Source organism: Emergencia sp. 1XD21-10 (genome assembly GCF_009936045.1).
GTDB lineage: Bacteria > Bacillota > Clostridia > Peptostreptococcales > Anaerovoracaceae > Senimuribacter > Senimuribacter intestinalis.
This window is the reverse complement of sequence record NZ_QWEQ01000018.1, coordinates 1-57671: the sequence shown is the minus strand read 5'-3', so window position 1 is coordinate 57671 and position 57671 is coordinate 1. Positions and strand designations below refer to the sequence as shown.

Annotated in this window: 54 protein-coding genes and 1 riboswitch (1 of these 55 running past the window's edge); of the genes, 49 read left to right on the top strand and 5 right to left on the bottom strand. The window is 45.5% G+C overall.

Annotated elements, in window-relative coordinates; genetic code table 11:
• From D1151_RS11695 to citC, 23 genes are all read left to right on the top strand, one after another.
• Positions 1 to 1001 carry the 3' portion of a CDP-glycerol glycerophosphotransferase family protein gene (locus D1151_RS11695; RefSeq protein ID WP_160200556.1) on the top strand. 247 nt of this gene lie to the left of the window's left edge, so the window shows 1001 of its 1248 coding nt (coding positions 248-1248); its start codon lies off the left edge, out of view; the stop codon is at positions 999 to 1001.
• Positions 1002 to 1015: 14 nt separating this feature from the next.
• Positions 1016 to 1408, top strand: a complete 393-nt coding sequence (gene tagD / locus D1151_RS11690) for a glycerol-3-phosphate cytidylyltransferase (protein ID WP_160200555.1) — start codon at positions 1016 to 1018, stop codon at positions 1406 to 1408.
• 301 nt (positions 1409 to 1709) lie between these two features.
• Positions 1710 to 2570, top strand: a complete 861-nt coding sequence (locus D1151_RS11685; protein ID WP_243150974.1) for an alanine-tRNA synthetase second additional domain-containing protein — start codon at positions 1710 to 1712, stop codon at positions 2568 to 2570.
• Positions 2571 to 2584: 14 nt separating this feature from the next.
• Complete coding sequence (locus D1151_RS11680; protein ID WP_160200553.1) at positions 2585 to 3424, top strand: fumarate hydratase; 840 nt, start codon at positions 2585 to 2587, stop codon at positions 3422 to 3424.
• Between the two features lie 18 nt (positions 3425 to 3442).
• Positions 3443 to 4000 (top strand): Fe-S-containing hydro-lyase, encoded by a 558-nt coding sequence (locus D1151_RS11675; RefSeq protein ID WP_160200552.1) that lies wholly within the window; start codon positions 3443 to 3445, stop codon positions 3998 to 4000.
• A gap of 2 nt (positions 4001 to 4002) precedes the next feature.
• Positions 4003 to 4992 carry a GntR family transcriptional regulator gene (locus D1151_RS11670; protein ID WP_161909004.1) on the top strand — a complete coding sequence of 330 codons (990 nt, stop codon included), beginning with the start codon at positions 4003 to 4005 and terminating at the stop codon, positions 4990 to 4992.
• 496 nt (positions 4993 to 5488) lie between these two features.
• Entirely contained in the window at positions 5489 to 6100 is a 612-nt protein-coding gene (locus D1151_RS11665) for a TetR/AcrR family transcriptional regulator (RefSeq protein ID WP_160200550.1), read from the top strand.
• A gap of 4 nt (positions 6101 to 6104) precedes the next feature.
• Positions 6105 to 6986 carry an ABC transporter ATP-binding protein gene (locus D1151_RS11660; protein WP_161909003.1) on the top strand — a complete coding sequence of 294 codons (882 nt, stop codon included), beginning with the start codon at positions 6105 to 6107 and terminating at the stop codon, positions 6984 to 6986.
• A complete protein-coding gene (locus tag D1151_RS11655; RefSeq protein WP_161909002.1) occupies positions 6983 to 7768 on the top strand; it encodes an ABC transporter permease subunit in 786 nt (261 codons plus the stop codon). The genes D1151_RS11660 and D1151_RS11655 overlap by 4 nt, the downstream gene beginning before the upstream one ends.
• Positions 7755 to 7947, top strand: a riboswitch (cobalamin riboswitch). It overlaps the preceding gene by 14 nt.
• Positions 7948 to 8080: 133 nt before the next feature.
• The gene (locus tag D1151_RS11650) at positions 8081 to 9451 is read left to right on the top strand and encodes a radical SAM protein (protein ID WP_330588332.1); all 1371 of its coding nucleotides are present in this window, start codon (positions 8081 to 8083) and stop codon (positions 9449 to 9451) included.
• A 132-nt stretch (positions 9452 to 9583) separates the two neighbouring features.
• Positions 9584 to 10183 (top strand): TetR/AcrR family transcriptional regulator, encoded by a 600-nt coding sequence (locus D1151_RS11645; RefSeq protein ID WP_160200547.1) that lies wholly within the window; start codon positions 9584 to 9586, stop codon positions 10181 to 10183.
• Between the two features lie 23 nt (positions 10184 to 10206).
• The gene (locus D1151_RS11640; RefSeq protein WP_160200546.1) at positions 10207 to 11325 is read left to right on the top strand and encodes an aldo/keto reductase; all 1119 of its coding nucleotides are present in this window, start codon (positions 10207 to 10209) and stop codon (positions 11323 to 11325) included.
• Between the two features lie 110 nt (positions 11326 to 11435).
• Positions 11436 to 11771, top strand: coding sequence for a nucleotidyltransferase family protein (locus D1151_RS11635; RefSeq protein WP_160200545.1), 336 nt, complete (start codon positions 11436 to 11438; stop codon positions 11769 to 11771).
• Entirely contained in the window at positions 11764 to 12135 is a 372-nt protein-coding gene (locus D1151_RS11630) for a HEPN domain-containing protein (RefSeq protein ID WP_161909001.1), read from the top strand. The genes D1151_RS11635 and D1151_RS11630 overlap by 8 nt, the downstream gene beginning before the upstream one ends.
• Before the next feature lie 204 nt (positions 12136 to 12339).
• Positions 12340 to 12756: a methylaspartate mutase subunit S gene (glmS, locus tag D1151_RS11625; RefSeq protein ID WP_160200542.1), complete on the top strand. Its 417-nt coding sequence runs from the start codon at positions 12340 to 12342 to the stop codon at positions 12754 to 12756.
• A 15-nt stretch (positions 12757 to 12771) separates the two neighbouring features.
• Positions 12772 to 14166 carry a methylaspartate mutase accessory protein GlmL gene (gene glmL, locus D1151_RS11620; protein ID WP_161909000.1) on the top strand — a complete coding sequence of 465 codons (1395 nt, stop codon included), beginning with the start codon at positions 12772 to 12774 and terminating at the stop codon, positions 14164 to 14166.
• Entirely contained in the window at positions 14150 to 15604 is a 1455-nt protein-coding gene (locus D1151_RS11615; RefSeq protein ID WP_160200540.1) for a methylaspartate mutase subunit E, read from the top strand. The genes glmL and D1151_RS11615 overlap by 17 nt, the downstream gene beginning before the upstream one ends.
• 290 nt (positions 15605 to 15894) lie before the next feature.
• Entirely contained in the window at positions 15895 to 17142 is a 1248-nt protein-coding gene (locus D1151_RS11610) for a methylaspartate ammonia-lyase (RefSeq protein WP_160200539.1), read from the top strand.
• The gene (locus D1151_RS11605) at positions 17096 to 18106 is read left to right on the top strand and encodes a triphosphoribosyl-dephospho-CoA synthase (RefSeq protein ID WP_161908999.1); all 1011 of its coding nucleotides are present in this window, start codon (positions 17096 to 17098) and stop codon (positions 18104 to 18106) included. Before D1151_RS11610 ends, D1151_RS11605 begins: the two co-directional genes overlap by 47 nt.
• The gene (citD, locus tag D1151_RS16685) at positions 18103 to 18375 is read left to right on the top strand and encodes a citrate lyase acyl carrier protein (RefSeq protein ID WP_201759497.1); all 273 of its coding nucleotides are present in this window, start codon (positions 18103 to 18105) and stop codon (positions 18373 to 18375) included. Before D1151_RS11605 ends, citD begins: the two co-directional genes overlap by 4 nt.
• Positions 18376 to 19248, top strand: a complete 873-nt coding sequence (locus D1151_RS11600) for a CoA ester lyase (protein ID WP_202620424.1) — start codon at positions 18376 to 18378, stop codon at positions 19246 to 19248. It begins immediately after the preceding gene.
• Positions 19245 to 20657: a citrate lyase subunit alpha gene (gene citF, locus D1151_RS11595; protein ID WP_161908998.1), complete on the top strand. Its 1413-nt coding sequence runs from the start codon at positions 19245 to 19247 to the stop codon at positions 20655 to 20657. The genes D1151_RS11600 and citF overlap by 4 nt, the downstream gene beginning before the upstream one ends.
• Positions 20658 to 21193: 536 nt before the next feature.
• On the top strand, positions 21194 to 22192 hold the full coding sequence (gene citC / locus D1151_RS11590) for a [citrate (pro-3S)-lyase] ligase (RefSeq protein ID WP_161908997.1): 999 nt from the start codon (positions 21194 to 21196) through the stop codon (positions 22190 to 22192).
• A 51-nt stretch (positions 22193 to 22243) separates the two neighbouring features.
• Here citC and D1151_RS11585 read toward each other — a convergent pair whose 3' ends face one another.
• Positions 22244 to 23263 carry an aldo/keto reductase gene (locus tag D1151_RS11585; RefSeq protein WP_161908996.1) on the bottom strand — a complete coding sequence of 340 codons (1020 nt, stop codon included), beginning with the start codon at positions 23261 to 23263 and terminating at the stop codon, positions 22244 to 22246.
• Positions 23264 to 23795: 532 nt separating this feature from the next.
• Here D1151_RS11585 and D1151_RS11580 point away from each other — a divergent pair.
• The 9 genes from D1151_RS11580 to D1151_RS11545 all read left to right on the top strand — a co-directional run bounded on the left by D1151_RS11580 (position 23796) and on the right by D1151_RS11545 (position 33726).
• A complete protein-coding gene (locus tag D1151_RS11580) occupies positions 23796 to 24467 on the top strand; it encodes a response regulator transcription factor (protein ID WP_161908995.1) in 672 nt (223 codons plus the stop codon).
• Between the two features lie 2 nt (positions 24468 to 24469).
• Positions 24470 to 24736 (top strand): hypothetical protein, encoded by a 267-nt coding sequence (locus D1151_RS17065; RefSeq protein WP_306770896.1) that lies wholly within the window; start codon positions 24470 to 24472, stop codon positions 24734 to 24736.
• Positions 24737 to 24795: 59 nt separating this feature from the next.
• Positions 24796 to 25455, top strand: a complete 660-nt coding sequence (locus D1151_RS11575) for a HAMP domain-containing sensor histidine kinase (RefSeq protein ID WP_306770895.1) — start codon at positions 24796 to 24798, stop codon at positions 25453 to 25455.
• Positions 25456 to 25535: 80 nt separating this feature from the next.
• Complete coding sequence (locus D1151_RS11570; protein WP_160200532.1) at positions 25536 to 26303, top strand: ABC transporter ATP-binding protein; 768 nt, start codon at positions 25536 to 25538, stop codon at positions 26301 to 26303.
• Positions 26296 to 28275: an ABC transporter permease gene (locus tag D1151_RS11565; protein WP_161908994.1), complete on the top strand. Its 1980-nt coding sequence runs from the start codon at positions 26296 to 26298 to the stop codon at positions 28273 to 28275. Before D1151_RS11570 ends, D1151_RS11565 begins: the two co-directional genes overlap by 8 nt.
• A 50-nt stretch (positions 28276 to 28325) precedes the next feature.
• Complete coding sequence (locus D1151_RS11560) at positions 28326 to 29099, top strand: acyl-[acyl-carrier-protein] thioesterase (protein ID WP_161908993.1); 774 nt, start codon at positions 28326 to 28328, stop codon at positions 29097 to 29099.
• A 309-nt stretch (positions 29100 to 29408) separates the two neighbouring features.
• A complete protein-coding gene (locus tag D1151_RS11555; protein ID WP_160200529.1) occupies positions 29409 to 29717 on the top strand; it encodes a metal-sensing transcriptional repressor in 309 nt (102 codons plus the stop codon).
• Positions 29718 to 29722: 5 nt separating this feature from the next.
• A complete protein-coding gene (locus D1151_RS11550; RefSeq protein WP_161908992.1) occupies positions 29723 to 32266 on the top strand; it encodes a heavy metal translocating P-type ATPase in 2544 nt (847 codons plus the stop codon).
• A 260-nt stretch (positions 32267 to 32526) separates the two neighbouring features.
• Positions 32527 to 33726, top strand: a complete 1200-nt coding sequence (locus D1151_RS11545) for an AI-2E family transporter (RefSeq protein WP_161908991.1) — start codon at positions 32527 to 32529, stop codon at positions 33724 to 33726.
• On the opposite strand, the gene D1151_RS11540 is transcribed toward D1151_RS11545, so the two are convergent.
• Positions 33723 to 34514, bottom strand: a complete 792-nt coding sequence (locus tag D1151_RS11540; protein ID WP_161908990.1) for a hypothetical protein — start codon at positions 34512 to 34514, stop codon at positions 33723 to 33725. The two genes, D1151_RS11545 and D1151_RS11540, sit on opposite strands and share 4 nt — an antisense overlap.
• A 129-nt stretch (positions 34515 to 34643) precedes the next feature.
• Between D1151_RS11540 and D1151_RS11535 the strand changes: the two genes are divergently transcribed.
• Positions 34644 to 34895, top strand: coding sequence for a GIY-YIG nuclease family protein (locus tag D1151_RS11535; protein ID WP_160200525.1), 252 nt, complete (start codon positions 34644 to 34646; stop codon positions 34893 to 34895).
• Between the two features lie 53 nt (positions 34896 to 34948).
• Entirely contained in the window at positions 34949 to 36877 is a 1929-nt protein-coding gene (locus D1151_RS11530; protein ID WP_161908989.1) for a bifunctional UDP-sugar hydrolase/5'-nucleotidase, read from the top strand.
• 128 nt (positions 36878 to 37005) lie between these two features.
• On the opposite strand, the gene D1151_RS11525 is transcribed toward D1151_RS11530, so the two are convergent.
• The 3 genes from D1151_RS11525 to D1151_RS16680 all read right to left on the bottom strand — a co-directional run bounded on the left by D1151_RS11525 (position 37006) and on the right by D1151_RS16680 (position 39503).
• A complete protein-coding gene (locus D1151_RS11525; protein ID WP_160200523.1) occupies positions 37006 to 37263 on the bottom strand; it encodes a DUF1653 domain-containing protein in 258 nt (85 codons plus the stop codon).
• A gap of 30 nt (positions 37264 to 37293) precedes the next feature.
• Positions 37294 to 38139, bottom strand: a complete 846-nt coding sequence (locus tag D1151_RS11520; protein WP_160200522.1) for a hypothetical protein — start codon at positions 38137 to 38139, stop codon at positions 37294 to 37296.
• Between the two features lie 302 nt (positions 38140 to 38441).
• Positions 38442 to 39503, bottom strand: a complete 1062-nt coding sequence (locus tag D1151_RS16680; protein WP_202620423.1) for a hypothetical protein — start codon at positions 39501 to 39503, stop codon at positions 38442 to 38444.
• A gap of 304 nt (positions 39504 to 39807) precedes the next feature.
• Here D1151_RS16680 and mraZ point away from each other — a divergent pair, with 304 nt between their 5' ends.
• The 15 genes from mraZ (at position 39808) to pheT (ending at position 57581) form a co-directional block, all read left to right on the top strand.
• Positions 39808 to 40239 carry a division/cell wall cluster transcriptional repressor MraZ gene (gene mraZ, locus D1151_RS11510; protein ID WP_160200521.1) on the top strand — a complete coding sequence of 144 codons (432 nt, stop codon included), beginning with the start codon at positions 39808 to 39810 and terminating at the stop codon, positions 40237 to 40239.
• Positions 40240 to 40247: 8 nt separating this feature from the next.
• On the top strand, positions 40248 to 41183 hold the full coding sequence (gene rsmH / locus D1151_RS11505) for a 16S rRNA (cytosine(1402)-N(4))-methyltransferase RsmH (RefSeq protein ID WP_160200520.1): 936 nt from the start codon (positions 40248 to 40250) through the stop codon (positions 41181 to 41183).
• A 12-nt stretch (positions 41184 to 41195) separates the two neighbouring features.
• On the top strand, positions 41196 to 41522 hold the full coding sequence (locus tag D1151_RS11500) for a septum formation initiator family protein (protein ID WP_160200519.1): 327 nt from the start codon (positions 41196 to 41198) through the stop codon (positions 41520 to 41522).
• A gap of 126 nt (positions 41523 to 41648) precedes the next feature.
• Positions 41649 to 43649 carry a penicillin-binding transpeptidase domain-containing protein gene (locus D1151_RS11495; protein WP_161908988.1) on the top strand — a complete coding sequence of 667 codons (2001 nt, stop codon included), beginning with the start codon at positions 41649 to 41651 and terminating at the stop codon, positions 43647 to 43649.
• Positions 43650 to 43679: 30 nt separating this feature from the next.
• Positions 43680 to 45167 (top strand): UDP-N-acetylmuramoyl-L-alanyl-D-glutamate--2,6-diaminopimelate ligase, encoded by a 1488-nt coding sequence (locus D1151_RS11490; protein WP_306770897.1) that lies wholly within the window; start codon positions 43680 to 43682, stop codon positions 45165 to 45167.
• On the top strand, positions 45139 to 46518 hold the full coding sequence (gene murF / locus D1151_RS11485; protein ID WP_161908987.1) for a UDP-N-acetylmuramoyl-tripeptide--D-alanyl-D-alanine ligase: 1380 nt from the start codon (positions 45139 to 45141) through the stop codon (positions 46516 to 46518). Before D1151_RS11490 ends, murF begins: the two co-directional genes overlap by 29 nt.
• 5 nt (positions 46519 to 46523) lie before the next feature.
• Complete coding sequence (mraY, locus tag D1151_RS11480; RefSeq protein WP_161908986.1) at positions 46524 to 47489, top strand: phospho-N-acetylmuramoyl-pentapeptide-transferase; 966 nt, start codon at positions 46524 to 46526, stop codon at positions 47487 to 47489.
• A gap of 84 nt (positions 47490 to 47573) precedes the next feature.
• The gene (murD, locus tag D1151_RS11475) at positions 47574 to 48950 is read left to right on the top strand and encodes a UDP-N-acetylmuramoyl-L-alanine--D-glutamate ligase (protein ID WP_161908985.1); all 1377 of its coding nucleotides are present in this window, start codon (positions 47574 to 47576) and stop codon (positions 48948 to 48950) included.
• Positions 48950 to 50107 (top strand): FtsW/RodA/SpoVE family cell cycle protein, encoded by a 1158-nt coding sequence (locus D1151_RS11470; RefSeq protein ID WP_161908984.1) that lies wholly within the window; start codon positions 48950 to 48952, stop codon positions 50105 to 50107. The genes murD and D1151_RS11470 overlap by 1 nt, the downstream gene beginning before the upstream one ends.
• A gap of 31 nt (positions 50108 to 50138) precedes the next feature.
• Positions 50139 to 51245 carry an undecaprenyldiphospho-muramoylpentapeptide beta-N-acetylglucosaminyltransferase gene (gene murG, locus D1151_RS11465; protein WP_161908983.1) on the top strand — a complete coding sequence of 369 codons (1107 nt, stop codon included), beginning with the start codon at positions 50139 to 50141 and terminating at the stop codon, positions 51243 to 51245.
• Entirely contained in the window at positions 51232 to 52005 is a 774-nt protein-coding gene (locus D1151_RS11460; RefSeq protein ID WP_160200511.1) for a cell division protein FtsQ/DivIB, read from the top strand. Before murG ends, D1151_RS11460 begins: the two co-directional genes overlap by 14 nt.
• Before the next feature lie 71 nt (positions 52006 to 52076).
• Positions 52077 to 53213 (top strand): cell division protein FtsZ, encoded by a 1137-nt coding sequence (gene ftsZ / locus D1151_RS11455; protein WP_160200510.1) that lies wholly within the window; start codon positions 52077 to 52079, stop codon positions 53211 to 53213.
• A gap of 60 nt (positions 53214 to 53273) precedes the next feature.
• Positions 53274 to 54050 carry an RNA methyltransferase gene (locus D1151_RS11450; protein WP_161908982.1) on the top strand — a complete coding sequence of 259 codons (777 nt, stop codon included), beginning with the start codon at positions 53274 to 53276 and terminating at the stop codon, positions 54048 to 54050.
• A gap of 47 nt (positions 54051 to 54097) precedes the next feature.
• On the top strand, positions 54098 to 55120 hold the full coding sequence (gene pheS / locus D1151_RS11445; RefSeq protein WP_160200508.1) for a phenylalanine--tRNA ligase subunit alpha: 1023 nt from the start codon (positions 54098 to 54100) through the stop codon (positions 55118 to 55120).
• A gap of 13 nt (positions 55121 to 55133) precedes the next feature.
• The gene (pheT, locus tag D1151_RS11440) at positions 55134 to 57581 is read left to right on the top strand and encodes a phenylalanine--tRNA ligase subunit beta (protein WP_161908981.1); all 2448 of its coding nucleotides are present in this window, start codon (positions 55134 to 55136) and stop codon (positions 57579 to 57581) included.
• Positions 57582 to 57671 lie beyond the last annotated feature (90 nt).

Sequence of the window (57671 nt, the reverse complement as noted above, 5' to 3'; positions counted from 1 at the left end):
ATCCGGAGGACTATCTGTGGCTGGGACAAAATCCTAATACTGAAGTTGTAAAAAATCCGAGTGCAGAATGTGAGAAATATCTGCACCGAGCAGGATATTGGATTTTTAACTTCCGCGCGCTGGATCACTGGCTGCCGTCAAAGAAGCAGGTATATGTACAGTGCTGGCATGGAACACCTCTGAAACGGCTGGGCTATGATATTACTGTTTCAGATAATGCAATGAATTCGGTCAGAGAAATCCGCAGCAAGTATAAAACAGATACGAAACGACTGGATTATCTGTTGTCACCATGTCAATTTGTCACAGAAAAATTTAGTTCTGCATGGAATCTTAAAGAGTTTGGAAAAGAGGAAGCGATTCTTAAAATCGGCTATCCCAGAAATGATTTTTTGAATACATTCACTGGCGATGATGTGCAGGCAATAAAAGAGAGATTGGGTCTTTCCGGATGCGACAAAAAGATTATACTCTATGCGCCCACCTGGAGGGATAATCAGCACGATGCACAGGCGGGGTATGTGTACGAAAATCCGGTAGATTTCGACTATTTAAAAAAACAGCTGGAAGAAGAATATATCGTTTTGTTCAGAGCGCATTATCTGGTTGCGGATTATTTCGATTTTCATGCATATGAGGGCTTTATCTATAATGTCTCTTCCTATGATGATATCAATGATTTATATATTGCTGCAGATCTTCTTGTTACGGATTATTCCAGCGTATTCTTTGACTATGCTATACTGGGACGGCCTATGCTGTTTTATATGTATGATATGGAGGAATACCGTGATGAAATAAGAGGGTTTTATCTTGAGACATCTGATTTGCCGGGGCCAATTGTAAAGACAGAGAAGCAGCTTGCGGACGCAATTCATGCAATAGATTTTGATAAGCACGATTCTACAGTGAAACAATTTAATCAGGAGTATAATCTTTTAAACGACGGAAAAGCATCTGCACGTTTGGCGGATATCCTCCTAAGGAAGAGTACAAGTTAAGTAAGGGAGAAAATATGAGAAGAGTAATTACCTACGGTACATTTGATTTGCTCCATTATGGGCATATTAATCTGCTTCGCAGAGCTAAGGAGTATGGAGACTATTTGATTGTGGCTCTTTCTACCGACGAGTTTAATTGGAATGAAAAGCAGAAGAAGTGCTATTTTAGCTATGAGCGGAGAAAGCAGCTTTTGGAAGCAATCCGTTATGTGGATCTTGTCATTCCGGAAACCAGTTGGGAGCAAAAACGCTCGGATATCCATGAATATCATGTGGACACATTTGTTATTGGAGATGATTGGGAAGGAAAATTTGATTTCCTTAAGGAAGAGGGTGCAGAAGTTGTTTATCTGGAAAGGACACCAGATATATCCACAACCAGCATCAAACAGGATATTAAAGGTTAAAAGGTATTATAGAGGGTTGAATTACAGGACATAGAGCAGCGGCAGATGAAGGCCGCTGTTTTAGTATCCGTCTTATATGCGTCTGTATAAATCAGAATCTATTGCAAAGCAAATATTTCAGCAAAATTGCACCAAAATTGTATCTGATACAAAAAAGTAGATGTATCATAAAAAATGTGATACAATGATGACAATGAATACGTAAAGAAAGTAGGTTGGAAAAATGCCGAAACAAAGAAATTATATGGTCAATTCTCCTCATTTATATAGCGTGTTTTTTGCACCCCGAGGAAACAGGCGTATGCTGGAGCTGGGGATGCAGATTGCGCAGCAGTATTTGGATCCGGAAGATAAACTCATTGGAATTATCGGTGAGGCAGGCGCCGGAAAGAGCATGCTGATTAAGGGCATGTTTCCGGGTCTGGACCTCTGCAACGATGACAGCGGCGTCAATGTAAGACCACTGCCAATTTTAGATGTAGACGAAGACGAAGGGTTTTATGCACCCCATACTTATCACATGGATGTGCGCTTTGAGTCTGCATTTACACAAATGCACGAACTGGCAGAAGCGACCGAAAAAGCCATCAAGAAGGGACGCAGAGTTATCATCGAGCACTTTGAACTACTGTTTCCTTTCCTGAAAACCAACGCACAGCTTTTAATCGGTGTAGGGGAGCAGATTATCATTACCAGACCGAACTTATTTGGACCGCTTCCTCAGGATATTGCGGAGACTGTGCACAAGTCCGTTCGTTATCGTAAGATGGCGCATACCGCAGAAGACCTTGTGGAGCACTGCATGCCCCAGGAACTTTTCCAGAAGTGCTATCATGGAGATATCAAGAGGGGCTTTTCTTTGGGATTTAAGGAAAAACCGGATATCGACATCGATGCGCTGAAAAATGCAGTCAACGAATACATCGCGCAGGATCTTTCCGTCAGCTTTTTTGACGAGGATCACGTGAAAATCGGCGAGCTGGTACACCCTTGCACGGGCCCTAGAATCCACGTCCGTTCTACCGGTGAGATTGAAAACTTCCGCCTGCTGAAAGAAATCTTTTATGACTCCATGCAGGAGATGTATCTGATTATCGGTCTTGTAGGCGAGCGCTGGGATGTTGAAACCGGCGATTTGAACAGAATTAAGCTGCACATTTAAGGAAGGAACATATCATGAGAGAAATCAAAGCAGAACAGATTACACAGACGGTCAGAGACCTTTGTATCGAGGCAAACTGCCATCTGCCGGAGGATATCAAAGGTGCTATTGCAGGATGCAAAGCCTGTGAGCCTTTTGACATTGCAAAAAATATTTTAGATAAAATCGAAGAGAACTATCAGATTGCAGATATAGACGAAGTGCCAATCTGTCAGGATACCGGTCTTGCATGCGTTTTTCTTGAGATTGGGCAGGAGGTGCACATTGACGGAAATTTGAAGGACGCTGTAGACGAAGGCGTGCGCCAGGGATATACGGAAGGCTTTCTGCGCAAATCCTGCGTCAAGGATCCCATCGATAGAGTCAATACAGGAGACAATACGCCGGCGGTGATTTACTATGACATCGTGCCAGGCAACGCCTTAAAAATTACCGTTGCGCCAAAGGGCTTTGGCAGTGAAAACATGAGCCAGATTAAGATGTTGAAACCCTCTGACGGTCTTGCCGGTGTAAAAGAATTTATTCTGAAGGTGGTAGAGGATGCAGGACCTAATCCATGTCCGCCTATCGTGGTGGGCGTAGGCATTGGCGGCACCTTTGACAAAGCGGCATTTCTTGCGAAGAAAGCACTTATGCGTCCGGCAGATGAGAGAAATGCAAATCCGTTCTATGAAGACCTTGAAAAAGAAATGCTGGAGAAAATCAACGCACTTGGTATTGGACCGCAGGGCTTTGGCGGAAAAACCACGGCGCTTGCAGTCAACATCGAGACCTTGCCAACCCATATTGCAGGGCTTCCGTGCGCAGTCAATATCAACTGCCATGTAACCAGACATAAGAGTGCAGTATTATAGAAGGAGAGGCGGAAAGATATGGAGAAGAAAATTACGATGCCGCTGACGGCAGATAAGACAAAAGACCTGCGCGCAGGAGATAATGTACTGATTAGTGGCGTGATTTATACGGGAAGAGATGCTGCGCACAAGCGGCTTTGCGAACTTTTGGCAGAGGGAAAGGCGCTTCCCATTGATGTGAAGGACAGCATTATTTACTATGTAGGACCTGCACCGGCAAAACCGGGCCAGGTAATCGGTTCTGCGGGACCAACGACCAGCTACCGTATGGACGCATATGCACCGGCGCTTTTGGATTTGGGCCTTAAGGGCATGATTGGAAAAGGCAAGCGTTCGCCAGAGGTAATCGAGGCCATGAAACGAAACGGTGCGGTATACTTTGGCGCCATCGGCGGTGCTGGAGCGCTCCTTGCCAAGTGCATCAAAAAAGCGGAAGTAGTCTGCTATGAAGATTTGGGCGCAGAGGCGGTGCGCCGTTTGGAAGTGGAAAACCTTCCGGCAGTTGTGATCATCGATAGTCAGGGAAATAATCTGTATGAAGATGGCAGGAAAGCATATCTTGCCGTGGAGAAATAGCTATGTTTGTGGATTTTAAACTGGACACGGCAGGTCAAAAGCCGATTTACAAGCAAATTGCGGAGCGAATTTCCGATGCAATTAAAGACGGGAAGCTGGCTGCGGGGTTTAAATTGCCAACGGTGCGGGATCTTTCCGGAGAAATCGGCGTAGCGTGCGGCACCATTAAGCACGCTTATGAATATCTGGAGGAGCAGGGCTTTGTCGAGATGGTACAGGGCAGCGGTTCTTTTGTCATAGATCAGAAAGAGGATTTTGCCAGCCGTAAAGAAAAAGCCATGATAGCAATCGACCAACTCTTCACCAGACTGGAAAGTCTGGGGTTTACGCCGAGAGAAATGGAAATCTATCTAGATCTGAAGCTGAGGGGGCTTGCGGAAAAATACGATGTGGTGAAGGTTGCTTTGGTGGACTGTAATCCTGAGACGCTACAGATGATTGAGGGGCAGCTTTCCCAGATTGGCTATGCTGAGACGGCAGCCTTTGATCTTGATAGAATCGAGGAAGCGGCGGAAAGTCTCAATGCGGATTACGATTTGATTTTAACTACGTCCACCCATTTTACAGAGGTGGAATCCTACCTAAGAAGCAATAAACCGCTTGCGATGGTTGCCATGACGCCGTCGGTGCATACCATTGTCCGTCTGGCTAAAATTGGAGATACGCAGAAGGTGGGCATTTTCTGCGCCAGCGACGCATTCGCGGGTGTAGTCAGAAATAACTGCCAGGGGCTGGGCAGCTGGAGTGAAGGGATGGCGACGCAGCTTGCGGGGTTCTTTGGAAAAGAGGAACAGTTCTTTGCTGAGAACGATGTAGTCATCGTGCCGGAAGGCTATGAAACCTTTATCGCGTCTAAGGAAAAGCAGTTTTTGCGCAGCTTTTGCGAGCGGGGCGGGGAACTGGTTTCCTATAGTTATAAGGTGGACAAGGGGTCTTTTCTCCACGTGGTAGATCAGATTAAACGGGTGATGAACAAGAAGCGGAGCATGTGATTGCGTTATCTGTGATATTTAATCGCAGGGTCAGAAGAATGTATTGCGGGAGATACGCGTTTTCAGATTGCGGTTGTGCAGATGATGCGATAAAAATTGTTTCTACACAACTTTTTGTTGGTTCGGTTGTGCAGGGAAAGCTTGAAAAAAGTAATTTGCACAACTTTTACGAAAATCGTGGCGTTTAATATTATGTATGTTGTGCAAAGCAAGATAAAAATGACTCGTTTTGCACAACTTTTTTGATGAAAAAAATGTTTTTTCGCGTTACGGAGCGCAAAAGTTGTGCAAGAGGCAGCGTGGGCAGTAGGATTTGCACAACCAGCAGGAGTGGAAGTTGTGCAAATTAGTGATGAAGTGGCGACATATGCACAATCATATGCAAAACCTGCCGTAGGAAAATACCAGGAAACTGGATAGAAGGAATTGCACCCTTCTCAAAATCGGTCAACGGCTTTATAATAGAATAAAATCGGTCGGGAATGAAGGAGACGCTATGAACGAAAAGTTTTTTTCTCTGCCGGAAGAAAAGCAGCAGGCAATCATCAATGCTGGCTACAAAGTTTTTTCGCAGAATACCTATCATAACAGTCCTATGCGTGAAATCGCAGAGGCAGCGGGAATCAGCAAATCGCTGCTGTTCCACTATTTTCACAACAAGAAGGAATTATATCTGTTTTTGTGGGATACTTGTGCAAAGAAGACCATTGCTTATTTGACCGAATGCGAATGCTACAGCCAGCAGGGGCTGTTTGAGAGCATGGAACGGGGCATGCGGGCAAAAATGGAACTGATCAGTCAGTATCCGGACATGGCGAATTTTACCATCAAAGCATTTTACGAAAAGGACCCGGAAATCTGCGCAGCTGTTTCTGAAAGCTATCACCGGTATTTTAACCTGAAAGCGGATCGCGCCCGTATCAACTTTGATCCGGCGCAGTTTGTGCCGGGACTGGATATTCCCATGATGTACAGGGAGATGTACTGGGCGTCGGAAGGATATCTGTGGGAGATGGTGCAGCGAGGACCTGTGAATACCGCAGAAATGGAAAAGGATTTTACCAGACTGATCGCATTTTGGAAAAGTATTTATCTTCGGAAGGAGTGACGAGATGGATGCAATCAAGTTAGAAAATTTGACTAAATATTATGGAAAAAACCGGGGAATCTCCGGCGTCAGTCTGACCGTTTCCGAAGGAGAATTCTTTGGATTCATCGGTCCCAACGGCGCAGGGAAATCTACGACAATCCGCACGATGATGGGGCTCATAAAAAAGACCGGAGGAGACGCCTGGGTGAGCGGACTTGCTGCTTGCGAAGAAAGAGAGCAGATTCTTGCCAGGACTGGATATCTTCCGTCGGAAGCAATTTTTTATCGCGGAATGCGGGTGAAAGATATCTTGAAGCTGTCTGCGGACTTGCGAAAAAAGGACTGCAGAAAGGAAGCTGTGCGGCTTTGTGAAAGATTACAACTTTCTGAGAAACGAAAAGTGGAGGAACTCTCTTTTGGTAACAGGAAAAAAGTCGCCATTGTCTGCGCGCTGCAGCATCAGCCGGAAATTTTAATTCTGGACGAACCGACCAGCGGTCTTGACCCACTGATGCAGAAAGAATTTTTTGAAATCCTTCGGGAGCGCAATGCAGATGGAACGACTATTTTTTTGTCCAGTCATATTTTGTCAGAGGTGCAGCGAAACTGCAGCCGTGCCGCAATCATTCGTGAAGGGAAGATCATTGCCTGCGATCGTGTAGAGGCGCTTTCTCGCACCAGCGCCAGGCGTGTTGCGGTTTGCGGCAGCGTAAATCTTGACGGACTTTGCGGAATTCGTGACCGGAAAGAGATTGCGGGGCAGACCAGCTTTCTTTACAGCGGCGATATGAACAAGTTGCTGAGAAGGCTTGCGGATGGACAGATTACGGATCTCGCCGTATCTGAGCCGGATTTGGAAGAGGTATTTCTTCACTATTATGAAAAGGATGGTGAGGCGCTGTGATATTGGTTAGACATGAGTTGAGACAGGGACGCGTTTCGTTTTTGATTTGGACTGCTGCCATTTCTTTTCTTCTGGCAGTTTGCATCTTCCTCTTTCCGGAGATGAAAGGACAGATGGAGAGTGTTGGCGATGTGTTTGCTTCCATGGGCTCTTTTTCCGACGCTTTTGGAATGGACCGTCTGAACTTCGGCATGCTGACCGGATTTTATGCTATTGAATGTGGGAATGTGCTGGGGCTTGGCGGCGCATTCTATGCCTGTCTGTGCGCGGCTGGCATTTTGAGCAAGGAAGAAAAAGATGGAACGGCTGAATTCCTGCTGACCCATCCGATTAGCCGCAGGCGGGTCGTGACGGAAAAACTCCTTGCGGTATTGGTGCAGGTGACGGCGATGAATCTGCTGGTTTATGGGATTTCTGTGTGCGCTATAGCGGCGGTAGGTGAAGCGATTCCCTGGAGGGAAATCAATTTGCTGCATCTTGCGTATTATCTGCTGCAACTGGAGCTGGCGGGGATTTGCTTCGGGATTTCTGCTTTCACACGTAAAGGCAGCGTGGGCGCCGGACTTGGCATCGCTTTTATGATGTATTTTCTGAATCTCATTGCCAACATTGCGGAAGCGGCGGCGTTTTTAAAATATGTGACGCCTTTCGCCTACTGCGAAGGAGCGGATATCGTGACAGCGGGCAGTCTCGATGGGACACTGGTCGCAATCGGGATGGTAATTGGGCTGCTTGGGATTGGAGCCGGCTATTTGCGGTATGTAAAAAAAGATATTTATTAAATCATGTTCTCCCGATTGGATTGGGCGCTAAGATGGAAGCAGGTGAGAATCCTGCACGGTACCGCCACTGTAAGGGAGAGTTCTTGTTCGAGGGTTTTAGACTAGCCCCTGGAAACGGGAAGGTGAGTAAGAACGATGCCCTCTGAGTTAGGAGACATGCAGAAAATACGGGCTGCACCATTTTGGTGCAGCTTTTGATTAGTCAAATCCAGGAAATTGTCTAGTTCTAATTTTTGAAAAGTGCAGTATAATATGTTACGAAAAAAAGGAAATATATCTTCATAGAGACGAATAAACTGGAGGTGGAATATTTTGGTAAAGGATGTAAAACATATCATGGAAAGAAAAGCCTTCGAAAAAGGCTTGGAGTCGATTATCAACAAGGGACAGGAAAAGGATTTGACCGAAGTTATGCTTCCTATGATTAATATGCTGGAGAAAATTTTAGGAGACGCATGGGAAGGTTCTTCCTATGAACTTTTGAGAAAGCTGGCAAAAGACCCGAATAGCAAGTGGACCCATTATACACAAAATATTTTGCGCAATGTGGATCCGCATATTTTGAAGACCTTTGCTTTAAATGCCGGATATGAGTCTGGTTTTCGTGGTTACAAGACTTCTCTGAAAATGTCTGAAAGATACCAGTGCAATATTCCATGGATTATTCTGATGGACCCTACAACAGCGTGCAATATGCACTGTACCGGTTGTTGGGCTGCGGAATATGGCGATAAAATGAACCTTTCTTTTGAGGATATGGATAGAATTATCACAGAAGGTAAAGAATTGGGTATTCACGCTTTTCTGTTCACCGGCGGCGAACCGCTGATTAAGAAAAAGGAAATTATCCGTCTGTGCGAAAAACACAGCGATTGTGCATTTCATGCGTTTACCAACGGTACACTGATTGATGAAGCATTCTGTGACGACCTTCTTCGAGTAGGTAATTTCTTTGTATCGGTTAGCATTGAGGGTTTTGAAGAAAGCAACGACGGGAGAAGAGGAGAAGGCCATTTCCAGAAAGCCTTGGCGGCGATGGATTTGATGCATGAAAAGAGAATTCCTTTCGGTGTGTCGATTTGCTATACGAGCAAGAACTATTTGACTGTAACCAGTGATGAATTCCTGGATATGCTTATCGATAAAGGCTGTGTTTTTGCATGGTATTTCCATTATATGCCGGTGGGTGTCAATGCGAGTACAGAACTGCTTTTGACACCGGAACAGAGAGTTTATATGCACGATAAAATCAGGGAAATCCGCGGTATTACAGGTGGTAAAGAGATATTTGCGATTGACTTTCAAAACGATGGAGAGTTTGTACATGGCTGCATTGCGGCAGGGGAAAGGTATTGCCATATCAATGCCAACGGAGACGTGGAACCTTGTGTATTTATTCACTACTCCGGCGCTAATATCAAAGAAAAGTCACTTCTTGATTGTTTGCGTCAGCCGCTATTTCTTGCATATCGTGATGGACAGCCGTTTAATGACAATCATCTGCGGCCTTGCCCTATGCTGGAAAACCCAGGAATTCTGCAGGAATTAGTAAAGAAGACCGGAGCAAAATCTACGGATTTAGAAGCGCCGGAATCCTGTGAGCATCTTTGTGGAAAGTGCACAGAATATGCAAAGAACTGGGCGCCGGTGGCAGATAAACTGTGGGAGCAGGATAGGAAATAAACATATGCTGCAAGAGATAAGCTGCGCTGTTTGATGAGGAAATATCAAGCAGTGCAGTTTTTTTATAATTGACTATAAGTCATTGACTGATAGTCAATTATACAGTATAATAAAGAAAAAGGAGGCACGCTTATGACGAGCAGACAGATTGCTGCCCTTGCAACAAAGAAAAAACTGCTGGATGCAGGCAGCAAAATTATCGCAGAGAAAGGACTTTCTCAGGCGACAGTTGACGAGATCACTGCACTGGCAGGTGTTTCGAAGGGCACCTTTTATACTTATTTTAAGAAGAAAGAGGATATTGTATTTGCGCTTGGATATGGTGCTTTCAGCGAGGTTTTGGATAAGGCCATGAGCCTGCAGGATACTTTCATAGAAAAAATCATCTATTATATGGTGCATTTTTCGGCATGTATTGAAGACAGCGGATATAAGCTTTCTCAGGAGTGGATCAGAAGTTTGTCTGATATTTCTTCTTCGGAGGAGACAGGTCCCCGTGGAAAGCTCAAGTTTGATCTGGATTCGATCAGCCGATTGATTCAGGCAGGGGTAGAAGAAGGAAATCTGGCAAAAGATACGCCGGCAGAAGTTTTAACCCATACTTTGGCGGATATACTTTACGGGCAGATGTTCTGCTGGAGTGTAAGTGACGGCAGCTACAGTCTGAGAGCGCGCACAGAAGAATTTTGCGAGACCTGTCTGCCAGAGATTTTCAAAGCGTACGCACTTTAATTCAACAAAAAGGAGGAAATGTGATGAATGACCTTGGGAAAGACATTAAGAAGCTGGGATTCGGATTGATGAGACTGCCGCAGAAGGACGGCGTCATCGATGTAGAGGAAACCAGTAAAATGGTCGATTTGTTTATGGAAGCGGGATTTACATATTTTGATACAGCCTGGGCTTATGCTGGTTCGGAAGATGCGATTCGCAAGGCGCTGGTTGAAAGATATCCACGGGAAAGCTTTCAGCTAGCCACAAAGAATGCAGCATGGATTAATTGCAAGACCAAGGAAGAAGCCTATGAACAGTTTGAGGTTTCTTTGAAACAGACAGGCGCAGGATATTTCGATTTTTATTTGCTGCACAATTTGGGAGAGGGCAGAAGCCGTTATTTCGACGAGTATGATATGTGGAACTGGGTGCAGGAAAAGAAAAAGGCGGGACTGATTAAGCATGTCGGATTTTCTTTTCATTCTACCCCGGAGGAACTGGAAGAAATTCTGACAGCCCATCCGGAGATGGAGTTTGTGCAGCTGCAGATTAACTATGCGGATTGGGAAAATCCGACTGTACAGTCCAGAGGCTGTTACGAAGTGGCAAAAAAACACGGCAAGCCGGTTATCGTTATGGAACCAGTAAAAGGGGGCATGTTGGCAACACCGCCGGAATCTGTCGTTAAGATTTTTAAAGAAGCAGAACCGGATTCATCGGTTGCTTCGTGGGCAGTTCGCTTTGCGGCTGATTTAGACGGGGTGATGACAGTACTTTCCGGCATGAGCAATGTAGCGCAGATGGAAGATAATCTGTCCTACATGAGGGAATTTACAGGACTTACTGCAGAGCAGAGAGAAACGCTGAAAAATGCGCAGGAGGAACTGGCGAGGATACCGATGATTCCGTGTACTGTCTGTAATTATTGCGCAAAGGTCTGCCCGATACAGATTGGCATCTCCGGATCCTTTACTGCCATGAACTACCTGACCCTTTATCGGGACAAAGCCATGGCGCAGCATCAGGAAAGCTGGCTGGTTTCCGGTCACGGTCTGAAACAGGCGAAGGAATGTATCGGTTGCGGTAAATGTGAGGAAGCATGTCCGCAGCACATCGCAATTAGAGAAGAGTTGAAAAAGGTAACGGAAGAGTTGTTATAAGAATTAAAGCAGCTGTAGGTAAAAGATGCCTGCAGCTCTTTATAATTTTGTATGGATTTTCTATAATGGAAATAGTATAATAGGGATAAATAAGCAAGGAGGTGGTGCAAGTGAGAATCCTGGAACTGAATCATATTTTAGAAGAGCTTCGCAGCGCACTGTGCCATATTTTTGGGAACAAACTAAATCATATTTGGCTTTATGGTTCTTATGCTAGAGGGGATAATGATGAAGAGTCAGATTTGGATATTCTGGCACTTGTGGATCTTTCAAAAAATGAGCTGGCGGCTTACAGGAGAGAAGTCAGTGACTTGTCTTCGGAACTTGACTTGCAGTATGGCGTACTGCTTTCGATTAAGCTGCAGGATACAGAAACCTTTCATCGCTATTCTGATTCTTTGCCTTTTTTTCAGAATGTAATAAAGGAGGGAATCAGTATTGTATAGTGAGGAGCAAAAGGACTTATGCTTATACAGATTGTCAAAGGCTGAACGGTATTTGACTGACGCTAGGCGAACTCTGGAAATGGGGATGTATGATACTGCAGCAAATCGTTCTTATTATGTAATTTTTCATGCAGCACGTGCAGTACTTGCTTTAGATGGGTTGGATTTCCGCAAACATTCAGGAGTGATTTCCAATTTTCAAATGAGATATATAAAGACGGGTGTATTTGAAAAGCAGCTCTCTAATATTATTAAGAGCGCATTTTCTTTAAGAACAGAGAGTGATTATGAGGATTTCTTTGTGATTGAAAAGGAAGATGTAAAGCGTCAGGTAGACGAGGCGGAAGTTTTTTTCATGCAATAGAGGCATATATAAAGTCACAAAATTTATAGTGAAATGACTATGACGCAGACCCGAATAGGGTCTGTTTTTTCGTGCAAATTTTTCACAAAATGCATATTGAATAAGAAGTGCCAAAAAAAAACAATCTGGTTGTAGACAAATGAGATATAACAATGTACTATAAAGATGTAATACATTTATCGATTTTGAATTTCGAGGTGAATCATGGAAGAAAACAAAAAGAAGTTAGTCATCGGCGTCATTGGCGCAGATGTTCATGCAGTAGGGATCCAGATATTGAATCACGCCTTTGAAGAAGCGGGGTTTGATGTGACTAATTTGGGCGTCATGGTATCCCAGGAAGAATACATTGCTGCAGCAGTAGAAACTGATGCAGATGCTATCATGGTATCTTCCCTTTACGGTCACGGTGAGCTTGATTGCCGCGGTCTTAGAGAAAAGTGCAGCGAAGCAGGTCTTTCTGATATTCTGCTCTATGTAGGCGGCAATATCGTAGTCGGCAAGCAGCCTTTTGACGAAGTGGAAGCAAGATTTAAGAAAATGGGCTTTAACCGGGTATTTGGACCGGGAACAGCACCGGAAGACACCATTTCGTGTCTGAAGGAGGACTTGGGGCTGTAATGGGTCGGTGAAGTCATGAAGAACATACTATTAATAGATTTCGGCAGCACCTATACTAAGGTAACTGCCGTGGACCTTGCAGAAGAGCGGCTTTGCGCAACAGCGGCAAGCTACACCACTGTAAAAACCGATATTAATGAAGGACTGGCAAATGCGCTGGCACTTTTAGAGGAAAAAATCGGTCCGGTGGATTTTGATGCAAGGTATGCTTGCTCCAGTGCCGCTGGCGGTCTGAAAATGATCAGCTGCGGATTGGTGCCGGAATTGACTGCCGAGGCAGCAAAGATGGCGTCTCTTGGGGCAGGGGCGAAGGTCATGAAGGTTTATTCCTATCAGCTGACCGAAGAGGACGCAGAAGAAATCGAAAATCTGAAACCTGACATCTTCCTTTTAACGGGAGGTACTGACGGCGGCAATAAGGACACCATTATAGAAAATGCACAGATGCTGGCAGGAATTTCCGCAGAATTTCCAATCGTCGTTGCGGGCAATCGCAATGCAGCAGGTGCTTGCAGAAAGATTTTAGAGGAAGCCGGAAAGCAGGTAATCGTAACAGAAAACGTGATGCCGCGGTTTGGGGAACTGAACATCGAGCCGGCACAAAACTGTATTCGAGAAATTTTCCTTGACAGAATCATCAAGGCAAAAGGACTTTCTAAAGCCAGTCAGCTGATTTCGGGCATTATGATGCCGACACCGGCGGCGGTGCTTTCCGCTATGGAGCTATTGGCAAAGGGCACAGATAAGGAGCCAGGACTGGGAGATTTGGTTGCCGTAGATGTAGGCGGCGCTACCACAGACGTTTACTCCATGAGTCTGGGCGAGCCAAGCGGTGTCAATACGGTCATCAAAGGATTGCCTGAGCCTTATGCAAAGCGAACCGTGGAAGGGGATATCGGTATGCGCTACAGTGCAGCAGGCATTGTAGAAGCTGCCGGAATAGGCGCAGTTTCCCGGCTTTCGGGGTTGTCTACAGAGAGGGCGCAGCAGCTGCTTACTCTGATTACAGATAAAACAGATACACTGCCTGAAAATGAAGAACTTGCGGCGCTGGATTTTGCGCTGGCGTCTTTGGCAGTCAAGGTGGGTATGACCCGCCATGCAGGACGCGTGGAAAAAGTTTATACGCCGGTTGGTGAAACATGGCTGCAGGAGGGTAAAGACCTGACAGCTGTAGAAAAAGCGGTTATCACGGGCGGATCTCTCATTCACGCAAAGAATATAGAGAAAATCGCAAGAGGGGTGCTTTACGATGTGGCAGAAGCCGCATCCTTAAAACCGAGGCAGGCGGAAATCCTGCTGGACAAAGCATATATTTTATCGGCCATGGGCCTTCTCGCCAAACATGCGCCGGATACAGCACTAAGAATCATGAAAAAGGAGTTGATATCCTATGGAATTGAAAAATAAGAAACTGACAAACGATGAATTCTATGGAATTCAGAAAGAAATTTTGACCCAGTGGCCGACCGGCGCAGATGTAAATTTTGAGAAGGCAGTAGAATTTCATCAGAGCCTGCCGGAAAACAAAAACTTTGGAAAGAAGCTGGTAAAGGCAAAGAAAGAGGGCAAGACTTTAGTGCAGCCGAGAGCTGGTGTTGCTCTAGTGCAGGAGCATATCGACCTCTTGACTTATCTGCAGGACAAGGGTGGCGCAGACCTGCTGCCGACTACAGTAGACAGCTATACGAGACAGAATCGCTACAAAGAAGCGGAAGTGGGCATTCAGGAATCGGTTAGAGAGAGCAAGTCCATGCTCAACGGTCTTCCCATCGTAAACCACGGTGTAGATGCATGCCGCTCCATTATCAATGAACTGAACACACCGGTACAGGTGCGTCACGGTACACCTGACGCAAGACTTCTGACGGAAATCTCCTACGCTGGCGGTTTCACAAGCTATGAAGGCGGCGGTATTTCCTATAATATTCCTTATGCAAAAAATGTCAGCCTGGAAAAAACCATCAGGGACTGGCAGTACTGCGACAGACTGACCGGTATTTATGAAGAAGCTGGCGTCAGCATTAACAGAGAGCCATACGGACCACTTACCGGTACTCTGGTTCCGCCTTGCATTTCCCATTCTGTAGCCATCATCGAGAGTTTGCTGGCTGCTGAACAGGGGGTAAAGAACATAACAGTCGGCTACGGTCAGTGCGGCAATCTGGTGCAGGACGTTGCAGCCATCCGTTCCCTTGGCAGTCTGACTGAAGAATACCTTAAGAGATACGGTTATAATGATGTAGAAGTAACGACTGTTTTACATCAGTGGATGGGCGGTTTCCCGCAGGACGAAGCTCAGGCGTTTTCCGTTATTTCCTGGGGCAGCGCCATCGCAGCGCTGTCAAAGGCAACAAAAGTTATCGTAAAGACACCGCACGAAGCAATCGGCGTTCCGACCAAGGAAGCAAACGCACAGGGACTGCGCTGCACTAAACAGATGATCAACATGCTCTGCGACCAGCAGCTTTCCAACACCAGCCATGTTGTAAATGAAATGATGATTATTTCCGCAGAAACCCGCTGTATTGTAGATAAGTGCTTTGAACTGGGCGAAGGCGATTTGGCAGTGGGCACTGTTAGAGCATTCCAGGCAGGTGTTTTAGATATTCCGTTTGCACCGAGCAAACTAAACGCAGGAAAAATGCTGCCGGCAAGGGACAATGACGGCGCAATTCGTATCTTAAATGCTGCCAATGTGCCGCTTTCCAAAGAGTTGATCGATTTCAACAGAGAAAAAATTGAAGAACGTGCACAGGCAGAAAAGAGAGATGCTTCCTTCCAGATGGTAATCGACGATGTTTACTCCATCAGTAAAGGAAAACTGGTCGGCAGACCTTGGAAATAATCGAGAGCCGTTGGTGGGCGCTGGTGATGCTAGGCGAAAAAACGGGCGAACGTTGACAAAACTGACAAAAAATCGGTTTTTTGTCTAATCTGTCAGCAGTTTTGGGAAAAATGCTGACAAAACTGACATTTTCTTTGGATTTTGTCTGGTTTGTCAGTGTTCAGACAGAAAAATTCATGTTTTTGCGGTAAAAATCGCAAAAAGACTGACAAAAATGCAGTTTTTTTGGAAATATGTCAGCGCAGAAAATTGTGTAAATGGTAGTTTGAAATATAGACGAGGGAATTGAAATGAAAATTAAAAAAATAATTTGTTCTGGCGGAAGAACCGGATTCTTCTTTGACGACCAGAGAGCGATTAAAAAAGGTGCAAAATCTGATGGTTCTGCATATATCGGAGAGCCGGTAACTGACGGCTTTAAGGCAGTAAGACAGGCTGGTGAATCCATTTCTGTTATGGTGGTTTTGGAAGATGGTCAGGTTGCCTACGGTGACTGTGCAGCTGTACAGTACAGCGGAGCAGGCGGAAGAGATCCGCTGTTCCTTGCAGAAGACTTTATTCCTGTTATCATGGAACATGTAGCGCCAGTGCTGGAAGGGAAAGAACTGGATTCTTTCCGCACTTTGGCAGCGGAAGTAGAAGCCGTAGAAGTGGATGGCAAGCGTCTGCACACTGCCATTCGCTACGGTGTGACCCAGGCGGTGCTGGACGCAGTGGCAAAGGCAAAGAAGCTGCTGATGTGTGAAGTTATCGCAGACGAATACGGTCTCACGCCGGAATATCGCCAGATTCCAATCTTCACTCAGTCCGGCGATAACCGTTACGATAACTCCGATAAGATGATTATGAAGGGTGCTGACGTTCTACCTCACGCTCTGATTAACAACGTAGATACAAAACTGGGAAAAGACGGCAGCATTTTACTGGAATATGTAAAATGGCTGAGAGACAGAATTATCGCTCTCCGTCATGATGAGGACTATCTGCCGGTGCTGCATATCGACGTGTACGGTACCATCGGTATGGCATTCGGTGTCAACAATTACGAAGTGATGGCAGACTATATCGCTACTTTAGTAGAGGCAGCAAAACCATTCAAACTGCGTATCGAAGGTCCGATGGACGCTGAAGAAAGAGAAGCCCAGATGAAAGCGCTGGCAGCGCTGACTGCAGAGGTTGATCGCCGCGGAATCGACGTAGAACTGGTGGCAGACGAATGGTGCAACACTTTAGAAGACATCAAATATTTCGCTGATAACAAGGCAGGTCACATGGTACAGATTAAGACCCCAGACCTTGGCGGAATCAACAATATCGTAGAAGCAGTTATCTACTGCAAAGAAAAAGGAATCGGCGCGTACCAGGGCGGCACCTGCAACGAAACAGACCGCTCTGCGCAGGTTTGCGTCAACCTGGCTATGGCAACCCAGCCTGATCAGATTCTGGCAAAACCAGGCATGGGCGTAGACGAAGGATACATGATTGTGTACAATGAAATGCAGAGAATCCTTGCACAACTGTCAGCAAAAAATGCGTAATGTGATAGAAGACGGACTGATCACAGAACTAATTAGCGGCGTAGACCTGTGGGAAGCAAAGGGGCAGTCGGCGCTATCGCTGCTTACAGCAGAACAAATTGGAGAACTGGCGGTGAACGCCCTGCGAATTGAGGCAGCGGTGACACCAAAGCCGGGACTTGTAGACAGAGAAAACAGCGGAGCCCATGACGACATGGACTATCCGCTGTTTCTGGCAAGCAGCGCGGCGCTGCTTCCTTGCTTTACAGCCTGTGCCAAAGCCGGCATTGACGGATACAAAAAAAGTCCGGCGCAGTTGGTTCCTGTATTACGCCGTATCGGCAGATGTGGAGAAACCGCCATGTATGCGGCGACAAAAGGGGTCAATACCCACAAAGGAGCTATTTTCTCTATGGGGATTTTGTGCTGTGCGCTTGGCATGCTTTTAGCTAAAGTAACAAAGGGAACGCACACTGCAGTTCAGGTGCCAAAGGCGCAGGCAGGCCTAAAAGAAGCTGAATTACAGGCGCTTTGCGCTCAGCTTTCAGCCGCCCTGCTGCGGCAGGATACTGCCGCAGCAACCCACGGGCTGCACGCCCGTGGTCACGCCGCCTGCGGCGGCGTGCGGGCGGAGGCTAGCGCCGGATTTGCCACTGCATTTCAGGTAGGATTGCCTACTCTCAGAAGCGCCCTCTACGAGGGCCTGGTGCAGGAAACAGCACTGGTAAAAACCTTGCTGGCGTTGATACAAAGAACAGAAGACAGCAATGCCGCCTACAGAGGCGGCGCTGAAGGTCTCGCTTTTATGCAGAAGGAAGCAGGTGAGATTTTGCAAAGAGCAGATTGGAAGAGTGAAAAAAGTTTAGACATGGTGAGAGAGTTTGACCGCGCATGTGTCCAGCGAAATTTAAGTCCTGGCGGCAGTGCGGATTTGCTGGCGTTTTGCACCATGTTATATATGATTTTTGATGAGGTATCGCTATGATTAAAACAAATGCGTGCGCTGGGACCCTTGAATCCAGCGATATTTATGTAGAAATTGCACCCTTGCCTTCTGGCAGCGGCGTTGTGCTTTCAGTAACATCTGTGGTTTACGAGCAGTTTGGCGCTGAAATCGAGGCAGTCATCAGACAGACCCTGGAGGAACTGGGAGAAACCGACGTAAAGGTCACCGCCAGTGACAGAGGTGCGGTGGACTGCACGATTCGTGCAAGAGTTGAAACGGCAATATGCCGCGGGAAAGGAGAGCAGTAAATGAGAAGAAGTATGCTATTTTTTCCGGGAAACAGTGCAAATATGCTGCTCAATGCAGATTTTCTCGGCTCTGACAGCGTGATTTTGGACCTTGAGGACGCAGTTGCCCAGACCGAAAAGGATTCTGCAAGAATTTTGGTGAGAAACGCAATCCGTTCTCTTGATTTTACAAAAGAAGTCATCGTTAGAATCAATCCAATCGACAGTCCTTACTGGGAAAAGGATCTTGATGCCATCGTACCCGTCAAACCGGACATGATTATGCCGACCAAGGTCAGCAGCGCAGATGATGTAAAGACCATCTCTGACGCAATCGCCAAGGTGGAAAAGACCAGCGGTATGGAAGTTGGCACAATTAAGCTGATTCCGTTGATTGAAACAGCTTTGGGTGTGGAAAAATCTTTTGAAATTGCAACGGCAGATTCCAGAGTTGCGGCGATTTTCCTTGGAGGAGAAGACTTGACTGCAGATTTACAGTGCAAGCGTACCAAGGAAGGAACAGAAATTTTATATGCTCGCTCTCGTATGGTTATGGCGGCACGGGCTGCCGGAATCGACGTTTACGATACACCTTGGACCGATGTGGAAGATTACGAAGGTCTCATTGCCGACGCGAAATTTGCAAAGAGCCTTGGATTTTCTGGAAAGTCCTCTATTTCACCGCGCCACGTGCGCTTTATCAATGAGATTTTTAGTCCGACAGAGGAAGAAATCCGCTATGCCCGTGATGTCTTTGAGGCAATCGAAAAGGGTAAAGCCGAGGGTAAAGGCGTGGTATCTCTGCGGGGCAAGATGATTGATGCACCGATTGTAGCTAGGGCAAGACAGGTCCTTGCGGCGGCAGAGGCAATGAAGGGAGGTCCTGTAAAATGAAAACAAAATTAGTAAAAGATTTGAAAGAGGCGATTAAACTTTCGGGACTTTCTGACGGCATGACGATTTCCTTTCATCATCACCTGCGCAATGGCGACATGGTAGCAGTGATGGTGCTGGATGTCATCAGTGAGCTTGGCATCCGGGATTTGAATGTCAACATCAGCTCGATTTTTGATACCCATGCGCCTTTTATCGAATACATTAGAGACGGTGTAATTACCGGCATTGAAACAGACTATATGGGCGGCGTTGTGGGCAGGGCTGTCAGCGAAGGGATTTTGGATAAGCCGGTGATTTTCAGAACCCACGGAGGCAGACCTTCTGACATTATCAGCGGTGTGTCGCCTATCGACGTGGCATTTATCGCGGCGCCGACCGCAGACCCTATGGGCAACTGCACAGGTAAGTACGGAAAATCCGCCTGCGGTTCCTTGGGATATGCTTTTGCGGATGCGATGTATGCGAAAACTTCTGTGGTAATTACAGATAATCTGGTAGACTATCCTTTGACGGATTTTTCCATTGCGGAGGATTACATCGATTATGTGGTTTGTGTCGACAAGATTGGAGAGCCATCAGGCATCGTCTCTGGCACAACCAAAATCACAAAAGACCCGGTAGGGCTTGTCATTGCCGATTACGCAGCAAGAGCCATTGAAGCATCCGGTCTTCTGGTCGATGGTTTTTCCTTCCAGACCGGTGCAGGCGGTGCCTCCCTTGCAGCTGCAAAATACCTGCAGGACATCATGCTTGCCCGCAGTATCAAAGGCAGCTACGGTCTTGGAGGAATCACCAGTTACATGGTGGATATGATGAAAAGCGGTTGCTTCAAAGCTCTGCTGGATGTGCAGTGCTTTGACCTTGGTGCGGTGGAATCCATCAGAACCAATCCAAATCATAGGGAGGTGAGCGCATCTCACTATGCAAGTCCTTCTGCTGCTAGCAGCGCTGTTGACAGCTTGGATGTGGTGATTTTAGGCGCAACTGAAATCGACACTAATTTTAATGTCAACGTTCATACCGATTCCAATGGCTATATCATGGGCGGCAGCGGCGGCCACAGTGACACAGCTGCCGGCGCAAAGATGTCCATGATTGTTGCGCCTCTTTCCCGTGCCCGTCTGCCAATCGTAGTGGACGAGGTTCTCTGCAAATCCACACCGGGCTCCACAGTCGATGTGCTGGTAACCCAGCGTGGCATCGCAGTAAATCCGCTGCGTCCGGAGCTTTCTAAGAGGTTTGCGGAAAGTGGACTTCCAGTAGTAGATATCAGAGAATTGCGGGATGCAGCTGAAAAGCGGAGCGGAAAAGCAAAGAAACCGACACTTGGTGACAAGGAAGTAGCGAAGATTTTATATCGAGATGGAACGCTGCTGGATACCATTTATAACGTGCCGGTGAAATAGAAAGTGCACTATTGTTTGCAGAGGCGGGCTTTTGCATAGATATTGGATATAATCTGATTTGCACAACTTCCGCAGTGCGGATTAGTCCGCAGTTGTGCAAACCCTCCTGATTTAGACGAATCTGCACAATCCGGTCGCATGCGATTCCCAAAAGTTGTGCATTAGAAGTGGTAATAGGGTTTGCTTGCACAACTTTTTCACAGTCACTTACTTGGCGGTTGTGCAAATCCTTCTATAGAAGAACTGTCTGTACAACTTTTACAGCGAAAGACTGTTTTGGGTTTTGCTAAGTTGTCTGTAAACAGTCTAATCTGCACAACTCTGCACAGCTTTCTCAGCGCAGATTAGTCCGCAGTTGTGCAAACCCTCCTGCTTTAGATGAATCTGCACAACCTGGTCGCATGCGATCCCCAAAGGTTGTGCAAATGCCCTACTCAAAAGTGGGATTGCATAACTTTCCTATTGCGAAAGCTGCCGACCGGCAATGAGCCAACAGTTTTCTGCAAAATTCACAAAAACGGAACGGAATGAGAACCATGTTTTATATTGAAACCATCAACATAGAACAGGCGGAAAGCCTGCTTTCCCTTTGCGGACTTACACTGCCCCAAGCGGTGGACTATACTGCCGGGATATTTTTCCATGACAGGCTGGTCGCCTGCGGCAGTCTCAAAGGTGATATGATTCAGGGTATCGCTGTCCATCCTGAATTTCAAGGCGAAGATTTAACTGCGAAGGTGATGACCCATCTGGCGCAGAAAGCCGCAGAGCAGGGCAACCGCAGTCTGTATCTTTTCACCAAACCAGAAAAAGCAATGCAGTTTACTGGGCTTGGATTTCGCCTTGCAGCAACGGCAAGACCTTATGCGGCGCTGCTGGAATGGGGCGAGGCAGGGATTGCTCAGTATGTAGAAAAATTGAAAACTTACAGACAAGGGGTATCCGCCGCCTTCGAAGACGCATTTTTGGTCGGTGCGTTGGTGATGAACTGCAATCCGTTTACGAAGGGACATCGTTACCTGGTGGAGAAAGCTGCCTCAGCCTGCAGCCATGTATTTCTTTTAGTAGTGGAAGAAGATGTTTCGCAGTTTTCCTTTGCGGATCGTTTTGCCATGGTAAAGGCAGGAGTGGCAGATTTAAGGAATGTGACCGTAATACCCGGCGGGCGCTATGCAGTATCTAGCCTGACTTTTCCCAGCTATTTTACGAAAGAAGAAAATCTGGCTTACGCACATGCTGCCATAGATGCAGAGCTGTTCGCAGAATATATCGCTCCGGCGCTGGGCGTATCGGTGCGTTTTCTGGGGACAGAGCCTTTTTCTCCGGTGACAGAAATCTATAATGAAACTCTGAAAAAAAGACTGCCTAAAGCAGGAATCAGCGTGGAAGAAATTCCTCGCCTGACTGCGGGTGGAGAGGCCATCAGTGCCAGCAGAGTCAGAGCGCTTTTGAAGAATGAAGGCGTAGAAACAGATAAACTTGCAAAACTGCTGCCGGAAACGACCTTAAAATATCTGCAAAGAGAACTAAAATGAAGAAAATGACCACAGCTAGCATAATTTGATAGCATGCGGTCATTTTTATAATTATTTCTTCAATTGCTCACGATAATCCTTTAGATTCTTTTCAAGTAATGCCGGTGTATCTAGTCCGTAAGGGCAGCGTTCTTTACACTGACCGCAGTGAAGACACTCTGCAATCTGTTCCATATCCTTCTGATGATCCTGATCCATGTAGATACCTGTCGGCGCGCGGCGAATCATCAGCGACATGCGGGCGCAGTCGTTGATTTTAATGCCTGCAGGGCAAGGCATGCAGTAGCCGCAGCCACGGCAGAAATCACCTGCAAGTTCTGCTTTCTCCTGCGCAATAAAATTCTTCATAGCAGCATCCATCTGCGGTGGATTTTTCTCACAGTCCAGAAATTGCTGTAGTTCCTCCTGTCTTTGTACACCCCAGATTGGCAGCACATTTTCGTACTGCGCACAGAAAGTATAAGAGGCATCTGCACGAGTAATCAGCCCGCCGCCCATAGCTTTCATAGCGATAAATCCCATATCTGCTTCTTTACATTTTTCTACCAGCTGAATTTCTTCTTCACTGGCAAGGTAACTGAACGGAAACTGCAGCGTTTCGTAAAGTCCGGATTCGATGGCTTCATGCGCCACAGCCAGCCTATGATTGGTAATACCGATGTGGCGAATTTTCCCTTGGGATTTGGCATCCAACATTGCCTCGTAAAGCCCTGTGCCGTCGCCTGGTTTTGGACAGAAAGCGGGATTGTGGAACTGATACAAATCCAGATAATCGGTCTGCAGATTAGTGAGGGTGGTTTCAAGCTGTGACCAAAATTCTTCTGTAGTGCTGCACATGGTTTTGCTGGCAATATAGACTTTTTCCCGCAGCCCTCTTTCACTCAAAGATTTGCCCAGCTTGGATTCACTGTCTGTATAAAATCTGGCAGTATCAAAGAAAGTGATACCTGCCTCGTAAGCCTTCATAATCAAAGCATCAGCTTCTTCATAAGAAATTCTCTGAATCGGAAGTGCGCCAAAGCCGTTTTTATTTGTAATAATTTCTGTTTTTCCAAGTCTGACTTGTGTCATCAAATATCACCTCTATCTTTTTCTTAAAGCATTCTATGGAAGTATTATACCATCAATTGGCGGTTTTGTTTATACTTTCTTTCTGATGACCGGCGTCATTTCGACCGCCATTTCAGCGCGGTGTCTTAACCTAAAATCGACTTTTTTTAAAAAAGTGTATAAGAGAAGGGTCGATTCTTAACCGAGAAATGGAAAACACCAAAAAAATGTATAAGCGTATGGAATGTGGCTCGTCGATGGCTGTACTTCATAAGAATTGATACTTGGTTTTCTGCTGAAATATTGCATTTTGCGTAAGGTTTGGATAAATTTATGTGATATTTTGCGGGAAATGTAAGGTGTACTAACTTCAGAGACAAATCTCTTATACATTTTTTACAGAAAATCGAGATTTGGGTTAAAGATATACCCTGTGCCCGTCTTTTAAGAGAAGCGTAGCAGGGCGTCCGCACACTGCTCCCCCGTGCGTTTCCTTTTCTTGCAAAGAAAAAAGAAGAATGGTAAAATAGAATCAAAAAAGGGGGAAGAGAACATGCACAAAATACTCATTGTAGAAGACGACGTGGTGATTGCAAAATCTATCGCCCATCATATAGAAACATGGAATTGCAGCGCCCACTGTGTGGAAAATTTTAAGGATGTGATGGGAGAATTCGAAAGCTTTGAACCGGATTTGGTTCTGCTTGATATCGGGCTGCCCTTTTTTAACGGCTATTATTGGTGCACCCAGATTAGGGCGGTTTCCAAGGTTCCAATCATCTTTATTTCCTCGGCATCAGATAATATGAATATCGTCATGGCTATGAATATGGGTGGAGATGATTTTATTGCAAAACCTTTCGACCTTGCGGTGCTGACTGCAAAGGTGCAGGCGCTGCTTCGCAGAACCTATGATTTCGGTGTGCAAAGCCCTGTTTTGACTCACATGGGCGCGGTACTGAATATGGGGGATGCAAGCTTAACCTATGAGGGAGAAAAGATCGACTTGACCAAAAACGAGTTTCGCATTTTGCAGATTCTGCTGGAGCGAAAAGGAAATGTCGTCAGCAGAGATGATATGATGGAGCGGCTTTGGGAGACCGACAGCTTTGTAGATGAGAACACACTTACCGTCAATGTGGCAAGACTTCGCAGAAAGCTGGAAGCCAGCGGACTGAATGATTTTATTAAGACGAAGAAAGGTATGGGATATCTGGTAGAATAATTATGATTGGAAAATATATTAGAAGCAAATGTAAGACGGCGCTGCTGTTTTTGGTGTATCTGGGGATATTTTGTCTGGTGGCATTTCTCTTTGGGATGCCGTATGACGCCCTCATCTATGCGATTGTGCTTTGCCTGTTTTTTGCCTTAGTGTTCATGATTTACAGCTATGCAAGATTTCGGCAGAGGCAGGAAGTTTTGCAGGATATCAGGGCGAGAATCCAGTTTGGACCGGAGCAGCTGCCAATGCCATTGAAGAAGAATATCTGAAAATTATCAAATCCCTGTATGCAACGACTTCGGCGGCGGTGTCGGAAAGAGACAAGGCTATGAGCGATATGATTGAGTACTATACGCTGTGGGCGCACCAGATTAAAACGCCGATTGCTGCTATGGATTTACTGCTGCAGAGTGAAATGCCTGGAGTGTGCAGAGATCAGCTTGTTATGGAACTGTTTAAGGTGGAACAGTACGTGGAGATGGTGCTGCAGTATTTGCGGCTGGGTGCGGATAGCACGGACTTTCGCATTGAACGGCAGGAGATTGACAAGATTATCCGTGAAGTAGTAAAAAAATATTCTACAATCTTTATTAAGAAAAAGATATCTCTGGATTATCAGGGAGTCGATGCAAAGACGATTTCCGATGAAAAGTGGCTTTCCTTTGTGCTGGAGCAGGTGCTTTCCAATGCGCTGAAATATACACCGTCCGGAAAAATTTCTATTTATATGGACAAGGTGCTGCCTTGTACGCTTGTGATTGAGGATACGGGAATCGGTATCCAGGAGGAAGATCTGCCGCGGATATTTGATAAAGGATATACTGGCTATACTGGACGCAAGGATAAGAAGTCAACGGGTATAGGGCTTTATCTTTGCAGGATGATTATGAATAAGCTGGGACACACTATGACCATCGAATCGCAGGTGGGCAAGGGCACGAAGGTGAAGCTGGGGCTTGGGACTTACGAAAATGTAAGATTTGAATAAAGGATTGTAAGGGAATGTATAGGACTTATGTTCCCTTTTTTGCTATCATAGAGCCATGTTCATAGAAAGGGGTTCAAAAAATGACCATTTTAGAAGTTAAAAATTTGAAGAAAATCTATACGACCCGCTTTGGAGGAAATCAGGTGCAGGCACTTTCCAATGTGTCTTTTTCTGTTGAAGAGGGTGAATATGTGGCAATTATGGGGGAATCAGGTTCCGGTAAAACCACGTTGCTCAACATTTTAGCGGCGCTGGATAAGCCGACCAGCGGCGAGGTGCTCCTTGCCGGCAGAAATATCGTAACGATTTCTGAGCGGGAAATTTCCGCATTTCGCCGTGATAATCTTGGATTTGTGTTTCAGGATTTCAATCTGCTGGATACCTTTTCACTGCAGGACAATATTTTCCTGCCTCTGGTGCTGGCGAAGAAAAATTATAAAGAAATGGCAAAGAAGCTTGCTCCTATTGCGGAACATCTGGCAATTAAAGATATCCTGAAGAAATATCCTTATGAAGTATCTGGCGGACAGAAGCAGAGAGCGGCGGTTGCAAGAGCGTTGATTACAAGTCCGCAGCTGATTTTGGCAGATGAACCGACAGGGGCGCTGGACTCTGCTGCATCCGACAGTCTGCTCAAACTTTTTGGTGAGATCAATGAAGCGGGACAGACGATTCTGATGGTGACCCACAGTACCAAAGCGGCAAGTCACGCCAGCAGAGTGCTCTTTATTAAAGACGGTGAAGTGTTCCATCAGATTTACAGAGCAAATATGACCGAAGATGAGATGTTCGCAAAGATTTCGGACACACTGACGGTTTTGCAGTCAGGTGGTGGTAAACGTGGCTAAAAGTTTTTCATGGAAGCTTGCGCTGACCAATATTAAAAATAATCGAAAGTTTTATCTGCCGTATTTTTTGGCTTCAGCAGGAATTACGGGGATGTTTTATATCATTTGTTTTCTTGCCATGAATGAGGGAATATCGACTATGTCTGCCAGTCTCAGCATGATTATGGGACTGGGCGTAGGAGTTATGGCAATATTTTCCTTTATCTTCCTGTTCTATACCAACAGCTTTCTTATGAAACGGAGAAAAAAGGAAATCGGTCTTTACAATATTCTCGGTATGGAAAAGCGACACATCGGCAGAATTCTGGTGATAGAAGGGATGCTGATTTCGATGTCATCCTTTATCTGCGGCATGTTCAGTGGAATTCTGTTCAGCAAGCTGGTACACTTGTTTCTAAACTGGGTCTTTGGCGCAGAACCACCTTTTGGAATTGAGATTTCTAAAGATGCCATCATCTACAGTGCGATTCTCTTTGGTGCGCTTTTTGTGCTGACGACACTGGCAAACCAGATGAGTATTCGCCTTGCAAAGCCGATTGAACTTCTTCACGGAGGAAATGTAGGGGAGAAAGAACCGAAGGCAAAAGGCGCATTGGCTCTGGTAGGATTTTTATGTCTGGGGGCAGGATATTACATTGCAATTACTACAGAAAATCCGCTGAAGGCGTTAATGCTTTTCTTTGTGGCGGTGGTGCTTGTTGTAATCGGCACCTATTGCCTTTTCACTGCGGGAAGTATCGTCATTTTAAAGGCACTGCGTAAGAATAAAAAGTTTTACTATAAGTCGGGTAATTTTACGGCAGTTTCTGGATTGATTTACAGAATGAAGCAAAATGCAGTGGGACTTGCAAACATCTGCATTTTGTCTACTATGGTGCTTGTCATGGTATCTGGCACGGTCAGCCTGTTTTTCGGTATGAATGATACCGTTGACAAGATGGCTCCGGGAGATATTAATATTCAGGAGTGCACGGCAAAAATAAACGATGATATGGGAAAACTTGAAAATGCCGCAAAAAATCGTGCTGACAGCATGGGTGTAAAAATCGAAAATATTAGGGCGTATCAGTTCCTTACCTTTGTTGCAATAAGAAGCGAAGAAAACTACATTTTTGAAAGGGGAACAGAGGAGAATATAAAAGACATGGTAAGCTTTGCAGCTATGACAGAGGATTCATATACTAGGTTGACAGGCAAAAAACTGGGACTTACCGGAAACGAAGTTGCTATGTATACAACTCTGTCTGATGTTTCTGAGGATTTCAAAGTGGGAAACATACAGTTTCATCTGAAAGAGAAAGTAGACGGTTTTCTGGAGCTGGCAGAGATAGAAAATGGTATGACCGATGTCAGCTATTTAATTCTGGCAGATGACGAAGCACTGCAGAATCTTCTTACAGTGGTAAATGGTGGATACGAAAACAGCTGTTACCTCTATACCCACCTGAACATTTATACTGACTGCGATGAACAGCTGAATGCCAACTATGCACAGGCGCTTAGAGAAGATGACAGTGAGCTTGGTTTGCACTACGAAATGCTTAGGGTTGCCACGCAAGAAGAAGAAACAGGTGATTATGTAGAGATGATTGGCGGCTTTCTGTTTCTGGGCATCTTCCTGGGGATTGTATTCACCTTTGCGGCAGCGCTCATTATCTACTATAAACAGATTTCCGAGGGCTACTATGATAAAGAGAAATTTGAGATTATGCAGAAGGTAGGCATGAGCAAGAAGGAAGTAAAAGCGACCATTCGTAAACAGGTGCTGATGGTGTTCTTCGTGCCTCTTGTCATGGCAGGCATTCATATTGCTGTGGCATTTAAGATGATTACCAAGCTGCTTTTAGTATTCGCTATGACCAATGTAGGGCTCTTTGCAGTCTGCACTCTGGTGACTTTCTTGATTTTTGCAGGGATTTACGCTCTGGTGTACATGGTGACGGCGAGAGAATATTACAAGATTGTGGGATAAAAAATTTTGTGTTATAATACCTTTCAGACTGAAAAGAAAGAAGGGTGGAAATGAGATACACGGACAATTATGTAATCACCAGTCATGATGTGGATATCAATAATCATCTGCGGCCGTCTCTGGTGCAGCGGTATATGATTGAGACTGCAGACCATCAAATGCGCGACCGCAAACCGACTTATTATGAGCTGTTTGTGGATGGCAAGGCTTTTATCCTGACGCGAATTTCCATTGAAATTTACAGACAGACGGAAAAGTACGATGAGATTACGGTACAGACTTGGCGCTGCCCGGAAAAGGGTGCAACCTTTATCAGATGTTTTGTCATGGTCTGCAAAGGTGAAATCGTGGCAAAGGGCTATAGCGTCTGGGCAGTTGTCAATCATGAGACTGGAAAGCTTTGCAAAGCCTCTGAGGTGGATCTTAGCAATTATGAGATGGAAGAACCTCACGAGATGGGGCTGAAAGACAGGTTTCGCCTGCCGAAGGATTTGAAATTTGAAAAAGTCGGTACGAAGCAGGTGGCTTACAGCGATGTGGATATCAATCTGCACATGAACAACACTTACTATCCTGACATGCTTTGGGGACTTATTCCTGATATTCAGGAAAAAGAGGTTACATCGGTGAACCTTCGTTACCAGAAGGAAGCACCCCTTGGAGGTGAAATTACCATTTATATGGCAAAGCTGCCTGCACCGGTGCCAGAAGACAGCCGTGCGGAGGAAACCTACTGCTTCTATACAGAGGTAGAGGCGGGAACCAATGTGGAAGCTATGATTGGTGTTCGGAAAGTAAACCGATGCATTGCTGCCGGTGGGTGACTCTAAGGTGTACATAGAATCGCCATTTTCTTTAAAAATATGCATAATTTTCTCGGAGAATGTGCATATTTTCGGACTATACAAGAAATATATGCATTTTTGGGAATGAAATATCGCAGATTCAGTAGATGAATCAGCGTGAAACAGCTCAAAAGTGCATATTTTTTTGCTTTTTTCTAATTCTATGCACACCTGCGTGCATAGTTAGAGGATTTTTACGAAATATATGCACAGGCGAGAAAAAATACTTGATTTAATATACCATACAGGGGTATACTATATGTATCACGAGAAAACAGGAGGCGCATTATGAGCGAAAAATCATGCTCTGCTTGCTCTGAGCGTGTCAAACACAGAGAAGAAGCAGAATTAAAGGATTTAATCAATAGATTAGCACGGATAGAGGGACAGATTCGTGGAATCAGAAAGATGGTAGAGGAAGACAGATACTGTATTGACATTGTCAATCAGGTAGCTTCCGTCAGCGCTGCAATCAATTCTTTTAATAAAGTTTTGCTTTCTGCACATATTAAATCGTGTGTAGTGGAAGATGTGAAGCAGGGCGGCAGCAAGATGGTCGACGAGCTTTGCGATACCCTGCATAAACTGATGAGGTAATAGTTATGAAAGAAAAATTTAGAGTGACGGGAATGACCTGCTCGGCATGCTCATCCAGAGTAGAAAAGACTGTGACGAAGCTTGCGGGCAGTCAGGAGGTCAGCGTTAATCTTTTGACAGGCACTATGCAGGTCGAATACGATGAAAAACAGCTGGATACGGAAGGAATTATTACAGCAGTTGAAAAAGCTGGCTATGGCGCATTTGTTGACGATGGAGGGAAAAGTGCTGAGGGCGGCGCAGGAAACGGCGCAGCCCGCGGGGGCAGTAATGGCAGTGCATCTAAGGCTGCGCTTGATGAAACCAAACAGATGAAGCAAAGATTAATTTGGTCGGTGGCGCTTCTGATACCCATGATGTGTTTTTCCATGGGGCCAATGCTGACAGGTCATCATATGGATATGGAGCATCCTTTGACCAATATACTGGCACAGGTGCTGTTTCTCATACCGATCGTGTTTTTGAACCGGAAATACTTTCTCAAGGGATTTCCAAGTCTTTTCAGAGGAAACCCCAACATGGACAGTCTCATTGCTATGGGGGCTTCGGCAGCGATTCTTTACGGAACCTTTGCAATCTTTCGTATTGTTCACGGCTTTGAGACGGCAGATATGGCGCTGGTACATCACTATGCAGGGGATATTTATTTTGAATCTGCAGCCATGATTCTGACCTTGATTACAGTAGGGAAATATATGGAAACCCGTTCCAAAGGAAAGACCAGTCAAGCTATCGAAAAGCTGATGAATCTGGCACCGAAAACAGCTACAGTAGAGAGGGACGGAAAAGAAATCAGTATTGAAACCAGTGCACTGATGCAAGGAGATATTCTGGTCGTAAGACCGGGCGAAAGCATCGCTGCAGACGGTGAAATTATCAGTGGAACAACCAGTGTTGATGAGTCTGCTATTACAGGCGAGAGCATTCCGGTAGAAAAGCAGCCTGGTGACAGAGCAGTTTCTGCGACAATCAACAAAACCGGTTTTATCAAAGTGCGCTGTGACAAAGTGGGGGAAGATACCACCATCAGCCAGATTATTCGTTTAGTTGAAGAGGCCAGTGCCAGCAAAGCGCCTATCGCCAGAATGGCGGATAAAATCGCAGGAGTTTTTGTACCGACAGTTATTGCTATCGCTATCATTGCTGCAGTTATATGGATGATTGCAGGGTATGGCTTTGAGTTTGCGCTATCTATCGGCATTTCTATTCTGGTGATTTCCTGCCCGTGCGCACTGGGGCTTGCAACGCCGGTAGCAATTATGGTTGGAACCGGAAAAGGCGCCGAAAACGGTATTCTCATCAAATCCGGCCAGGCACTGGAAACGGCGCACAGTATTGACACTGTTGTTATGGATAAAACAGGCACCATTACAGAGGGAAAACCAAAGGTAACGGATATTGCTGCCTTTGGTATGAGCGAGGAAGAACTTACAAAAATTGCAGCGACTTTAGAGGCAGGAAGCGAACATCCACTGGCGGAAGCTGTGATGGAGTATGCAAAAGAAAGACAGGTGCAGCAGGAAGCAGCCGAAGGCTTTGAGGCGGTATTTGGAAGAGGCGTAAAGGCTGTCATCGACGGAAAGAAATACTTTGCGGGAAATGCTGCACTGATGAAAGAGTCTGGAATTTCAACAGAGGGTATTGAAGATAAACTGGGCGTTCTTTCCGACCAGGGAAAAACGCCGCTGATTTTTGCTGAAGAAAAGAGTATAATCGGCATCATTGCTGTCGCCGATGTGGAAAAGGAAAGCAGTAAAGCGGCGATAGATGCTTTTGCAGAGATGAAGATTGATGTGGTCATGCTGACGGGAGATAATAAACGGACGGCGGAAGCCTTACGAAAAAGGCTGCAGATTCCAAAGGTTATTGCAGAGGTTTTGCCTAGCGACAAAGAAAAGCATATTGCAGGACTGCAGGCTGAAGGTCATAAGGTTGCCATGATTGGTGACGGTATCAACGATGCACCAGCGCTTGCCAAAGCAGATATCGGTATCGCTATCGGTGCGGGAACCGACGTTGCTATTGAAAGTGCGGACGCTGTGCTGATGAGAAATGATCTTTTGGATGCAGTGACTGCCGTAAAGCTTTCCAAAGCGGTCATTCGAAACATCAAAGAAAATCTGTTCTGGGCATTTTTCTATAACGTTATCGGTATTCCTGTTGCGGCGGGAATTTGGTATCCGATGTTCGGTCTGAAACTGTCGCCGATGATTGGGGCGGCTGCCATGAGCCTGTCCAGTGTATGTGTAGTGCTCAATGCACTGCGTCTTAGAAATTTTAAAGTAAAACGATTATCCGCACCGGCTGCTTCTTGCACAGGTGCTGAGGAAATAAGGAGGAAAGAAAAAATGAAATATGAACTGATGATTAAAGGCATGATGTGTCAGCATTGCCAGAAACACATGGCTGATGCTCTTAACGCAATGGAAGGTGTTACGGCTGAGGTTAATCTGGAATCCGGTATTGCCAGCGTAGAAAGCGAAAAGGAAATTTCCATGGATGCTTTTGAAGCAGTGGTAAAGGATGCGGGCTACGAGCTGGTAAGATAGCATCGCGCCGCTTGCGGAAAAATGAAAGAAAGCAGCCTTTTGGTGACGGGAAGAACCGCCTGTCAGAACGGCTGCTTTTTTCTTGTGCGCCCTGCGGGCTGCTTTGAAGCAGAAGGAACGCAAAATCTTGGGAAAATAGTATCGAAGTTGGCGCAGAACCCCTTTACTGATTCCCTGCCTCTGTGCTAAAATATATTATATTGTGTATGAGGCTGTGAACAAGGTTAATAAGCCAGGAACGAAACGAGGGGGAATAAAATTTGGACTGGAATAAGAAAAACATAAAAACGACCATACTCATTGCATTTGCGTGCATTTTGTTTTATTTGGGTGTGAAAAATATTGGACTTGTAATGGAATCTTTGGGCAGTGTTCTTGACGTTACATTTCCGTTTATATTGGGTGCTTGTATTGCATTTGTGCTTAACGTGCCTATGACAAAGATTGAGAACAGACTTTTTCGTGGTGAAAGCAGAAAGAAAAAGGGCAGCAGAGCAGTTTCTTTTCTGGTGACGCTGACGCTGGTTCTTGGCATTATTGTAGTTGCCATGTATATCATCATTCCGCAGCTTTCGGAAACCATGATGAGTATTGCAGAGCAGCTGCCAGTAGCGTTTAATACAGTACAGGAATGGATTAGTGCAAATATGGGCTATTTTCGTGTGGTACAGAATATTTCAGAGCAGCTAGCGGTTGACTGGGGTGAAATTGTGCAAAAGGTTTCTGTACTGATTCAAGATGCCGCAACAACTATGATAAACAGCGGAATCAGCACCGTGAGCAATATCATCGGGGCGCTTGTTAGCTTTTTCATTGGCTTTGTCTTTGCGGTATATATTCTTATGGCAAAAGAAAAACTGGCAGGACAGGGCAGGCAGATTCTCTATGCGTTTTTGAAAGAGCAGACTGCAGACAAGGTTCTTTATGTACTGGGCCTGTCCAGTAAGACTTTTTCAAAATTCATTTCCGGACAGTGCCTGGAAGCCTGCATTTTGGGTCTAATGTTTTTTGTGACGATGACAATTTTCGGGCTGCCGTATGCTATGCTGATTTCTGTACTGATTGCATTTACAGCACTCATTCCTATGGTGGGAGCGTTTATCGGCTGTGCAATCGGTGTGCTTCTGATTCTCATGGTAAGCCCGCTGAAAGCTCTGATTTTTTTAGCTATGTTTTTGGTGCTGCAGCAAATAGAAGGAAATTTGATTTATCCGCACGTAGTAGGCGGTTCCATTGGCCTTCCGTCGATTTGGGTTCTGGTTGCTATTACTGTAGGTGGAAACCTGATGGGTGTTGCCGGCATGATTATCTTCATTCCGATTTGCTCTGTGCTGTATGCCCTGTTTAGACTTTACGTGAAGAACAGGCTGGCTGAAAACAATGTATCGCCAGAAAAATGGCAGGAAAAAGCTGAATTTGCTGAAGAGGTCCTTCTGATAAAAAAGGACAGGCAGGTCTAAATCGGCTGTACTAAAACCAGTCTTCTTTTCCAGGCGTGAAAGACGCAAAAGGAAGAGACGACAATGAGAATCAAAAGACTCAAAAGGAAGGACGCCGGACTTACTGATTTTGACCAGTCACTGATGTAGAAATATCTAAAAACTCCCCAGCAAAGGGCGGCGCTTGCCGCTGAGACGGGATACATGCGAAGAAAATTCTCTTGTCCGTAGAATGCAGAAAAAAGCAAAGGCATGAGCACGAAAAAGCCGGAAATAGAAAAAGATAGAAGAAAATTTCCGATGACAAAGAGCAAAGCGCTGCTTTGAGCGGTTCCGGCGAAAAGGATGGAAAGCTCTGCCGACAGGGAGAGAAAAACTGCGGCGCTGAAAGGTCCTTTGCGGTCACACCGATTTCCAAGAACAAGAGGACCTAACAGAAGACCAAAGCCTGCACACTGTTTTCCCAAGGCAAGGATTTTTTCATCTAGTGACAGAAACAACCCATAGTGATAGAACGCATCTCCAAAAGCGCAGAAAATTGCCATAGAAATGAGAAATATAGTCATCATAAAGGAAAAAGGATTTTTTACAAAGGCAGATTGCTCTCTTGCAGGGACTGCCCTTTTTCTTTCCATGAAAAAAAGAAATACAGCGCTGCTGATAGGAATGATAAGCGTCAAAAGACTGCCATTTCCCAGAAAGAGTAGCAGTATAAACAGGCTTGTAACGAGACCTTTCCGGAAGGTGCGCAGCCTGCCCAGAAGAAACGGAACAGAAAAAAGAGCAATCAGAAGTGGGTAATCAGTCATAAATCCTCCTATACAATAGAATTTTCAATAGCGTATTAGTTGTTTCTATTGTCTGAAAGTTGGAGGAAAATATACCAGGTCTTTTTTGTTATTTTGTGATATACTGTGTAGAGAGTACGAGGTGGATTTATGAATTATACCTATATGGTGCGGTGCAGCGACGGCAGCCTGTATACGGGTTACACTACAAATCTTAAACGCAGAGAAAAAGCTCATAACAGCGGAAAGGGCGCTAAGTACACAAGAGGAAGGCGCCCAGTGACCCTGGTATACTTTGAAGAATTTGAAACCAAGGAAGAGGCTATGCGCAGAGAGGCTGCTATCAAGAAGCTTTCTAAAGAGAAGAAAGAACTACTGGTGGCACAATTCGACAAACTGTGATAAAATAGACAAAAAATCGGATAAAATCCGGTAAACAGAGAATATGAGGCAATATGATGAAAAAAATACTGGCAAAAGCACTGGTCCTTTGTATGACCCTGATGATGATTGTTCCGTCGACAGCTTTGGCGGACACAGTGGGAAATGATGCGATTTCCATCGTATTTTCCCACGACATGCATTCCCATCTTGAAAAATTTGCGAAGATCAAGACTGTTATCGATGGGAAAAAGAAAGAAAATGCCCAGACTTTCGTTTTTGATGCGGGAGATTTTTCCATGGGCACACCTTTTCAGACCATTTTCAAACAAGAGGCAAGTGAACTTCGGATGATGGGAGCTGTGGGATATGATGCGACCACCTTTGGTAATCATGAGTTTGACTATCGTTCAAAAGGTCTTGCAAAAATGCTCCGCACGGCAAAGACTTCCAAAGATAAAGTGCCGGCGCTGGTGATTTCTAACATAGACTGGGAGCAAACCCTTGGGGAAGAAGCTTTGCGCGCTGATGGAGAAAATCTTCAAAAGGCCATGAATGAATATGGGGTCAATCAGACGTATCAGGTCTTTGTTCGCGGCGGTGTCAAAGTAGCTGTTTTCGGTATTTTCGGAAAGGAATCGGCAAGCTATGCGCCGGAAAGCGGTACTTATTTTAAGGATCCTGTGGAAACCGCGCGGGCTGTCGTAGAGCAGATAGAGAGCAAGGAGGAGGCTGATCTGATTGTATGCATTTCCCACAGCGGTACCTCAGCAAATCCGGAAGCTTCCGAGGATGAAATTCTGGCAGAATCAGTAGAGGGCATTGATTTGATTATCAGTGGACACAGTCACACTGAGTTTTCGCAGCCAATTATAAAGGGTGATACAGTAATCGCTTCCTGCGGACAGTACAACGAAAAATTGGGTGCCGTGACCTTTGTGAAAAAGGGAGACGACTACCAACTTGATGACTATGAACTGATTCCTCTTGATAACAAAATTAAGGAGAATAAGAAAACTGCAGATGCAGTAAACAAATTCAAGAAACTGGCAGACAGGAAATATTTCAACCTCTACGGTTATAGCTGGGATCAAACTTTAGTCAGCAATCCAGTAGATTTTACGGGGATTGACGTTTTTGGACAGGAGCAGGGAGAGGATGCTTTGGGCAATCTCATTGCTGACTCCTATGTGTATGGTGTGCGCAGGACGGAGGGTAAAAATTATGTACCAGTAGATGTTGCGGTGGCGCCGGCTGGTGTTATCAGAGGCTCTTTTTCGAGAGGAAGAGTTACTGTAGCTGACGCATTCAACGCGCTGTCTTTAGGCACGGGAAAAGATGGTGTTGCAGGCTATCCGCTGGTCAGCGTGTATTTGACAGGGGATGAACTGAAACTGGCGGCTGAAATCGATATATCCGTTTCTGAAATCATGAGTCCTGCAAGACTTTATTTCAGCGGTCTGACCTACACGTATAATCCGAATAGACTGATTTTAAACAGAGCCTTTGATATTAAAGTGCTGGACGAAGAAGGAAATACCACTGAGCCCGAGTCCGACAAGTTGTACCGGGTGGTTGCTGACCTTTATTCGGCGCAAATGCTAGGCACGGTTAACTCCATGTCTTACGGTCTTTTGTCGGTTGTGCCAAAAGATAAAAATGGAGTGGAAATCACTGATTTTGAAGATCACATTATTTACGATAAAAATGGAAGTGAGCTGAAAGAGTGGTATGCGTTGGCATCCTATCTGGACTCTATGGATCCCCAGGAAATCACTGAAAAGTATGGGGTGCCTGAGGGGAGAAAAGTGCTTGAGGACAGTAAGACTCTGGAGGATATTTTCAAGAAGCCTAATAAGTTTTTCAGAATGATGATTGCAGCAGCAATACTGGTTATAGCTATTATAGCACTGATTCTTGTGCTGATTGTCAAACTGATTAAGCGACTTCGATATGGGAAAAACCCAATTCGAAAGAAAGATATGATGTTCAGTCGAAGATAAAAAGGAGCGTGCTGACGATAATTCGTCGGCACGCTCCTTTTTTATAGAAAGAAAGCCCAGCGGTTCATATGGGAATTATTTTTGGGGGACAGTATTTGCGGAAAAGCGCAGGGGAAAGCACTGGCGTTTTAACGGTTATTTTCGTCTCTTACGCTGCTTATCTCCTGAAGCTGAAATCGATATTTCTGCTTCACATCAGGATATTTTTCATGATCGACTTCTTCCAGAAACATGTCCAAAGGTCGAATCCAGAGCCCGCAGTCTTCGTATAGTTTTCGATAAACCGCATAGGTCTCCCCAGTCTCTGAGTGGTTGGCCGTGCCAACCAGTAAATAGTAGTCGCCTTTGAAGTGGCGATATATACCGTTGATTTTTATAGTATTCATCTTCGTTTCTCCTCGTTGTGTGTGATAAATTCACTGCAGAATGCTGCGGGATAAAATATTCCTGTCACAGTTTTCCAGTACTTCTTGATTGGAAGCAAGCACGTAAAAGAAAATTGACGTGTCCCATTCTGCAAAGTACCTGCCGTACAATCTGCCTATCATATCCACCGGCGCAAAGTCTGCTTCTGGCGGGATATCCGGCAAAGGGTATCCCGGCGGACCATACTGCAGATAGGATCTGCGGAAATCTTCTTTTTGGTGCTGCATCCCGTTGACCGTCAGCCTTGCATCTGTCTGCGTCCAGCCATCAATTCCAAGATAAGCTACCTTCGTCCGGATTTTTTCTATTTTCCAGTCAAAGACCAGCGTATCTGTTTTGATGCCAAAATCCTGCAAAACCAGTTTCTGAAAGTCAAACCGGGGCACTTGTGCAGCAGCTTCAGGGTCCAGGCTTCCGTCAGGCAGGAAGCCGTAAGGCACGGTTTCGTCTTCTCCGCGGCAAACCAGATAAGCGCCGTAAAACCCGTTGTAATACGGCGAAGCTGAATCATAGACCATGCTGCAGCCTTTCCAAAGATTAAAAGCCGGAAAGTTGTACAGGATGGTCAGCTTCAGGTTCGACTCTCCCGTAAATCGCTGGAATCCTGCATCGGCATTGAAAGTCATCACAAAGGGATACCAATTCTTCTCTTTCGCGGCACTGCCGCCGGGAATATGAAGCTTGATTCCCTTTTCTTCCATGATGCTGTCACGCGCATGGATTTCGCTGTAGATTTTCATAACCGCCAGACTTACCGGATAATTTGACAGAGGCGACCGAATAAACACAGCCAATGCTACGAGGCTTACAACTATTGTCAGCAGTTTCTTCTTCATGCCGGCTACCTCCGTTTTGCAAGCTTTTCTTTATGATATCTATTATATCCCGATTTCTCTGTATCATAAAGGGAATTTTGCCCGAACATGTATGGTAGAGTCTTCTTTTTTACATGGAAAGTCTATGATTTTGAAAACCGTTTGCTGAAAAACTGAAAACTGGAAAGAATATACATAGATTTTCAATATCCAAAATATCGACATAAAAGTGCCGGTACAAAGGTGCTGTAGTGCTAGGTTCAAAATGTCGGCACAAAACCGCCAGCGCGAAGGCGCTGGCGAATTGTTTTCATATTAGCAAATTAGAAATTACAGCCGTTACGACCGTTGAACTGACAGGCGATAGAAGTGGTGCGGTTTTCTCTGGAAGCAGTAGTGCAGCCACAACCACAACTGCAGCTGTCGGCTTCCTGCTCTGTACGCCTACCGTCATCACAACATCTGTGTCTCAGAGAAAATGCGTTGCTGTCATCGTCAGCAAGACCGCATTCGCCTATATTCTGTCTGCATTTTTCGATATCATCACAAGGTACAGGAAGCGCCTCTGCATCCAGTCTGAATAAAGTCTGTCTTGTAACCTGTACGCTTGCGATAGGTTCTGTTACTAGGCAGCCGGTGACAGACAGGTTGCAGTTTCCGTTTGTCTGGCAGGCAGTAATCATAGGATTCAAAAGGGTGCCGTTTGCGGAGAAGGAGAAATTGATAATCGGGGCAATTCCGCCAGTTGTGCAAGGCAGGCACAGCTGGGACGTAGCGAAAGTTGATTGTCCTGGGATATTGAAGCAAATGTTGTTTCTTGTGGTGAAAACTAATTTAAACTTTTTGCAGCATCCACCGCTGAAAACGCTGCCTCGCAGAATGATGGAAAGTTTTGCGTGGAAACCGCCTACGCCGGAAATCAGCAGATATCCTTTAGTAGAATTTCCGCTTTCCATGCAGGAGCAGTCGCCGATTCGGCTCATTAAATCATTGGTTGCTGCCATGTATCTTTCGTTGAACACTTCCAGCATATCTACAGGAATGCCGTCTACTGTGACGTTGCAGGGTTCAATAGAAGATGGGCACGATAGGTCGAAATCACTGATGATAACTTCGGTGCTGTCAACAACAAAATTCAAATCGGAGCAATCAAGATCGGAAGCGCATCCACAGGAACATCCGCAAGAACATCCGCAGTTATGGCAGCAGGAGCAGTCGCCGCAGGAACAGTCGCTGCAGCCGCAAGGTTCTTCCTGTGGATCAAAGACAGACAGCTGCTGCTCGAAGGTTTCAGGTGTTGTGCAAACCTGAGTCATCAAAGGACAGGATTTTATCTCAAGATCGGTGAAAACCTTGTTCAGGTATACCAGAGATTCATTGTTCATATTTCATTACCTCACTTTATATTTTAAACGACTTCGGAGAAGATTCGCCGAAGGCATAGCTGTCGCTATGTAAGTTTAATATATCCTATGCGAAAGGCAACATTTAGGTGCAAAGAAAATGGGTAGTACAAGATGTAGTTAAGCTGTTTTTTTTCGTGAATTGAAAGGTGAAAAAATCAAAAAAATGGGGGAGAAATTCAAAAAAGTGGGGAACAAATCTTGAAAAGTGGAGGGAAGTGGTGTAAAATGGGGTGTGTAAAATCGTAGTAGTATATCGTATTTGTATAAAACTGGAGGAAAATCCATGTTCATGGGGACTTTTAACAACTCAATAGACGCCAAGAACAGAATGATTGTTCCTTCCAAACACAGGGATCAGCTGGGAGGCAGGTGCGTACTGACTAAGGGTATGGACAAGTGCCTTTACATCTACTCTATGAATGAATGGGACAAGCAGATGGATAAGATTGAGGCGCTGCCTGAATCGGATCCAAAGGTTAGAGCATTTATTCGTCACTTCTGTGCAAATGCGGTTGACTGCGAATTTGATAAACAGGGGAGAATCGTTATACCGGCGGAACTAAAAGAATACGCAGGCATCGATAAGGAACTGGTGACAATGGGCGCTATGCGAAAGATTGAGGTCTGGAGTAAAGAAGTCTGGGACGCACCGGATAACGAAAACAAAATGGATTCTGAAGAATTTGCAGAGTCCTTGGCGCAGTATAGATTTTAGGGGATAAGATGGAGTTTAAACACACTTCAGTTCTGTTGGAAGAATGTATTGAAAATCTGAATATCAAACCTGATGGCGTTTACGTGGATGGCACTCTTGGCGGCGGCGGACATGCCTCCGAAATTTGCCGCAGGCTGTCAAAGGACGGACTCTTAATCGGGATTGACCGTGACAGAGACGCGCTGGCAGCTTCCCAGCTCAGACTTTCCGGCTATCCGTGTAAAAAACTCTTTGTGCAAACCAACTATTCAGACATCAGACAGGTATTGCAGGAATTTGGGATTGCTAACATTGATGGCGCATTGTTAGATTTAGGGGTATCATCCTTCCAACTGGACAATTCCCAAAGAGGTTTTTCTTACATGCATGATGCACCGCTGGATATGCGGATGAGTCAGGACGATAATTTTACTGCCTACGATGTAGTGAACAGCTATGATCAGAAAGAACTGAGACGTATCATTTCCGGATACGGCGAAGAAAAGTGGGCCTCTCGCATTGCGAGTTTTATCGTAAATGGAAGAAAGGACGGGCCTATCGAAACAACCGGTCGGTTGGTGGAGTTGATTAAAAGCGCCATTCCAGCAAAAGCAAGAAGAGAAGGTCCTCATCCTGCAAAGAGAACTTTTCAGGCAATTCGCATTGAGGTAAATGATGAACTGGGACAGCTAAAGGACGCAATTTCAGAGTTTTGTGATGTTTTGGCGCCGGGCGGCAGGCTTTGTGTGATTTCCTTCCATTCGCTGGAGGATCGCATTGTCAAAGAAACTATTGCGCAAAGAGCCAATCCGTGCACTTGTCCTGCAGAATTTCCAGTATGCGTTTGCGGAAAAAAAGCAGATATTGACAAAATCACTAAGAAACCAATTCTTCCCAGCAAGGAAGAACTAGAGATAAATCCGAGATCCAGAAGTGCAAAGCTTAGGGTCTGCGAAAAAATTTGATGGGGAATACTAATGAGAAATCAAGACAAAAGAAGAATATTAACAGGGGCGTTGATGATTGGACTGATTTGTATTGTGATGGTCGTAGTGACTGCATACTCTGCTGAACTGAAGGTAGAGAACAACAGCCTGGTTTCATCCAATGAGGCAATCCAGGGAGAAATTGATACTCTCAACATCAAAATTAAAAGTGCCAATAATGTAGAACATATAGAAAAAGTTGCCAAAGGGAAGCTCGGTATGGTATATCCGACAGATGGGGAGTGTGTTTATGTGACGGAGGATGACAGACCATCAGAAAATTTTGCTATGGCGATCAAAGAACAGGCATACAACTAACGGAGAAACCGTATACTATTTTTGGGAATAATTTCATAGAATGCAGCCGGACAATTGAATAATCTAGAACGTCTGGCTCTTTTTGCTATCTATGGAGAAAACATCAGACAGGAGTTATAAAGGAATATGGCGAGAGTTAGCGGAAAAAATAAAAAGAGAGTGATTATCACCTTTGGCATCATCAGTGTATTGATCTTGCTTCTGTCTTTTCGTCTGGCATGGATTCAGGTAGTAAAGGCGGAAGAATACAGTGGTATGGCAATTGATCAGCAGACCAGCGATATTCCAATTGAAGCCAAACGCGGCTCTATTCTTGACCGCAACGGAGAAAAGCTGGCGACCAGCGCTGCATGCTATACTGTCTGGGCAAGACCTTCCGATGTGAAAAAAGCCTACACTACTGACAAAGAAATCAAAGAGATAAGCGGTAAGCTTGCCATGGTTTTAGATATGGAAGCTGCTGAAGTCGAAGAGAAAATCACGAAACAACAGGCGCTGATTAAAATTGCCAAGTATTTGGATAAAGAAACAGCGGATAAAATCAGAGAACTGGAAATTTACGGAATTGAACTTGCTGAAAACGCAAAACGCTATTACCCTCTGGGGGATTTTGCTTCTCAGCTTCTGGGCAGTGTCAACGATGATAACGAAGGCCGCAGCGGCGTAGAATTTCAGTATGATGAATATCTCAGTGGCGTAGCTGGCAGATGGATTAAGAATACTGATCTTAACGGAAATTCTCTGGCTTATGGAGAAGAAAAATACTATCAGGCAGAAGACGGGCTTAACGTGGTTCTTACCATAGACGAGGTGCTGCAGCACTATGCAGAAAATGCTGTGGCAAACGGTATGAAGGAAACCAACGCCAGCAGAATTATGTGTCTTGTCATGGATCCTGCAACTGGCGACGTTCTCGCCATGGCGACCAATCCAGGCTTTGATCCTAATGAACCTTTGACGCCTGTTAAGAAAAGCGAACAGAAAAAATTTGACAAGATGACAACGGAAGAACAAGGCACTTACCTGAACCAGATGTGGAGAAATCCTATCATCAGTGACACTTATGAGCCGGGTTCAACCTTTAAACTGCTTACCACATCATCTGCACTGGAAGAAGGTGTAACATCGCTTACCACTAAGTATCAATGTAACGTAGGTTACGAGGTGCCCGGCACGCATGTTACGCTCCACTGCTGGAGCAGTGTACCTCATGGAACTGAAACTTTGAAAGAGGCTGTAGGAAATTCCTGCAACCCAGTACAGATCCAGATGGCGATGAAGCTGGGCAAAGAGAAGTACTATGATTATTTGGAAATGTTTGGAATTACCAGCGTTTCTTTGACTCATATTGATTTGCCAGGAGAGGCGACAGCGCAGGTACAGCCGGAAGATTTGATCGGACCAGTTGAACTTGCAACCATCTCCTATGGGCAGGGAGTTGCGGTAACACCGATACAGCTGGTTTCGGCGGTCTGTGCTATCGGAAACGATGGTGTGCTCATGCAGCCCAGAGTGGTAAAAGAATTGACCGATTCCAACGGGGATACGGTGAAGACCTTCGAAACGAAAGAGGTCCGCAAAGTTATTTCCTCCAAAACAGCAGATGAAATGAAGGAAATTATGGAGTATGTCGTATCCGAGGGTGGCGGCGGTAAGGCAAAAGTTGCAGGTTATCGTATCGGCGGCAAGACAGGTACAGCAGATAAGCCATCGGCTACAGGAGGCTATTCAGAAGATACTTATTCTTCCTTTATTGGTATGGCGCCGATGGATGACCCTCAGTTTGTCATTCTGGTTGTTGTAGACAGCCCGAAAGGCATTCAGTTCGGAAGTACCACAGCAGCACCGATTGCCAAGGAATTCATGGAAAATGCACTTCCTTATTTAGGCGTCAATCCGAAGTACACCGAGGAAGAAGAAAAAGCGCTTAAGTCCGAATACGTCTATGTACCGAATGTAAAAGGCAAGAGCTACAGTGCGGCTATCGGCGTTTTAGGAAAATATGATTTGGAATACCAGGCAATACCGAAGGAATCTGAGAACGAAGACTTTACAGTCGTAGAGCAGTATCCGAAGGCAGGTAAGAAGATAAAGAAAGGCGGAAAGGTATACTTATATAGAGAATAGACTGAAAGCAAAGAATCGGGGAGATTTGAACTGAAACTTTTTGAACTGCTGCAAAATGCAGATTATGAGTGTATGCAAGGTTCTTTGGAACTTGCGGTTACAGGAATTTTCTACCATTGTGATAAAGTCATAGAGGGCTGCGTCTTTGTCTGCATTGAAGGTGCGGAAGATGATGGCCACGACTATGCAGAGGAAGCAGTTAAGCGAGGGGCGAGGGCAGTGGTCTGCCAGAAAGCTCTTAGCTTGTCAGATGATATTACGGTTGTCAGAACTACAGACAGCAGACAGCTGATGGCGGAAATGGCAGGCGCGTTTTATGGCTATCCTGCCCGAAAGCTCTGTCTTATCGGGGTAACCGGTACTAAGGGAAAAACGACGACGACTTTTATGATACAGGCAATACTGAAAAGAGCAGGACAAAAATGCGGGCTGATTGGAACGGTGCATACGGATACAGGAGAAGAAATCATTGAAAGCACCCATACGACGCCGGAATCGGTGGAGCTGCAGGCGTACCTTAGAAAGATGGCAGACTGTGGCTGTACCGCTTGTGTGATGGAGGTGTCGTCTCAGGCGCTGAAGCTTAAGAGAGTACACGGACTGTATTTTGACTATGCCGTGTTTACTAATCTGTCAGAAGATCATATCGGACGCGGTGAACATCGGGATTTTGCTGAATATGCGGGTTGCAAGGCGCAGTTGTTTCAGACCTGTAAGGAAGCGGTGATAAATGCAGATAACCCATATGCACAGCGAATGGTAGAGGACAGTGCTTGCAAGATTGTTACTTATGGAATGGAGAAGCACTGCGGTTTTAAGGCAAAGAACTTGGATTATGTCAAAATTCCCGGAAAATTAGGAGTGGAATTTGAGATTACAGGCGATTATAATATAGACTTGGTTGTGGGATTACCCGGGAAATTTTCTTGTTACAATGCTATGGCAGCAGCGGCGGTTTGCAGCAGGATGAAGATAGGCAAGGAAAGCATTCGTACGGCACTGCGTGAAATCTTGGTGCCGGGCAGACAGGAAATGTTTGCGGCAGGTCCCGGTAAAGTCATCATGGTGGACTATGCACATAACGGCGTAGCCCTTGAAAATTTACTGAAGTCTTTGCGGGATTATCACCCGAAGCGTCTGACTGTGGTTTTTGGCTGCGGTGGGCAGAGAGACAAAAACAGACGAACAGACATGGCGAAAGCGGCAGCTGCCCTTGCAGATTTCTCAGTGGTCACTTCCGACAACCCGAGAAAAGAAGAGCCGGAGGTAATTATCAGCGATATTACCAGAGTTCTTGCAGAACAGAGAAGCTGTTTTACGGTGATTGCAGACAGAAGAGCGGCGATTCGTTATGCGGCGGAGCATTTGCAGGATGGTGAAATAGCCATCATTGCAGGTAAAGGACACGAAAACTATCAGATTATTGGAGAAGATAAAATACATTTTGACGATCGTGAGGAAGTTCTGGCGTCAATAGAAAAGGTGAAACATGAACACGATAACTTTAGGAGAAATTGAAAAGGCGACGGACGGAAAGATTATTTCTGGACAGAGCAAAGAAGAGATTTTTGCAGTTTGCACAGACTCCCGCACGGCAAAAGCAGGAGACTTATTCGTCCCCATTGTGGGAGAGGTACATGATGCTCATAAATTTATACCACAGGTAAAAGAAAAGGGTTGCACGGCGGTGCTTACTGCAAGAGAAGCTGCAGTGCCCGAGGGACTCAGCGCAGTTCTGGTTTCTGATACCACAAAAGCATTGCAGCGGCTAGCTGCCTGGTATCTTGAGAGATTGCAGCTGAAAACGGTTGCTGTTACTGGCAGTGTGGGCAAAACCAGTACCAGAGATATGGTGCATGCTATCTTAAAACAAAAGTATTGTACCGGTGCCACAGTAGGAAATTTCAATAATGATATCGGCGTTCCACTGACGATTTTTTCCTTTGATGATACAATGGAAGCTGCGGTTTTGGAAATAGGAATGGATCACTTTGGTGAAATCCATCGCCTTGTAGACATCATTAGACCTGACATCGGCATTATTACCAATGTGGGGATTTCTCACATCGAGAATTTGGGCAGCAGAGAAGGCATTTTCTCCGCCAAGATGGAGATTACCGATTACTTCGGGAAAGAAAATACTCTGGTTGTAAACAGCTCCTGCGATATGCTGCAGAAAGCAGAATTTAGGGGTGACTATGATGTGATTAAGGTTTCTCTGGAAGAAGATCAGGGAGACTATACTGTAAAGGATATAGAAGATTTCGGGACGGAGGGCATTGCTTTTACTTTGGCGGCGGAAGGACAGACGTACAGGATTTCTCTGCAGGTTCCAGGCGCGCATAATGCGCTTAACGCAAGCCTTGCCGTTGCGGCATGCAGAAAGCTGGGTGTTTCTATCGAGGAAGCAGCAAGAGGCCTTGTAGCTATGGAACTGACTGGAAAGAGGCTTTCCATCAGGGAAGCCGGAGGAATTAAGGTGATTGATGACACCTACAATGCGGCGCCTGACTCCATGAAGTCAGCCTTGAACACTTTAGTCAGCGCTAAGGGAAACCGTAAAATCGCTATTTTAGGCGGCATGAATGAACTGGGAGAAAACTCTGCCGCTTATCATCACGAAATCGGTGTTTACGCCGCAGAAAAAAATATCGATCTTTTGATTGCTGTAGGAGAGAAAGCAGGAGATATAGCTTTGGGGGCAAACCACGCAGGGATGGATACGAAGGTGTATTTCTATGATACAAAGAATCAATTCTATGAGGAAGCTATGGGACTCTTTAAACCGGGAGATACCGTTCTGGTAAAAGGTTCCAGAGCCATGGGCATGGAGGAGATTGTGGATAAAATTTTGAAGGAACAGGAGTAACACACATGCAGATTTTTCAACTCGTATTTTTAGCAGCTTTAGGAATGATCGCGGGCACGATATTGACCTCACTGGAAATTCCTATTCTCAAACATAAACAGTTTCAGCAGTTTATCAGGGAAGAGGGCCCGCAGTCTCATCTTTCTAAGGAAGGAACGCCTACCATGGGCGGCATCGCCATCTTCGGAGCATTGGTTTTGATGACCTTTATCGGTGGGTATGTGTCCACGGACACTTTCGTTATGTTGGCGGTGACACTGCTCTTTGGATTAATCGGCTTCTTTGATGATTACATCAAGGTTGCAAAAAAACATAATCTGGGACTTCGCGCATGGCAGAAGCTGGTACTGCAAGTTCTTTTTGCAGGGGCACTGGCCGTATATATGGCAAATTATTCTGGTTACGGAACTGAGGTATGGATTCCGTTCATCGACAAGTATATTGATTTTGGCGCGCTATACATTCCTTTTGTCATCTTTGTCGTTGTTGCTATGGCAAATGCGGTGAATCTGACTGATGGACTGGACGGCTTATCTTCTGGCGTTACAGCGCTGGTAGCATTCTTCTTTGCCATCGTCGGCATGGAGTTTGGGCATAATAGCGCAGCGATTTTCTGTACAGCGCTGACCGGCGCATGTTTAGGTTTTCTGGTGTTCAACAGATACCCTGCAAAGCTGTTCATGGGAGATACCGGTTCTATGGCCCTTGGCGGTGCGCTGGCGTCTGCAGCGATTATTATGAAAGTGGAATTTCTTTTGCCGGTTGCAGGATTGATTTATGTACTGGAAGCACTGTCTGTTATCATTCAGGTGGGATATTTTAAAATGACCGGCGGCAAACGCTTTTTCAAAATGGCCCCGCTGCACCACCACTTCGAAATGTGCGGCATGAAAGAAAAATACGTAGTTGCTATGTTCTGGTTTATTGCACTGGTTTGCTGCGGCATCGCGTATCTTGTTGCAAATATCTAATCGCACGTATTTGACAGTGTATATATGATTTGAAAATGGAAAGATTAAACAGGAAAGAAAAATGTTAGGGTAAGAGGTAAGACGATGAGTGGAAATTTAAACAACATTCGAAATAAAAAAGTTTTAATCGTAGGTCTGGGAAAATCAGGAATTGCTGCAGCACAGGCAATGCTTCGCCTTTCCGCAGAAGTTTCCATTCAGGATTCAAAAAAGGAAGAAAAGATAGATGGACAGCTTCTTGCCTTCCTCAGGGGCAGAGGGGTAACCTGTTACTTTGACAGGGTGCCGGCTGATATGGGGCAGTTCGATATGCTGATTTTAAGCCCGGGTGTGAGCCCTGAGCTTGCTTTTATCAAGGAAGCCCAGGAAGCCGGTGTGGAAATCATAGGAGAACTTGAAATTGCTTATCGAATCGGACACGGTCGGTATGCTGCGATCACAGGAACCAATGGGAAGACTACCACAACCACGCTAGTTGGCGAAATTTTCAAGGCGGCGAAGAGAAAAACCTACGTGGTCGGCAATATCGGTGTGGCTGTGATTTCTGCTTCTATGGACGCAGAGGAGGACGCATGGCTGGTAACGGAAACCAGCAGTTTTCAACTGGAGACCACCAGGTACTTTAAGCCAGTGGTGTCGGCAATTTTGAATCTGACCCCGGATCATTTAAATCGTCATCATACCATGGAAGCTTATGGAAAAGCGAAAGCGAAGATCTTTGAAAACCAGAGAGAAGACGGTTATCTGGTCATCAATTACGATGACAAAGCCTGTTATGCGTTGGCAAAGGACTGCAAGGCAAATATCGTGCCTTTCAGCAGAAAAGAAGAACTGCCTTTTGGCGCATTTGTCAAAGACGGGCAGATTGTCATGAAAACGAAAAATGGAGATATAATAGAAATATGCGCAGTTGATGATCTTTTAATCATCGGCAGTCACAATTTGGAAAATGTGCTGGCGGCAGCAGCAATTTGCTATTTTGCGGGGATTGAACCTAAGGTGATTGCAGATACTATCAAAAGCTTTGGCGGTGTTGCCCACAGACTGGAATACTGCGGTGAGGTAGACGGCGTAAAATACTATAACGATTCCAAGGGAACCAATGTGGATGCGGCAGTGACAGCAATCAGGGCTATCAAAAAGGATATCCTGCTCATTGCAGGCGGCGATGCCAAGGGACAGGATTTCGCAGAACTGGTGAAGGAATTTGACGGCAGCATAAAACAGTTAATTCTTCTTGGTAGAGATGCGCATATGATTAAAGAAGCGGCGGAAAAGGCGGGATTTACCGACTTTGTAAGCTGCAAGAATATGGACGAATGTGTGCGCATGGCGGCGCAGATGGCAGAGCCGGGAGATACGGTGCTGCTTTCCCCTGCTTGTGCAAGCTGGGATATGTATGATAATTTTGAACAAAGGGGAGACCACTTTAAGCAGTGTGTCAGCGGGTTAGACAGATAATGAAATTAAACTTATGGAGCAGGAAAAACTTAAGAGCGAGCGATTTTGTAATTATTGCTATGGTGACAATTTTAGTCATCTTTGGGGTAGTTATGGTTTTCAGCGCTAGCTATTATAAATCTATCAACGAGTCAGGCTCTCCTTATGATTACCTGATCAGGCAGGGTATCTTTGCCCTCAGTGGATTTGTGATTATGGCGGTCTGCTCCTATTTGGATTACCACCTTTTCAGGCGGCTTTCTATCCTGATTCTTCTTGCCAGCTTTATCCTTCTGCTTCTGGTATTGACTCCACTGGGCAGAGAGGAAGGCGGTGCGACGAGAGCCCTTTACATCGGCTTCACCATTATGCCGGGAGAAATTGCAAAGGTTGCCGTGATTATTTTTACGGCGTCATTTCTGGCAAGCGATACAAAGCTGATATTGTCTTTTAGTAAAGGTGTTTTACCGCTGCTGATACTAATGGGGGTCTTTGGCGGTCTGATTATCAAGCAGCCGAACCTTTCTACGGCTATCACGGTGTGCGGTATTATTGCGGGAATCATGTTTCTTGCAGGACTGCAGTGGAGATACGTGATTGGTGCAGCAGTCGCCGGAAGCGCGGCTGTGGTCGGACTGATTGCTATCGGAGACGACATCGGTATGCGGCATTGGAAGAAGAGAATTGTAGCTTTTACAGATCCTTTTGCAGACGCTCTCGGCGATGGCTTTCAGGTAGTACAGTCTCTGCTTGCTCTCGGTTCCGGCGGATTATTTGGTCTGGGACTTGGCAAGAGCATCCAAAAGAATTTGTACCTGCCTGAACCGCAGAATGACTTCATCATTGCCATTATCGGCGAAGAACTGGGGCTCATAGGGCTTCTGATTTTACTGGCTGTTTATGCGGTGCTGATTTGGAGATGCTTTCACGTATGCCTCAACGCGCCGGACCGTTTCGGTATGCTTCTTGCGGGCGGAATCACCATCATGATTGGTCTGCAGGTTGTTTTAAATATTGCGGTTGTGACTTCATCTATGCCGGCGACAGGTATCGCCCTGCCGTTTATCAGTTACGGCGGTAATGCCCTCTGGATTTTCATGGGGTGCTCGGGGATTATACTGAACATTTCCAGACAGAGCGGCAGCAGTGAAGAGAGCGGCAAGACAAAAATGCATTAAGACAGGTTAAGGCAGATTGAGGAGAGAAAAAATGAGAGTGATTGTAACAGGCGGCGGCTCCGGCGGACATATTTATCCTGCCATTGCCATTGCAGATAAAATAAAAGAAAAAGAACCGGATTCAGAAATTCTCTATATTGGAAATGACATCGGACTTGAAAAGGACATCGTGCCGGGTACGGGCTATCCGATGGAGCTGGTATCAGCAAAGTGGCTTGATCGGCGTAACATTTTTAAGATTTTCGACACTGGACTTTCTACGATGCGCGGGATTGGTCAGGCGCTTAGGATTATGAAGAAGTTTAAGCCTGATGCTGTGGTAGGAACCGGCGGCTTTGTCTGCGTGCCAGTCATGTATGCAGCGCATAAATACGGTGCAAAGTGCTATCTTCACGAGCAGAATGCTTATCCGGGTGTAGCAAATAAGACGCTGGAAAAATTTGCGGATAAAATTTTCCTGGGATTTCCGGAGGCAAGTCATTATTTTCATCAGCCGGAAAAACATGTGAATGTAGGAAATCCGGTACGTCAGCGGTTTTATGATGTGGATCAGCGGGCTGCAAGAGAAAAACTTGATATTGGAAGCAATGATTTTGTAATATTTTCCTTTGGCGGAAGCCAAGGCGCTGAAAAAATCAACGAAGTAGCTTTTGATTTGATGGAAGCGGTAAACGGTCATAAAGGTGTGACCTTTATCTTTGGAACAGGCAGTCAGTACTATGATGAAATTTTGAAAAAAGCTGAAGAAAAGAATATCGAGATACAGCCCAACATTCGGGTGAAGTCCTATATCAATGACATGGAAACTTATCTGGGTGCGTCAGACCTTATCATAAGCCGTGCAGGGGCTTTGTCTGTAGCTGAAACCACGGTCTGCGGAAAGGCTTCGATCCTGATTCCGTCACCAAACGTAACGGGCAACCACCAGTTCTTTAATGCAAAATCTGTAGCGGACAAGGGCGGCGCAGTTCTTATCGAAGAAAAAAATCTGACTTCGGAGCTGCTTCTTTCTGAAGTGATGAGACTTAGAAATAATCTAACGACTCTTACTGAGATGAGCAATGCAAGCAAAGCCTGCGCACCTCTTGAGGCAACTGAACTGATTTATGCGGAGATGAAAAAGGATGAGCGAGTATAAGGATATAGAGTTTAAAGAGGTTGAACGAAAAAAGAAGGTCAGAAAGAAGAAAAACTATTTGCTGCGGTTTTGTGTGTTCATTGGGATTTTTGCAGCGGCAGCTTTATTTCTTTCGTCCAGTTTTTTCGACGTCAAGACTATTGAGGTAGACGGAAACGGATATTACGATGCAGAGGAAGTGAGAAACCTGGCAGTAGCAACCACAGGCAACAATATTTTCTGGGGCGGTGATGTTAGCACAATTGAGGACAACCTTTTGAAGGATCCTTATTTTGAGGAAGTCAGTGTAAGGCGGAAGCTTCCGTCGACGCTGATTATTGAGGTTAAGGAGCGGACTCAGATTGCGGCTATTGTTTATGGCGAGCAGTATGTGGTCATCGATAAAGATGGACTAGTTCTTAGAAAAAGCAAGGTCGATCCTAAGATTACGCTGCTTACGGGACTTACTATCAGTAAGTTGTCAGCAGGTGAAAAAGTGGAGGCAGAGGAGGCAGCGACGCTGAAAACCACGCTGACTATGCTTCACGCAATGCAGAATGGAGATGTTTATTTTAAACGTATTGATGTATCCAGTATCGTGCTGCGGGCTTACATATACGACACACTTGTGGTAAAGGGCACTGCAAAGCAAATTTTAAGCGGACTGGAAAGCGGAGACTTACAGAAAGTAATTAACAATTTATTGAAAAGCGACACCACGAGAGGCACAATTCATCTGGGAGAGCATAATTATATGCCGTTTTCACCAGAATTTGAATAAAAAAATGGTGCAAAGAAATAAATTGTGTGATAAAATAAAATATATTATGGGATGCAAGGAGGCAATTTAGCATGTTGCAATTTGAGACAAGTCAGGATAATGCAGCAGTCATCAAGGTCATCGGGGTCGGTGGCGGCGGCTGTAACGCAGTCAATAGAATGATGGAGGCTGATTTGAAGGGCGTGCAGTTTATCGCAGTCAATACCGATAGGCAGGCGCTGAATAGATGTAAGGCAGAAACCAAAATTCAGATTGGTGAGAAGCTGACAAGGGGTCTTGGAGCAGGAGGAAATCCAGAAGTTGGACAGAGATCTGCAGAAGAGACTTTAGATGAGATTACAAGCCTTTTAGAAGGTTCCGATATGGTCTTTATTACCGCCGGTATGGGCGGTGGTACTGGCACAGGGGCAGCGCCGATTATTGCCAAGGCTTCCAAAGATCTTGGAATCCTTACTGTAGGCGTTGTAACCAAGCCTTTCTCCTTTGAAGGAAAGAAGAGAAAGGATCAGGCTGAACTGGGGCTGGGCTTTTTAAAGAAGTATGTAGACTCATTGGTTGTTGTACCAAACGATAAATTGTTACAGAACTGCGAGAGAAACACCTCCATGCTGCAGGCATTTACTATGGCAGACGACATCCTGAGACAGGGTGTACAGGGTATTTCTGATTTGATTTCGGATTTTGCATTAATCAACGTAGACTTCGCCGATGTCAAGAGCGTCATGACGGACAGAGGTATTGCACACATGGGTGTGGGCAGAGGAAGCGGCGAGAACAGAGCCAAGGATGCAGTTACATCCGCCATCGAAAGTCCGTTGCTTGAGACTACCATTGCAGGTGCAAGAGCTATCCTGCTGTACGTATCCGGCGGATATGACCTGGGTATGCTGGAAGTCAACGAAATTGCAAGTCTGGTAGAAGAACAGGCAGATAGAGAAGCAATTCTGATCTTTGGTGCGGCTGTCAGCGAAGAAATGAATGATGAGGTTGCAATCACTGTTATTGCAACAGGCTTTGGAGAGGGTCTTGATGAGGCTCCCGTAAACTATAGCAATTTCCAGAAGAAATCACCGCAGGAGGTTGTGACCACTGAAAATGGATTGACAGGAAGAAGCGTAACCCTTGGTGAAATCTTTGAAGAGACCAAAGACGAGGATCAGAGCAATTCCAGATTCGATTTGCCTGACTTCTTAAGTGGGCAGAAATAAGACACAAGCGCTATGTTTAAAAGCCGGCATTTTTTTGACCGGCTTTTTCGTGTAATTACTATGATAAAAGAAATTAGTTCTAAGGAAAACAGAATATTCAAGGAATGCCAGAAACTATCTCAAAAGAAATATCGGGATAGAGAAGGACTTTATCTCGTCGAGGGAGAAAATCTTTTGGCGGAGACACCTTCTGAGCAGATTCATTACATAGTGAGCAAAAAAGGGAAGGAATCACTGGTTCCGCCAGCATTAAAGACGCAGCAGATTTATGTCATGGATGAGAAACTCTTTGACAAAATTGCACAGACTGAGACCAGCCAGGGCATTATGGCCGTCATAGAAAAGCAGACCTATAGCGCAGAAGAGCTGGGGAGCCTATGCGGTGCAGGTACCAATCTGGTGGTTTTGGATAGATTACAGGATCCGGGCAATATCGGCACCATTTTGCGGACTGCCGAGGGTGCAGGGTACGCTGTTGCTGTGATTGTCAAGGGCACAGGTGATGTCTATTCGCCGAAGACCATTCGCAGTGCAGCTGGATCTGTCTTTAGGATCCCTATTATTCATGTCGAGGATAATAGGGAGCTTAGAAAGCTTGTGGACAGTCTGGGCAAACGCCTTACGGTCACCTGCTTTGATACCGACAATGATTATTTTGATGTGGACCTTTCCAAAGACACAGCCCTGGTCATCGGAAACGAAGGCAATGGCGTATCTTTGGAACTGATAGAAATGGCGGACATCAAAGTCAAGATTCCGATGAAGGGCAGATTGGAATCTCTCAATGCTTCTGTAGCGGCGGGCATTCTAATGTACGAGGCTGCGAGGCACAAATAAATTTAGTATATAAGGGCAAAGAAATATTTGAAAAGAGGTTTAAGAACATGCAAGAGAAACTGAAGCAAATGCTGGAAGAAGCAAAATCGCAGCTTGAAGCTGCCACTTCTTTAGCAGATACGGAAGACGTAAGAGTAAAGATTCTCGGTAAAAAGGGAGAACTGACAGCAATCCTGAAATCCATGGGCAAGCTTCCGCCAGAAGAAAAGAAAGCGCTGGGTATGGCTGCCAACAAAGCAAAGGCGGAGTTTGAACAGCTCCTTTCCGAGAAGGCTGCCGAGGTAAAAGAAAAGGCAAGAGAAGCTAGGTTCAAGGCAGAAAAAATTGATGTAACCGAGCCGGGCAAAGAAGTCGTATTCGGTGTAAAACATCCGATTACGCAGGTAATCGACGAAGTAGTAGAAATCTTTAAGGGCATGGGCTACTCCGTTTACGAAGGACCGGATGTAGATACGGTGTATAACACATTTGATGCGCTTAACTCTCCGGAAAACCATCCGGCAAGAGATATGACCGATACATTCTATGTAAGCGAAGATACGGTATTAAGACCTCATACCTCTTCGGCAGAAATCAGAGCAGAGCACGATTTGGCGCTGCCATATAAAGTTTTGATTCCGGGCAGATGTTACAGAGTAGATACCCCGGATGCTACTCATTCTCCAACGTTCCATCAGATTGAAATGATGGTTATCGGTGAGGGTATTAATATGGGCGACCTAAAGGGATCTCTTGACCATATGGCGAAACAGCTCTTTGGTCCGGAGACAAGAACCAAGTTCCGTCCGAGTCACTTCCCGTTCACCGAGCCGAGCGCAGAAATGGACGTTTCCTGTTTCAAATGCGGCGGCAAGGGCTGCCCTGTTTGCAAAGGAAGCGGCTGGATTGAAATTCTGGGCTGCGGTATGACGCACCCGCACGTACACCAGGCAGGCGGCATCGATACAGAAAAGTATACCGGCTTTGCAGTAGGTATGGGTGTAGAGAGAATCGCTATGCTGAAGTACGGAATCGATGACATTCGTTACCTCTATGAAAACGACATGAGATTCATCGAGCAGTTCAAATAGGAGGTTATATACAATGTTAGTATCATTAAATTGGTTAAAAGATTATACAGATGTCAATGTGCCAATTGAGGAATTTTGCAACCGCATGATTATGTCCGGCTCTGATATGGAAACTTGTGATGAGCTTGGGACTGGTATTGAAGGTGTTGTGGTTGGTAGAATCGATAAAATCGAACAGCACCCTGACGCAGATAAACTGGTCGTTTGCCAGATTAACGTGGGAGAAGATGAGCCGCTGCAGATTGTAACGGGAGCGACCAACATTTACGAGGGTGGTTACTGCCCGATTGCAAAGCATAACAGCCATATTCCGGGACCGCTTCACGGTCAGCCAAAGGTAGAAGGCGGTGTAAAGATTACCAAGGGCAAGCTGAGAGGCATTGTTTCCAATGGTATGATGTGCGGACCACAGGAACTGGGGATCGAAGATAAGATTGCACCGTATATTTCCAAAGATGGTATTTGGATGCTGCCAGGCAACTGGGACGAACATCTGGGTGAAGACTTTGTGGAAGCTTTGGGACTTCACGATTATGCCATCGACTTCTGCATTACGCCAAACCGTCCGGACTGCCTGTGCATGCTGGGTATGGCAAAGGAAGCAGCTGCAGTATTTGAAGAGAGAATGACTTATCCGGAAAACGAATGCGAAAAGACCGATGAAAACGCGTCCGACTACATTTCCGTAGAAGTCAGAAACGAGAACTGTCTGCGTTACACTGCAAGAGTCATTAAAGACGTAAAAATCAAGCAGTCTCCGTGGTGGCTGCAGAAAAGACTGATGGCAGCTGGCATGAGACCGATTAATAATATGGTAGATATCACCAACTTTGTCATGATGGAATACGGTCAGCCGCTCCATGCATTTGATATCAGAAGCGTTGCAGGCAGAAAAATCATCGTTGACGTGGCAAAAGACGGCGACAAGTTTACCACTCTGGATGGACAGGAAAGAGATATCTACTCCGATACGCTGATGATTAACGATGCTGAAAAACCAATCGGTATCGCAGGCATCATGGGTGGTCTCAACTCTGAAATCGTAGATGATACCAACACAGTACTGGTAGAGTCCGCATGCTTCCACAAGAATTCCATTCATCGCTCTATGAAGAAGCTGGAAATGAGAACGGAGGCCTCTGCAAGATACGAAAGAGGACTGGATCCGAACCTTGCTGAAGCAGCAGCTGACAGAGTTTGTAAGCTGGTAGAAATGCTGGGCTGTGGTAAAGTCTTAAACGGCAGCGTGGATGTGTATCACAATCCGCAAAAGCCTGTAACTATCAGCTGTAGGGTCAGCAAGGTGAATAAGGTGCTTGGCACTGATATTCCTAGAGAAGAGATGGAAGGATATCTGAGAAGACTTGACATGCAGGTAGAAGGTGAAGGTGATATCATGCTGGTAACTCCGCCGACTGTTCGTCAGGATATGAAGGAAGAAATTGACTGTGTCGAAGAAATTGCAAGATTGTATGGATTTGATAATTTACCGCTGACACTGCCGAAGGCTGATACCGTTGGAACCGTTTCCAAGAGCTGGGGACTGCGTGATATGACTAGAAACCTGCTCTGCGGCATGGGTCTTAATGAGATTCAGACCTATTCTTTCTCCAACAACAAAATTTTAGATAACATCGGAATTGAAGAAGATTCCTGGGAAAGAAATCTGGTTGAAATCATCAATCCGATGGGAGAAGAAACTGCTGCCATGAGAACCCTTCTGACACCAGGTATGTTAGAAGTTCTGGGCAGAAACTATGCAAGAAATATCGAAAGAGTAGGAGCCTATGAGCTTGCTTTGACCTTTATGAACAATCTGATGGATCCAAAGGCTCTTCCGATTGAATCTTATAACTTGTCTCTCGGTCTTTACGGCAAAGATGAAGATTTCTTTACACTGAAAGGAATCATCGGTACCATGCTGGAGAGACTGGGAATTAAAGAACTGGATTTTGTAGCTGAATCTGACTACAAGGTATATCACCCGGGCAGATGTGCTCGTATTATCACCAAAGACGCAAATGGTCAGGAGGTTGAACTGGGCATCATGGGTGAAGTACATCCAGACGTGAGCGAAAGATACGGAATTGGAACACGTGCATATATCAGTGAACTGTTCTTTGACGTGATTGTAGAACTTTCAAATAGAGAAATTCTGTACCATCAGCCGCCGAAGTATCCGTCAACTTCAAGAGATATCGCAATGATTGTTGACGAGGATTTACAGGTGCGTGACATTGAAAAAGTAATCAGGGAGTCTGGTACAGAGATTCTCAGAGATGTGAAACTCTTTGATGTTTACAGAGGTCAGCAGGTGGATGAAGGCAAGAAGAGCGTTGCGTTCAGCTTGACCTACAGACACGACGAAAAGACCCTGACCGACGAAGAAACCGACGGCGTACACAGCAAAGTTTTAGAAGCCCTGAAAGACGCATTCAAGGCTGTAATAAGGGAGTCCTAACCCGGCGAGTCGAGCCGGAAGAATGACGGCGAAGAGGAGTCGTAGGTAGGACCCCCGTCAGGAGTGCAGCACCAAGAAATGGTGCGTGGC

Bases quoted from the DNA above. Each gene is read 5' to 3' on its own strand.
- D1151_RS11520 (WP_160200522.1), bottom strand. From the start codon at position 38,139: ATGAAGAAGAAACTGCTGACAATAGTTGTAAGCCTCGTAGCATTGGCT.
- D1151_RS11675 (WP_160200552.1), top strand. From the start codon at position 3,443: ATGGAGAAGAAAATTACGATGCCGCTGACGGCAGATAAGACAAAAGAC.
- D1151_RS17065 (WP_306770896.1), top strand. From the start codon at position 24,470: ATGATTGGAAAATATATTAGAAGCAAATGTAAGACGGCGCTGCTGTTT.
- D1151_RS11470 (WP_161908984.1), top strand. From the start codon at position 48,950: ATGAAATTAAACTTATGGAGCAGGAAAAACTTAAGAGCGAGCGATTTT.
- D1151_RS16680 (WP_202620423.1), bottom strand. From the start codon at position 39,503: ATGAACAATGAATCTCTGGTATACCTGAACAAGGTTTTCACCGATCTT.
- murF (WP_161908987.1), top strand. From the start codon at position 45,139: ATGAACACGATAACTTTAGGAGAAATTGAAAAGGCGACGGACGGAAAG.
- rsmH (WP_160200520.1), top strand. From the start codon at position 40,248: ATGGAGTTTAAACACACTTCAGTTCTGTTGGAAGAATGTATTGAAAAT.
- pheS (WP_160200508.1), top strand. From the start codon at position 54,098: ATGCAAGAGAAACTGAAGCAAATGCTGGAAGAAGCAAAATCGCAGCTT.
- D1151_RS11610 (WP_160200539.1), top strand. From the start codon at position 15,895: ATGAAAATTAAAAAAATAATTTGTTCTGGCGGAAGAACCGGATTCTTC.
- D1151_RS11660 (WP_161909003.1), top strand. From the start codon at position 6,105: ATGGATGCAATCAAGTTAGAAAATTTGACTAAATATTATGGAAAAAAC.
- citF (WP_161908998.1), top strand. From the start codon at position 19,245: ATGAAAACAAAATTAGTAAAAGATTTGAAAGAGGCGATTAAACTTTCG.
- D1151_RS11600 (WP_202620424.1), top strand. From the start codon at position 18,376: ATGAGAAGAAGTATGCTATTTTTTCCGGGAAACAGTGCAAATATGCTG.
- D1151_RS11495 (WP_161908988.1), top strand. From the start codon at position 41,649: ATGGCGAGAGTTAGCGGAAAAAATAAAAAGAGAGTGATTATCACCTTT.
- glmS (WP_160200542.1), top strand. From the start codon at position 12,340: ATGGAAGAAAACAAAAAGAAGTTAGTCATCGGCGTCATTGGCGCAGAT.
- D1151_RS11460 (WP_160200511.1), top strand. From the start codon at position 51,232: ATGAGCGAGTATAAGGATATAGAGTTTAAAGAGGTTGAACGAAAAAAG.
- D1151_RS11680 (WP_160200553.1), top strand. From the start codon at position 2,585: ATGAGAGAAATCAAAGCAGAACAGATTACACAGACGGTCAGAGACCTT.
- D1151_RS11550 (WP_161908992.1), top strand. From the start codon at position 29,723: ATGAAAGAAAAATTTAGAGTGACGGGAATGACCTGCTCGGCATGCTCA.
- ftsZ (WP_160200510.1), top strand. From the start codon at position 52,077: ATGTTGCAATTTGAGACAAGTCAGGATAATGCAGCAGTCATCAAGGTC.
- D1151_RS11555 (WP_160200529.1), top strand. From the start codon at position 29,409: ATGAGCGAAAAATCATGCTCTGCTTGCTCTGAGCGTGTCAAACACAGA.
- D1151_RS11450 (WP_161908982.1), top strand. From the start codon at position 53,274: ATGATAAAAGAAATTAGTTCTAAGGAAAACAGAATATTCAAGGAATGC.
- glmL (WP_161909000.1), top strand. From the start codon at position 12,772: ATGAAGAACATACTATTAATAGATTTCGGCAGCACCTATACTAAGGTA.
- D1151_RS11540 (WP_161908990.1), bottom strand. From the start codon at position 34,514: ATGACTGATTACCCACTTCTGATTGCTCTTTTTTCTGTTCCGTTTCTT.
- D1151_RS11645 (WP_160200547.1), top strand. From the start codon at position 9,584: ATGACGAGCAGACAGATTGCTGCCCTTGCAACAAAGAAAAAACTGCTG.
- D1151_RS11615 (WP_160200540.1), top strand. From the start codon at position 14,150: ATGGAATTGAAAAATAAGAAACTGACAAACGATGAATTCTATGGAATT.
- D1151_RS11605 (WP_161908999.1), top strand. From the start codon at position 17,096: ATGAAATGCAGAGAATCCTTGCACAACTGTCAGCAAAAAATGCGTAAT.
- D1151_RS11575 (WP_306770895.1), top strand. From the start codon at position 24,796: ATGAGCGATATGATTGAGTACTATACGCTGTGGGCGCACCAGATTAAA.
- murD (WP_161908985.1), top strand. From the start codon at position 47,574: ATGAGTGGAAATTTAAACAACATTCGAAATAAAAAAGTTTTAATCGTA.
- D1151_RS11580 (WP_161908995.1), top strand. From the start codon at position 23,796: ATGCACAAAATACTCATTGTAGAAGACGACGTGGTGATTGCAAAATCT.
- mraY (WP_161908986.1), top strand. From the start codon at position 46,524: ATGCAGATTTTTCAACTCGTATTTTTAGCAGCTTTAGGAATGATCGCG.
- D1151_RS11685 (WP_243150974.1), top strand. From the start codon at position 1,710: ATGCTGGAGCTGGGGATGCAGATTGCGCAGCAGTATTTGGATCCGGAA.
- pheT (WP_161908981.1), top strand. From the start codon at position 55,134: ATGTTAGTATCATTAAATTGGTTAAAAGATTATACAGATGTCAATGTG.
- D1151_RS11665 (WP_160200550.1), top strand. From the start codon at position 5,489: ATGAACGAAAAGTTTTTTTCTCTGCCGGAAGAAAAGCAGCAGGCAATC.
- citC (WP_161908997.1), top strand. From the start codon at position 21,194: ATGTTTTATATTGAAACCATCAACATAGAACAGGCGGAAAGCCTGCTT.
- D1151_RS11585 (WP_161908996.1), bottom strand. From the start codon at position 23,263: ATGACACAAGTCAGACTTGGAAAAACAGAAATTATTACAAATAAAAAC.
- D1151_RS11530 (WP_161908989.1), top strand. From the start codon at position 34,949: ATGATGAAAAAAATACTGGCAAAAGCACTGGTCCTTTGTATGACCCTG.
- D1151_RS11500 (WP_160200519.1), top strand. From the start codon at position 41,196: ATGAGAAATCAAGACAAAAGAAGAATATTAACAGGGGCGTTGATGATT.
- D1151_RS11525 (WP_160200523.1), bottom strand. From the start codon at position 37,263: ATGAATACTATAAAAATCAACGGTATATATCGCCACTTCAAAGGCGAC.
- D1151_RS11560 (WP_161908993.1), top strand. From the start codon at position 28,326: ATGAGATACACGGACAATTATGTAATCACCAGTCATGATGTGGATATC.
- D1151_RS11570 (WP_160200532.1), top strand. From the start codon at position 25,536: ATGACCATTTTAGAAGTTAAAAATTTGAAGAAAATCTATACGACCCGC.
- D1151_RS11640 (WP_160200546.1), top strand. From the start codon at position 10,207: ATGAATGACCTTGGGAAAGACATTAAGAAGCTGGGATTCGGATTGATG.
- murG (WP_161908983.1), top strand. From the start codon at position 50,139: ATGAGAGTGATTGTAACAGGCGGCGGCTCCGGCGGACATATTTATCCT.
- mraZ (WP_160200521.1), top strand. From the start codon at position 39,808: ATGTTCATGGGGACTTTTAACAACTCAATAGACGCCAAGAACAGAATG.
- citD (WP_201759497.1), top strand. From the start codon at position 18,103: ATGATTAAAACAAATGCGTGCGCTGGGACCCTTGAATCCAGCGATATT.
- tagD (WP_160200555.1), top strand. From the start codon at position 1,016: ATGAGAAGAGTAATTACCTACGGTACATTTGATTTGCTCCATTATGGG.
- D1151_RS11535 (WP_160200525.1), top strand. From the start codon at position 34,644: ATGAATTATACCTATATGGTGCGGTGCAGCGACGGCAGCCTGTATACG.
- D1151_RS11670 (WP_161909004.1), top strand. From the start codon at position 4,003: ATGTTTGTGGATTTTAAACTGGACACGGCAGGTCAAAAGCCGATTTAC.